General features: G+C 68.9%; 50 protein-coding genes, 7 pseudogenes and 1 riboswitch (1 of these 58 only partly in view). Of the genes and pseudogenes, 23 read left to right on the top strand and 34 right to left on the bottom strand.

The annotated features are described in order from the left end of the window. Window positions 1–100: 100 nt before the first annotated feature. Window positions 101–1774 carry a hypothetical protein gene (locus AB0E02_RS04900; protein WP_362136017.1) on the bottom strand — a complete coding sequence of 558 codons (1674 nt, stop codon included), beginning with the start codon at window positions 1772–1774 and terminating at the stop codon, window positions 101–103. 731 nt (window positions 1775–2505) lie between these two features. Further along, window positions 2506–3105, bottom strand: a complete 600-nt coding sequence (locus AB0E02_RS04895) for a 2'-5' RNA ligase family protein (protein WP_362136015.1) — start codon at window positions 3103–3105, stop codon at window positions 2506–2508. Between the two features lie 275 nt (window positions 3106–3380). On the opposite strand from AB0E02_RS04895, the gene AB0E02_RS04890 reads away from it, so the two are divergent. Both AB0E02_RS04890 and AB0E02_RS04885 read left to right on the top strand, forming a co-directional pair. Next, window positions 3381–3917 carry a GNAT family N-acetyltransferase gene (locus AB0E02_RS04890; RefSeq protein ID WP_362136013.1) on the top strand — a complete coding sequence of 179 codons (537 nt, stop codon included), beginning with the start codon at window positions 3381–3383 and terminating at the stop codon, window positions 3915–3917. Window positions 3918–4024: 107 nt separating this feature from the next. Then, entirely contained in the window at window positions 4025–4513 is a 489-nt protein-coding gene (locus tag AB0E02_RS04885) for a GNAT family N-acetyltransferase (protein ID WP_362136132.1), read from the top strand. 348 nt (window positions 4514–4861) lie between these two features. Here the strand turns inward: AB0E02_RS04885 and AB0E02_RS04880 are convergent. Next, window positions 4862–5554 (bottom strand): annotated as a pseudogene (locus AB0E02_RS04880) (FAD-dependent monooxygenase); the annotation flags it as partial. Window positions 5555–5940: 386 nt separating this feature from the next. Between AB0E02_RS04880 and AB0E02_RS04875 the strand changes: the two are divergent. Continuing rightward, a complete protein-coding gene (locus tag AB0E02_RS04875; RefSeq protein ID WP_362136011.1) occupies window positions 5941–6498 on the top strand; it encodes a DUF3291 domain-containing protein in 558 nt (185 codons plus the stop codon). A gap of 509 nt (window positions 6499–7007) precedes the next feature. Then, a complete protein-coding gene (locus AB0E02_RS04870) occupies window positions 7008–8105 on the top strand; it encodes a hypothetical protein (protein WP_362136130.1) in 1098 nt (365 codons plus the stop codon). A gap of 251 nt (window positions 8106–8356) precedes the next feature. Here the strand turns inward: AB0E02_RS04870 and AB0E02_RS04865 are convergent. From AB0E02_RS04865 to AB0E02_RS04835, 7 genes and pseudogenes are all read right to left on the bottom strand, one after another. Next, a pseudogene (locus AB0E02_RS04865) lies at window positions 8357–8470 on the bottom strand (arsenite S-adenosylmethyltransferase); the annotation flags it as partial. A 37-nt stretch (window positions 8471–8507) separates the two neighbouring features. After that, window positions 8508–9365, bottom strand: coding sequence for a class I SAM-dependent methyltransferase (locus tag AB0E02_RS04860; RefSeq protein ID WP_362136009.1), 858 nt, complete (start codon window positions 9363–9365; stop codon window positions 8508–8510). 21 nt (window positions 9366–9386) lie between these two features. After that, complete coding sequence (locus AB0E02_RS04855; protein WP_362136007.1) at window positions 9387–9731, bottom strand: VOC family protein; 345 nt, start codon at window positions 9729–9731, stop codon at window positions 9387–9389. Window position 9732: 1 nt separating this feature from the next. Beyond that, window positions 9733–9912: a CopG family transcriptional regulator gene (locus AB0E02_RS04850; RefSeq protein WP_362136005.1), complete on the bottom strand. Its 180-nt coding sequence runs from the start codon at window positions 9910–9912 to the stop codon at window positions 9733–9735. A gap of 315 nt (window positions 9913–10227) precedes the next feature. Then, window positions 10228–11070 (bottom strand): EamA family transporter, encoded by an 843-nt coding sequence (locus AB0E02_RS04845; RefSeq protein ID WP_362136128.1) that lies wholly within the window; start codon window positions 11068–11070, stop codon window positions 10228–10230. 421 nt (window positions 11071–11491) lie between these two features. Next, window positions 11492–12352: a LysR family transcriptional regulator gene (locus AB0E02_RS04840; RefSeq protein ID WP_362136003.1), complete on the bottom strand. Its 861-nt coding sequence runs from the start codon at window positions 12350–12352 to the stop codon at window positions 11492–11494. A gap of 184 nt (window positions 12353–12536) precedes the next feature. Continuing rightward, a complete protein-coding gene (locus tag AB0E02_RS04835; RefSeq protein WP_362136146.1) occupies window positions 12537–12755 on the bottom strand; it encodes a hypothetical protein in 219 nt (72 codons plus the stop codon). Between AB0E02_RS04835 and AB0E02_RS04830 the strand changes: the two genes are divergently transcribed. Beyond that, window positions 12652–12864 (top strand): 2OG-Fe dioxygenase family protein, encoded by a 213-nt coding sequence (locus AB0E02_RS04830; RefSeq protein ID WP_362136126.1) that lies wholly within the window; start codon window positions 12652–12654, stop codon window positions 12862–12864. The two genes, AB0E02_RS04835 and AB0E02_RS04830, sit on opposite strands and share 104 nt — an antisense overlap. Before the next feature lie 124 nt (window positions 12865–12988). Here AB0E02_RS04830 and AB0E02_RS04825 read toward each other — a convergent pair whose 3' ends face one another. The 6 genes from AB0E02_RS04825 to AB0E02_RS04800 all read right to left on the bottom strand — a co-directional run bounded on the left by AB0E02_RS04825 (window position 12989) and on the right by AB0E02_RS04800 (window position 18739). Beyond that, window positions 12989–13423, bottom strand: a complete 435-nt coding sequence (locus AB0E02_RS04825; RefSeq protein ID WP_362136001.1) for a VOC family protein — start codon at window positions 13421–13423, stop codon at window positions 12989–12991. Between the two features lie 259 nt (window positions 13424–13682). Further along, window positions 13683–14285, bottom strand: coding sequence for a hypothetical protein (locus AB0E02_RS04820; RefSeq protein ID WP_362135999.1), 603 nt, complete (start codon window positions 14283–14285; stop codon window positions 13683–13685). A gap of 139 nt (window positions 14286–14424) precedes the next feature. Further along, window positions 14425–15309 carry an LPXTG cell wall anchor domain-containing protein gene (locus AB0E02_RS04815; protein ID WP_362135997.1) on the bottom strand — a complete coding sequence of 295 codons (885 nt, stop codon included), beginning with the start codon at window positions 15307–15309 and terminating at the stop codon, window positions 14425–14427. 599 nt (window positions 15310–15908) lie between these two features. Continuing rightward, entirely contained in the window at window positions 15909–17117 is a 1209-nt protein-coding gene (locus AB0E02_RS04810; protein ID WP_362136124.1) for a cytochrome P450, read from the bottom strand. A 49-nt stretch (window positions 17118–17166) separates the two neighbouring features. Then, window positions 17167–18540, bottom strand: a complete 1374-nt coding sequence (locus AB0E02_RS04805) for an FAD/NAD(P)-binding oxidoreductase (RefSeq protein ID WP_362135995.1) — start codon at window positions 18538–18540, stop codon at window positions 17167–17169. After that, window positions 18530–18739 (bottom strand): ferredoxin, encoded by a 210-nt coding sequence (locus tag AB0E02_RS04800; protein WP_362136122.1) that lies wholly within the window; start codon window positions 18737–18739, stop codon window positions 18530–18532. Before AB0E02_RS04800 ends, AB0E02_RS04805 begins: the two co-directional genes overlap by 11 nt. A 321-nt stretch (window positions 18740–19060) precedes the next feature. Between AB0E02_RS04800 and AB0E02_RS04795 the strand changes: the two genes are divergently transcribed. The 3 genes and pseudogenes from AB0E02_RS04795 to AB0E02_RS04785 all read left to right on the top strand — a co-directional run bounded on the left by AB0E02_RS04795 (window position 19061) and on the right by AB0E02_RS04785 (window position 20487). Then, a complete protein-coding gene (locus AB0E02_RS04795) occupies window positions 19061–19696 on the top strand; it encodes a DinB family protein (RefSeq protein ID WP_362136120.1) in 636 nt (211 codons plus the stop codon). After that, window positions 19641–19838: pseudogene (locus AB0E02_RS04790) on the top strand (VOC family protein); the annotation flags it as partial. The gene AB0E02_RS04795 and the pseudogene AB0E02_RS04790, both read left to right, overlap by 56 nt. A gap of 232 nt (window positions 19839–20070) precedes the next feature. Next, window positions 20071–20487, top strand: a complete 417-nt coding sequence (locus tag AB0E02_RS04785) for a hypothetical protein (RefSeq protein WP_362135993.1) — start codon at window positions 20071–20073, stop codon at window positions 20485–20487. 140 nt (window positions 20488–20627) lie between these two features. Here the strand turns inward: AB0E02_RS04785 and AB0E02_RS04780 are convergent, their stop codons facing one another. From AB0E02_RS04780 to AB0E02_RS04770, 3 genes are all read right to left on the bottom strand, one after another. Continuing rightward, entirely contained in the window at window positions 20628–21362 is a 735-nt protein-coding gene (locus AB0E02_RS04780) for an SDR family NAD(P)-dependent oxidoreductase (protein WP_362135991.1), read from the bottom strand. A gap of 397 nt (window positions 21363–21759) precedes the next feature. Beyond that, entirely contained in the window at window positions 21760–23439 is a 1680-nt protein-coding gene (locus AB0E02_RS04775; RefSeq protein WP_362135989.1) for a M48 family metalloprotease, read from the bottom strand. Beyond that, the gene (locus AB0E02_RS04770) at window positions 23436–24092 is read right to left on the bottom strand and encodes a hypothetical protein (RefSeq protein WP_362135987.1); all 657 of its coding nucleotides are present in this window, start codon (window positions 24090–24092) and stop codon (window positions 23436–23438) included. Before AB0E02_RS04770 ends, AB0E02_RS04775 begins: the two co-directional genes overlap by 4 nt. Window positions 24093–24452: 360 nt before the next feature. Here AB0E02_RS04770 and AB0E02_RS04765 point away from each other — a divergent pair, with 360 nt between their 5' ends. From AB0E02_RS04765 to AB0E02_RS04755, 3 genes are all read left to right on the top strand, one after another. Then, window positions 24453–24899, top strand: a complete 447-nt coding sequence (locus tag AB0E02_RS04765) for a hypothetical protein (protein WP_362135985.1) — start codon at window positions 24453–24455, stop codon at window positions 24897–24899. Between the two features lie 29 nt (window positions 24900–24928). Next, the gene (locus AB0E02_RS04760; RefSeq protein WP_362135983.1) at window positions 24929–26233 is read left to right on the top strand and encodes a caspase family protein; all 1305 of its coding nucleotides are present in this window, start codon (window positions 24929–24931) and stop codon (window positions 26231–26233) included. A 157-nt stretch (window positions 26234–26390) separates the two neighbouring features. Continuing rightward, the gene (locus AB0E02_RS04755; protein WP_362135981.1) at window positions 26391–26741 is read left to right on the top strand and encodes a hypothetical protein; all 351 of its coding nucleotides are present in this window, start codon (window positions 26391–26393) and stop codon (window positions 26739–26741) included. A gap of 40 nt (window positions 26742–26781) precedes the next feature. On the opposite strand, the gene AB0E02_RS04750 is transcribed toward AB0E02_RS04755, so the two are convergent. Together AB0E02_RS04750 and AB0E02_RS04745 are read right to left on the bottom strand one after the other, a co-directional pair. Then, the gene (locus tag AB0E02_RS04750; protein ID WP_362135979.1) at window positions 26782–29052 is read right to left on the bottom strand and encodes a M56 family metallopeptidase; all 2271 of its coding nucleotides are present in this window, start codon (window positions 29050–29052) and stop codon (window positions 26782–26784) included. Then, a complete protein-coding gene (locus AB0E02_RS04745) occupies window positions 29049–29585 on the bottom strand; it encodes a hypothetical protein (RefSeq protein ID WP_362135977.1) in 537 nt (178 codons plus the stop codon). The genes AB0E02_RS04750 and AB0E02_RS04745 overlap by 4 nt, the downstream gene beginning before the upstream one ends. Window positions 29586–29852: 267 nt before the next feature. Here AB0E02_RS04745 and AB0E02_RS04740 point away from each other — a divergent pair. Then, a pseudogene (locus AB0E02_RS04740) lies at window positions 29853–30330 on the top strand (zinc-binding dehydrogenase); the annotation flags it as partial. A 141-nt stretch (window positions 30331–30471) separates the two neighbouring features. On the opposite strand, the gene AB0E02_RS04735 reads toward AB0E02_RS04740, so the two are convergent. Continuing rightward, window positions 30472–31707, bottom strand: coding sequence for an epoxide hydrolase (locus AB0E02_RS04735; protein WP_362135975.1), 1236 nt, complete (start codon window positions 31705–31707; stop codon window positions 30472–30474). An 11-nt stretch (window positions 31708–31718) separates the two neighbouring features. Then, entirely contained in the window at window positions 31719–31907 is a 189-nt protein-coding gene (locus AB0E02_RS04730) for a hypothetical protein (protein ID WP_362135973.1), read from the bottom strand. Window positions 31908–32556: 649 nt separating this feature from the next. On the opposite strand from AB0E02_RS04730, the gene AB0E02_RS04725 reads away from it, so the two are divergent. The 3 genes from AB0E02_RS04725 to AB0E02_RS04715 all read left to right on the top strand — a co-directional run bounded on the left by AB0E02_RS04725 (window position 32557) and on the right by AB0E02_RS04715 (window position 35383). After that, entirely contained in the window at window positions 32557–32988 is a 432-nt protein-coding gene (locus tag AB0E02_RS04725; protein ID WP_362135971.1) for an Hsp20/alpha crystallin family protein, read from the top strand. Between the two features lie 100 nt (window positions 32989–33088). Then, a complete protein-coding gene (locus AB0E02_RS04720; RefSeq protein ID WP_362135969.1) occupies window positions 33089–33484 on the top strand; it encodes a DUF2267 domain-containing protein in 396 nt (131 codons plus the stop codon). Between the two features lie 663 nt (window positions 33485–34147). After that, window positions 34148–35383: a SpoIIE family protein phosphatase gene (locus tag AB0E02_RS04715; protein WP_362135967.1), complete on the top strand. Its 1236-nt coding sequence runs from the start codon at window positions 34148–34150 to the stop codon at window positions 35381–35383. A gap of 229 nt (window positions 35384–35612) precedes the next feature. Here the strand turns inward: AB0E02_RS04715 and AB0E02_RS04710 are convergent, their stop codons facing one another. The 4 genes from AB0E02_RS04710 to tsaD all read right to left on the bottom strand — a co-directional run bounded on the left by AB0E02_RS04710 (window position 35613) and on the right by tsaD (window position 38369). Next, window positions 35613–35828 (bottom strand): hypothetical protein, encoded by a 216-nt coding sequence (locus AB0E02_RS04710; RefSeq protein WP_362135965.1) that lies wholly within the window; start codon window positions 35826–35828, stop codon window positions 35613–35615. Between the two features lie 201 nt (window positions 35829–36029). Continuing rightward, on the bottom strand, window positions 36030–36887 hold the full coding sequence (locus AB0E02_RS04705) for a helix-turn-helix transcriptional regulator (protein WP_362135963.1): 858 nt from the start codon (window positions 36885–36887) through the stop codon (window positions 36030–36032). Window positions 36888–37020: 133 nt separating this feature from the next. Then, on the bottom strand, window positions 37021–37299 hold the full coding sequence (locus AB0E02_RS04700; protein ID WP_362135961.1) for a hypothetical protein: 279 nt from the start codon (window positions 37297–37299) through the stop codon (window positions 37021–37023). Continuing rightward, on the bottom strand, window positions 37299–38369 hold the full coding sequence (gene tsaD, locus AB0E02_RS04695; protein WP_362135959.1) for a tRNA (adenosine(37)-N6)-threonylcarbamoyltransferase complex transferase subunit TsaD: 1071 nt from the start codon (window positions 38367–38369) through the stop codon (window positions 37299–37301). Before tsaD ends, AB0E02_RS04700 begins: the two co-directional genes overlap by 1 nt. Before the next feature lie 88 nt (window positions 38370–38457). Next, window positions 38458–38687: riboswitch (cobalamin riboswitch) on the top strand. A gap of 284 nt (window positions 38688–38971) precedes the next feature. On the opposite strand from tsaD, the pseudogene AB0E02_RS04690 reads away from it, so the two are divergent. Further along, a pseudogene (locus AB0E02_RS04690) lies at window positions 38972–39427 on the top strand (short-chain fatty acyl-CoA regulator family protein); the annotation flags it as partial. A 293-nt stretch (window positions 39428–39720) separates the two neighbouring features. On the opposite strand, the gene AB0E02_RS04685 reads toward AB0E02_RS04690, so the two are convergent. Further along, entirely contained in the window at window positions 39721–40383 is a 663-nt protein-coding gene (locus AB0E02_RS04685) for a response regulator transcription factor (protein WP_362135957.1), read from the bottom strand. Continuing rightward, on the bottom strand, window positions 40380–41579 hold the full coding sequence (locus tag AB0E02_RS04680) for a sensor histidine kinase (RefSeq protein WP_362135954.1): 1200 nt from the start codon (window positions 41577–41579) through the stop codon (window positions 40380–40382). The genes AB0E02_RS04685 and AB0E02_RS04680 overlap by 4 nt, the downstream gene beginning before the upstream one ends. Before the next feature lie 130 nt (window positions 41580–41709). On the opposite strand from AB0E02_RS04680, the gene AB0E02_RS04675 reads away from it, so the two are divergent. The 5 genes and pseudogenes from AB0E02_RS04675 (at window position 41710) to AB0E02_RS04655 (ending at window position 44727) form a co-directional block, all read left to right on the top strand. Next, window positions 41710–42624, top strand: coding sequence for an ATP-binding cassette domain-containing protein (locus tag AB0E02_RS04675; RefSeq protein ID WP_362135952.1), 915 nt, complete (start codon window positions 41710–41712; stop codon window positions 42622–42624). Then, on the top strand, window positions 42621–43475 hold the full coding sequence (locus AB0E02_RS04670; protein WP_362135950.1) for an ABC transporter permease: 855 nt from the start codon (window positions 42621–42623) through the stop codon (window positions 43473–43475). The genes AB0E02_RS04675 and AB0E02_RS04670 overlap by 4 nt, the downstream gene beginning before the upstream one ends. Before the next feature lie 243 nt (window positions 43476–43718). Continuing rightward, window positions 43719–43935: pseudogene (locus AB0E02_RS04665) on the top strand (transcriptional regulator); the annotation flags it as partial. A gap of 136 nt (window positions 43936–44071) precedes the next feature. Continuing rightward, entirely contained in the window at window positions 44072–44317 is a 246-nt protein-coding gene (locus AB0E02_RS04660; RefSeq protein ID WP_362135948.1) for a hypothetical protein, read from the top strand. A 260-nt stretch (window positions 44318–44577) separates the two neighbouring features. Further along, complete coding sequence (locus AB0E02_RS04655; protein ID WP_362135946.1) at window positions 44578–44727, top strand: hypothetical protein; 150 nt, start codon at window positions 44578–44580, stop codon at window positions 44725–44727. A 251-nt stretch (window positions 44728–44978) separates the two neighbouring features. Here AB0E02_RS04655 and AB0E02_RS04650 read toward each other — a convergent pair whose 3' ends face one another. The 3 genes and pseudogenes from AB0E02_RS04650 to AB0E02_RS04640 all read right to left on the bottom strand — a co-directional run bounded on the left by AB0E02_RS04650 (window position 44979) and on the right by AB0E02_RS04640 (window position 49518). Then, window positions 44979–45668, bottom strand: a complete 690-nt coding sequence (locus tag AB0E02_RS04650) for a hypothetical protein (protein ID WP_362135944.1) — start codon at window positions 45666–45668, stop codon at window positions 44979–44981. A gap of 1467 nt (window positions 45669–47135) precedes the next feature. Then, window positions 47136–48230 (bottom strand): annotated as a pseudogene (locus AB0E02_RS04645) (MFS transporter); the annotation flags it as partial. Between the two features lie 373 nt (window positions 48231–48603). After that, window positions 48604–49518 (bottom strand): dihydrodipicolinate synthase family protein, encoded by a 915-nt coding sequence (locus tag AB0E02_RS04640; protein WP_362135942.1) that lies wholly within the window; start codon window positions 49516–49518, stop codon window positions 48604–48606. Window positions 49519–49589: 71 nt separating this feature from the next. Between AB0E02_RS04640 and AB0E02_RS04635 the strand changes: the two genes are divergently transcribed. Continuing rightward, window positions 49590–50498 carry a LysR substrate-binding domain-containing protein gene (locus AB0E02_RS04635; RefSeq protein ID WP_362135940.1) on the top strand — a complete coding sequence of 303 codons (909 nt, stop codon included), beginning with the start codon at window positions 49590–49592 and terminating at the stop codon, window positions 50496–50498. 83 nt (window positions 50499–50581) lie between these two features. On the opposite strand, the gene AB0E02_RS04630 is transcribed toward AB0E02_RS04635, so the two are convergent. After that, entirely contained in the window at window positions 50582–52018 is a 1437-nt protein-coding gene (locus AB0E02_RS04630; protein WP_362135938.1) for an ATP-binding protein, read from the bottom strand. 78 nt (window positions 52019–52096) lie between these two features. Further along, entirely contained in the window at window positions 52097–52624 is a 528-nt protein-coding gene (locus AB0E02_RS04625; protein ID WP_362135936.1) for a DUF1877 family protein, read from the bottom strand. Between the two features lie 535 nt (window positions 52625–53159). On the opposite strand from AB0E02_RS04625, the gene AB0E02_RS04620 reads away from it, so the two are divergent. After that, window positions 53160–55477 carry the 5' portion of an amino acid adenylation domain-containing protein gene (locus tag AB0E02_RS04620; protein ID WP_362135934.1) on the top strand. 11371 nt of this gene lie beyond the right edge of the window, so 2318 of the gene's 13689 nt are visible here — the first part of the coding sequence; its start codon is at window positions 53160–53162; its stop codon lies off the right edge, out of view.

Here is a 55477-nt window from a genome sequence, read left to right as displayed (position 1 = left end):
GCGGTCCCGGATGGCAGGCACAGGCGCGGTGCCGGGTGGCAAGCGTAGGAGCGGTGCCAAGGGACGGGCGCAGGCGCGTCAGCCCATGACGAACTCGGATTCAGTCGGAACAGCAGCCACTCTTCGCACCCGTGGTGTCCAGGCGGCAGAAGCACGACGCCTCGACGGGGACATCCGCGAGTGCGGTGGCCACGGTGAGTTGCTGGGCGACGATGGCGGCCTCTCCGGTCCTGCCGAGCCGCACCAGGCATTCGTGGAAGCCGTGGAGTGCCCAGACGTTTCCCGGATGCTGCGAGGACCTGGGCAGGGTGTTGTCGAGTCCGAGGTCGGCCCGGTAGACGGCCTCGGCCTCTTCGACCCGGCCCTGTTCGAGCAGGAGCGCCCCGTAGGCGTGGCGGGTCGGCTGCATCCAGCCCCACGGTTCGTCATAGGGCAGGTTGTCGTCGAGTTCGATGGAGCGCTCCAGGGCGGAAAACGCCACGTCGTACGCGCCGTTGCGGTATGCGAGCTCGCCGTCGAGCATGGCGGAGGCGATCGCCAGAATGTCCCGGCACGTGTTGTTGAACAGCATCCGCGTCTGGGGCACCCGCCCGGCCGCGTGGCGGAACAGTGCTCGTTCGGCCTCGGCCTCGGCGGTCGCCCCCCTGGCGGAGTACGCCACCCCGCGTGCGTAGTGCAGCATCGCCGAGGTGACGCAGTACAGCTCCGGGTCGGAGGGCATCGGCAACGCGAGGATCTCCGCCCACCGGCCGAAACGGATCAGCACATGGACCCGCATCGCGAGGAAGCCCTCCAGCCAGTCGGCCATGGGCGGGCTCTCCACGCGCAGCAGTTCCTCGGGGATGGACTGCTCAAGCTGCGCGGCCGTCTCCAGCGCCGTCCTGGACTGGCCGAGGAACATCGCACCGTAGATCTTGAAGTGATAGTTGTGCGAGCGGTACAGCGTGTAGAAGTTCATCGCACCGGCTCGGCTCAGGTACCTCTCGTCGGCCCTGATCGCATCGCTGTTGCCCGACACGACCTGGCGGTAGTCCCCGCACAGCACGTCCAGATGTGAGGGCATGTGGTGCAGGTGGCCCGCATCCGGGACCAGTCCCCGCAGGCGGTCGGCGATGGAAAGAGCCTGCTCCGGCGTCGGCGACATCTCCATCAGGTGGATGTACATGTGCAGTACGCCCGGGTGGTCGATGCCGCTCCCGGTCAGCAACGCACGGTCGAGGACGGCCTTCGCCTCCAGCGTGCGCGCGCCCACGGCGGGCTCGCCCGTGCGCAGGTCCCACAGCTGCCACGGGGTGAGGTTCATCAACGCGTCCGCGTACAGGGTGGCGACGTCCAGGTCGTCGGGAGCGAGTTCGTATGCGGCGCGCATGGCCTCGGCATAGGGCGCGTTCCAGTCGGAACAGTCCGTCGCGGGGCGCGAGTCCGGGTAGCGCTTGCGCAGTGCCTCAATGAGCGCGTGCTCGGTCGGGGTGGCCCCGTCGCACAGTGCATGGGCTTGCTCGACGGCGGTGTGCGCCCGTTCCACCGAGCGTTGCAGATCGGCGTCGTCGAAGAACTCCCAGGGCTTGTTGTAGTTGGGGCCCAGGGCGTACGCCATGCCCCAGTACGCCATTGCGCAGCCCGGATCAGCTGCCGCCGCCGACTCGAAGCAGGTGACCGCCTCCTCGTGGTTGAAGGCGTAGCTCCACGCCAGGCCACGGTCGAACCAGAGCTGGGCTTCCGGCGAAGGTGTCGATACGCGCCGGGTGACGGTCCCGAGGTCGAAGTAGTCCATGAGATCTCCTGCCGAGGATGGCGACTCGTCGCCAGTCCGCCTCCCCCGCGCACAGGTGCCGATCAAGGCTTAGCGGTCGGCCTCCACTTTCGATGAACAGCACAGGCCCGCAGCCGCATCTTCCTGCTCACAGCCGGCGCAGACAGTCACCCCCGGTCCCTTTTCCGTGATCTACGGCGGCCCCGCACCACACGCGAGACAGGGCTATCTCCACCCCTTCGTCGACTTCGTCGACACACCTCGTCAGCGAGGCCCACGCTTGCGCTGGGCCACGTCAGCGTCGTGACCATGTCCACCGGACGGACCCGGGTGCCCGGACGAGCCCACACCGCCGCTGCACTGTCTCGACGAGGTGCGCCGGCTCCTGGCCAGTCGCTCCCGGGGAGCTCATTTCGACTGTAACCCGGGTTGACCAGCTCCTCGATACGGTTCGATCCTCGATACGGTTCGAAGGCCCTGCCGAGGACCGGCCCCCGGGCGCATTCGGCCACCGGCTCAGGCGATCCAACTCCGGTGATCCAGCTCCGGCGATCCGGCTCCGGCGATGCCGTAGGTCGACTGCGCCCGGCCTCGGAGGTCACCCCCTTGCCAGTACCCCTCCCAAGGCGCCCAAGAGGCACAGTCGAGCCGTCCGGGGCGGGTAGCGAAAGGTGACCGCCGCGGGAGCTACCCACCCATGGAGCTACTCCCCCTCCGACGCGACCGTCCCAGCGATCGTTGTGCCTGAGCGCCTAGCAACCCTGCGGTCGGCGGATCTCGCCCGTGCCCAGTGTGATCACGGTCCGAGGCTGCATGGGCCCCTCGCCGCGTCGGGAGAGCAGGACCACCTCCTCGACCACCGCCGCCAGCGCGCCGAGCCGAGCAGCACATTCGGCAGCCAGGCGCTTCGGGTCCTGGGTACGTCCGAGGGACAAATGCGGGGTGAAGCGACCCTCGCGCCCCCGGCACAGTGGGAACCGCAGCGCCAGCTCCCGGTGCAGATGAGTCCACGGCGCCGGATCCGCCGCAGCCGGATCGAGCCACAACGTCGCGTAGTGCCGGTGCCGGAAGTACCGCACTCCGGCCAGGCGCGCCGTGAACGCCGTGCTCTGCGCTGCCCCGGCGGAGAGCAACGGCACGGCCGGCGCGAACGCCTCCTCCGGCACGAACCCGAACAGCAGATTCACATGCGGCGGCCACCGCCGTACCTGCGGATCGTGCTCCCAGCGGATCTCCTGAATCACCGGCCAGAGCTTCGGCGGCGGCAGCCATGCCACCGCTGTCCGGGCCGTCGGCGCCACTTCAAGCACATCCACCGGCTCGGCCCCGCCGTAAACCGGATTCCCATCCACACGGCCATGGTCCCAAATCGGGCGCGGACCACCATCCGGAGCTTCTACGACGTGCCGCGCGCCAGGCATGATTGGTCAATCGGCACCGCCCATCGCCGAGCCCGCCCCGCCCCGCCCCTGAGGATCACGGCACACTCTGCCGACCGGGTCGGGAGGTGGCCCGCCGCTGCCGAAGTCGACGTGCACGAGAACGGGAGGCAGGCGGGGGCCCGGGCCGGTGAGTTGGCCGGTCCGCGACTCTTGATCGCTGCCCAGCGTGCTGATTGGCTGGCCGCATGACTGAGCTCGGACCCGTCGCCTGGCCACCTGCCCCGATCAGGACCGAGAGGCTCGTGCTCCGTGAGCCCGAGGCCCGGGACCGTGCGACGGTCATCGAGCTCTTGACCTCGCCAGAGGTGGGCACCTACCTCGGTGGCCCTCAACCGCGTGACGAGCTCGAGCGCACGATGCCCCAGACACCCAGCCGGCGCCCTGGCCTCTTCATCGTCGATTTCGGCGGAGCGATGATCGGCCAGATCACGCTCACCAGAGAAACGGGGCACCTTCGTCAGGCCGCCGGAAAAGCCGAGCTCGGCTACCTGTTCCTGCCACAGGCGTGGGGCTTCGGGTACGCCACCGAGGCGTGCGCAGCGGCACTTGACTGGTTCGCGGGCGCGCTTCCCGGCGAACCAGTGGTGCTGGCCACCCAGACCGCCAACGTCCGCTCGCTGCGCCTCGCGACCAAGCTGGGTTTCACTGAGGTGGAGCGGTTCGAGGCCTACGGCGCCGAGCAGTGGTTCGGCGAGTGGTCCCCGGTCACAACATCCGTCTGATTGCTTGAAGAGCGCGATGGCCGGTGAGCCAGGAGCGCGCGGGCCGAGGAAACGGCTTTGCGCCCCGTGTCATCGACGTGGATGCTGGCGCGCCGGAGGTACTGAAGATGAGCAACGTTGTGTTGAAGCTGTCGGCCCGTGACTTGGTGCATGCGGACTTGGCGTCCTGCGGGTGGGCAGGCTCGGACCATCACCTGGCTGGCGTCGCCCAGCAGTTGGAACGTGCCCGGATCGGTGAGGTCGACTACCTTGCGGTCTGCCCTGCAACCAACATCCCTGTGGCGAAGGGCGGCATCGACTACCAAGTCAAAGCAGGCGTCGGCACTTTGTGGCAGCTGGCAGTCCACCCCGCATTGCAATCATGTGGGATCGGCACGTTCCTTGTCGAAGCCGCAGAACTGAGGATCAGGAACCGCGGTCTGCGGCAGGCCGAGCTGGCTGTGGAGGAAAACAACCCCCGCGCACGCGCCCTGTACGAACGACTGGGATATGTCGCGTACGACCGTCAGCCGGACGCGTGGGACGAGCAAGCCCCTGATGGATCGTTGCGCCGCTACGAAACCATGTGCACCTTGATGCGGAAGGAACTCTCGTAGGCCCCGTCCTCAGACCCGGCTGGAAGTCGTGGGTGCGGAGCGGCTCCTCCGCACCCAGTTCGCAGGCAGATAGCTGACCAGGACGCCGTAGGACCGGTCCGCGCCCCCTCGCCCAGCGGCGGACGGGTCAACGCGAGGCGGGGGCACAGATCATCGAGGACCTCGTCGGGCCCGCGAGGACCATCGGACCGGATTTTGGCGGTAGCAGGCTGAGGGCTGCATTCGGCGCAGGCGTCCATGCAGTCGTCCAACGGTGACGAGCTGTTAGGGATGCCGTTCCTGGGCTGGTGCTCTTGGGCTGGTGCCGTTGGGCTGGCGCTCTTGGACTGGTGTTCTCTCGCTTGGCAGTCAGGAAGGCTGGACTTGGTCGAAGAGGGCGAGGGCTCCGGCGGGGTCCGGGCTCACCAGGCGGTCCAGGCCGGCCATCGTGATCTCCGCCCACCTGCCGGCCCGTTCCCACATCTGTTCCTCGAAGGCGCGGACTGCCTCGTCCAGATCTCCAGGGCCGGCGGCGATGGACTCGGCGAGTTCGGCACCTTCCAGCATCGCGAGGTTCGCGCCCACCCCCAATGGGGGCATCAGGTGGGCGGCGTCGCCCAGTAGCGTCACCCCGGGCACGTGGGTCCACGTGTGGGACACGGGCAGGACGTAGAAGGGGCGGTGGACGAAAGCGGTGCCGTGGCGGAGGAGGTCGAGGACCGGAGCGGCCCAGCCGTCGAACAGAGCCAGCAGGCTCGATCGCACGGCCTCGACCTCGGCCAGGTCCAGGTTCGTGTGCCAGTCCAGCGGCGCGCGGAACTTGGCGTACACCTTGACGTGGCCGCCGCTGTTGCGCTGGGCGACGAGGGAGCGGTTCACACCGTACGCAGCCACGGAACCATCACCGATCAACCGGGCGAGTTCGGGGTGGCGGATGTCGACGTCGTCGAGGGAGGTCTCGACCGAGGTGACGCCGGTGTAGTGCGGCGTCACCGACGAGACCGCAGGGCGGACCCGTGACCAGGCGCCGTCCGCGCCGACTACGAGGGCGAATGTCTCCTGTGTCGCTGCGTCATCCAACCCAGTCGACGCCGACAACGCCACTGGCATCGCCCCGGCACACCAGCGTGAGCGGAGGATCTGTCTATGCCGCTCCTCCGCAGTCGCTGGGCCGGTGCGGACTTCCACGACGACAGGCAGCGCCACCGCCCCAGCTCCCACAAGGCCTATGCCAGAAGCCACTTGGACAGAGAAAACGCAACTTCGACATGGCCCGCAGAGGAAGCTACCTTCACCTGGTCTTCGGCGGTCGCCCACGGTCGCGCGGGGGTTCCTTCAGGCTGAGCCACCCGCGACGGGATGAGTTGGTCACGCCCCACGAACCCTCGCCCCGTGCGTAAGCCACCGAACCGGGTCCACACCAGGCACCCCCAACCAGGGAGAGACGCATGCCCCATCTTGCTCTGTACACATTCGGCGTCCTGAAGTCACCTCTCGCCGATCCCGCACCTCTCACCCGCGAGTTCTACGACATTGGTGAGGCCGTCTACCGGAAGATCAGTCAGCAGCCCGGATACCTCGCTCATGCTGAAGCGGCAGACGTTGACCGGGGCGCGCTCTTCGAGGCGGACTGGGGTGCATGGGGAGAGTTCGCCGTACCCACCTGGTACGGCAAGGGCCGTACGGCGGAAACCACCGCCCTGGCCACGACCCTCTCACTCTGGACCGACCTGCGCCCCGCCTTCGACGCCGTCTACACCGGCCTGCACCGTGCGGCGCTGAACAGGCGTTACGACTGGTTCGAGAAGACAGAACACCCGAGTTACGTGTTCTGGTGGGTCTCCGACGGCGTGATACCCACCTGGCAGGACGGGGTTTCCAGGCTGGAGCACCTCCACGACCAGGGCTCCACGCCGCACGCCTTCACCTTCCACCACTCGTTCGCCCCGGACGGAGCTCCGGCCAGGACCAAAGGCATCGGACCGAAGAGCGACCAGGTTCGCTGAGAAGGAGTTGAACGACTGGATTCGCTGTCAACGCCTCCGTTGAATGACGGCGAACAGCGGCGAGCCTCACTGGCTCGTGTCCGTCGGCCTGTTTCGTCTCGACTGGCAACGAAGAGCCTGCGACTGGGCATCAACTGCGCTCTCCGCAGCTGCGGACCCGGTTCAACAGGCTGCTGTCGGGAAACGCGGCGAGGGCCGCGCCGCGGTCCGGCCCGGAACGGTCCGGACCGGAACGACGGACATCCCCTTGGCTTCCATCGTCAAAAGTCACGCCCACGCCCGTGCCGGCGGGCAGCCCGGCGCCCTGACGCTTCACCCACCTCGCCGGTAGGCCGGTGGCTTGGTCATGCGATTATGCGATCGACTCTCGATCGACCGTTGCACAATCAACTGATCAGGCACCCGAGCGATCGAGCCGTCGGGCATCGGGTATGGGGCATCGGGCATCGGGCATCGAGCGAGAACGGGAGTGCGGTGTGAACGGGGCTGGGGAGCAGGACGGGTCGTCCGTGTCCGACGAGGAGTGGGAGCGGTTCCTCCGTGAATCGGTGAAGGGTGTGGCTGGGGCACCCGTGGAGCCGTCGGCGCGCGCCCGTGAGGTGGAGCGGCGGCTGCGGGAGCGCTCCGGGCAGCCGGAGGGCTGGCGTTCGTACTCACCGGCCCGGCCGCGGCGCAGGACAGGCTGGTACGTGACCGGGCTGGTGGCGGCCGTGGTCCTCCTGGTGGTGGGGCTCTTCCCGCAGGAGGTCGTCGGCTGGTTCGGTGGCGACGACGGCGGGCAGGAAGGGGCTCCGTTGGCCGCCGAGTCAAAACGCCCGCGGGAAGCGCCCGGCGCCGAGCCACATCTGCGTCCCACCCTCGCCGAACCCTTCCGGGGTTCGCCTGCCGCCCGCTGGGCCGACGGAGCGGCAGGAATCACGGTGCCACCGGCCAAGGCGACCGGCTGGATGGACGCCGGCGAGGTCGAGCGGGCACTGCGGCAGAGTCGGGACTTCCTGGTGGCCGCGGGGCTCGACTCCCGCGTGCTGCGCGGCGAGCGGCCCACGAAGGCGATCGCGCTGTTGAACCCGCACCAGAAGGACGTCCAGGAGTATCTCCGTACCTCCCTGTCGTCGACGGCGCCCACTGCCAAGACCAACCCGCTGCTGTTGTTCAGCCGCTTCCGGCCGGAGCAGGCCCGGCTGGTCGGTGACGTGGTCAAGACGCGCGGTCGGCTCACGTATCGGGAAGGGAAGCGGGGAGCGGTCCAGGTGACGGCGGACGTCACCTTTGTGTACCCGGTCACCCCGGCGGGCGACGGCGGGCGGAACGCCGAGGTCGTCCGTACGATCGTGCGGCGCGAGGTGGTGATGAACTGGGACGACCCGGCCAAGGTCATCACCGAGCCGGGCACGATGTCCCTCGTCTCGTACGCGCTCGACATGACCAACGGCGGCTGCTCCGACCCGACCGGCTACTTCGTGCCGCCCTTCGGCACGTCCGACGAGCAATCCGCCGACGAGGCCCACCAGGTCGATCCGTACGACCGCAGCAAGCCGATCGATACGAGCAACGGCGCGACGTCCGACGGCAAGGGCAAGGGCTGCTCGACCGCAACTCGTTCCTAGTGCCTGCCGTCGATATCAGGCTCACCTCAGGCGTGATGTAAGGGTGACGGCTGCTTCGTAGGGCTCGGCGGTCTCGTCGTAGCGGGTGGCCACGCCCTGCCACTGCCTGAGGCGGTGGGCAGGGTCCTCTGGACGTGAGGGCCCTGCCCACGCAAGCTCAGTCCTGGCAGCCGCAGCCTGATGTCGTCTTGACCTCGGGGGTGGTCAGGACCAGGCAACAGAGGTTCGCCGGAGGTGCAGCAGGCGTTGACGCCGCGGTCGGCAGGCTGTTCGGGGGTGAGGGTGTCTTCGGCGATGGCGTCGAAGACACCGGCCCGGCCGCCGGGCTTGAGGACGCGGAAGGTCTCGGCGAAGACTGCGGGCTTTACACAGAGCTCGGAGGCCAACCGGCGTTGACGAGGATCAGGTGGTGGCCAACAGCAGACTCTCTCCGCTTGACGGGCGAAGGCCGTCGGACCGGTCGGCGAAGTAGCGCTCGGCGAGCGCAGCCCCCGGTACGTGCCTGGCGTCTTTGAAGCCAGCTTCGCGCGCCAGTGCCAGCATCTCCTGCGGGGTGTAGAAGCTGATGAACGGCGTTCCGGACGCTCGCGCGCCTTCCTCGCTCGCCCGGAGGCCGCGGCGGTCGGCTTCGTCGACAAGTTCGGTCGGCAGCAGGAAGGTCATGGCGAGTGTGGAGCTGGGCGCAAGCCCGGCAATCTGGCGCAGGGTGGCAGCGGTGGCGTCCTTGGTGAGGTACATGGTGACGCCGGTGGAGACGATGACCGCTGGTCGGCCGGGGTCGAAGCCGGCATCGAAGAGCTGCTCGGACCAGGACGCGCCGGCTTCGAAGTCGACCGGTACCAGGTGCAGCCAGTCAGGGATGTCGTAGCCGAGTTCGACCAGGCGGTGGCGCTTCCAGGCCTGTGTGCCGGGCTGGTCGACCTCGAAGATCCGCAGGCGGGAGGCGAGCTCCGGCTTGCGTTGGGCGAAGGTGTCCAGGCCGGCCCCCAGAACGACGTACTGGGTCACGCCCCGGTCGGCCTGCTCAGCGATCAGGTCCTCGATGAAACGAGCGCGGGCGACGATGGCTGCCCGGAACCCGCTGGTGGCCTGCGGGTCCATGTCCGGGCGGTCGCGCCAGTCATCGCTGGGGGCCACCAGCTGCAGGCCGATCTCGTCCTCGACCACATGCGGGGGCGGGTCGACATGGAGGTGCAACGCCCGCCAGAGGGCGGTTCGCACTGCGGTGTTGTCCGGTGCCTCTATCTGCTCGTGCGCCATGGTGTTCCCCCTTCGTCGCAGTCAGTTCTTGGCGGGAGCCTGAAGGCTCCACAGACGCCCGTCGGGGTCGCGGACGGTCATCTCCTGGGTCCCGTAATGGGTGTCCTCGAACGGCGTGACCACCTCGACGACAGGGTCGGGACGGAACGCGTCTGCGGTCGGCGCTTTCAGCACGATCCGCGTCTGAGGCTCTTGGTCCTCGGGAACCTCGGCGATGAACACGTAGGGACCATCGCCGTTGCGTAGCTGGCCGGAGCTGTGGTCCGTCGCGAACTCCAGCGTGTACCCCAGCTCCTGGAAGAATTTTGCCGCCTTGCCCCAGTTGTGCGTCGTCAGGAACACGGCTTCGATTCCTTCGGTCGTCATGTCAGGTCTCCTCCTTGGGTGAATGCGGTTGGTTCCCGTGGTCATCGTCGAGGTAGGCGCGCAGCGCTTCGGCGACGAGCGCCGACAACGACATGCCCGACTCGATCGCGCGGTACTTGACCTGCTTGATCAGCCCCATCGGCAGGTACACGTTGAACTGCTTGACTCCCTCATCACTCACAAGCAGATGCTAGCATCCTAGCAAGCTAGATGACCATGTGTACCGATACACCGATACGGCAAAGCAACCCCCGGGCCGGTTCAGCACAACCAGCAGTTCTCCTCGTCGGCCACTGTCCAGTTGCCGAATCCTTCGCCGGTACCGGAGTTGAGCTCGACGGTCGGTCGTTCAGTGGTTGCAGACATGGCGTCAGCGTAGGAAGCAGGCACTGCGCGGGTCTTTCATCAGCTGCCGCAAAATGCGAGTGCCCTTTGGACGGCTGCCAAGCCCGTGGGACAGCCCCCGATCTTCCTCGGCGCGAGCGCGCCTGGACGGTCAGGGCGCGGCCACGGAGTTCCCGTTGGCCGCAACGCCGCCACGGGTCGCCGTGAAAACGACGACGGTGTTGGCGGTGACGATGACTGCGATGGCCAACCAGGAGGCAGCGTCCAGGTGCTGGCCCAGAACGATGAGGCCGATCAGCGCGGCAAAGACGGGATTGACGCTCATGAAGACGCCGAAGAAGTGCGGCGGCACCCGGCGCAGCGCCAGCAGGTCTGACACGAACGGTACGGCCGAGGAGAGAACTCCGGCTGCCAGCGCGCAGACCAACGCTTCCGTTGTCGGCGAATGATGCCAGAGCACCCACGCGCCCACGGGCAGGTACAGGGCACCGGAGACGAGCGCTGCGGCGGCCGAGCCTTCCAGGCCGGGCAGGCGGGTGCCAACGATGCGGTTGCACAGGATGTAGCAGCCCCAGCAGATCGCGGCCAACAAGGCGAAGCCGATGCCCAGGTAGTCGGTCGACGGTGTGGGGCGTGCGAGTACGACCACCGCTCCCCCGGCGGCGAGGGCGGCGACGAGGTCGAGTCGGCGTCGTGAGCCGGTGAGGACCACGGTCAGGGGGCCCAGGAATTCGAGCGTGACGGCCAGTCCGAGGCCGATCCGTTCGATGGCCGTGTACAGCGACAGGTTCATGCCTGCGAACACCAGCGCCAGGCCCAGTACCGGACGCCACTGCGCCGCGGTGAAGCTGCGGAGCCGCGGTCGGCCGGCCGCCCCGAGCACGGCGGCGGCCACCCACTGGCGCACGGCCACCACACCTGCCGGCCCGATCACGGGGAAGGCGAGCGCGGCGAGAGCCGCTCCGGACTGGTTGGACAGCCCGCTGCCCAGCATCAGCGCGATTCCGCCCCATCGGTTCACTCGTTGGCCGGAACCATGCACATCGGCAGGGTGCGAGGAGACGAGAGTGGCGTCGAGGGAGGCAGGGGAGGGCGCAGATTTCATGCCTCAACAATGAGTCCGCGGCCTACATACATGAAGTGCAATCTCTACGCGATCCATACGGCGTGCGTATGGATGGCGCAGGTGTGGCGATCGGCCTGCTCCCCTGCCTACGGGGACGCTCTGGGAGGCAGCAGCCCAGGAGCGCCGCGACACTCAGCCCGAGAGCCAGCTCGAACCTGCCTCGCGTTCCGCAGTGCCATGGCGGGGGGCGACGGGGTGTCTGGGATCTTCTGGGCACCCGTCGGCAATGGAAGGGCAATGCCAGACGGCTCGAAACGCGGGGTGCCCCAACACCCTGGGCTCGTGCGCCTCAGGCGGTCGCGTAGAGGCGGGTCACGGCGTCGATCAGGTCGCCGAGCCCATGGGGACGGTGGTCACGCCACCAGGCGAGCGCGACAGGAATGCGCGGGCCGTCCTTGATGCGGCGATAGGTCACGCCAGGACGCGCGTGATGGTGGGCCGTGGCCTCGGCGGTGGTCCCCACCCCGCGTCCGGCGGCGATGATGTCGAGCCAGCCGTCGACGTCGGTGGACTGGATGAACCGCGGCTGATGGTCGGTGCCTGTCCACAGCTCACCGCTGGTGGTTCCGACCCGGGGATCGATGACCACGGTGCGGTCCGCGATCTCGGCCATGCTCACCTGGCGGCGGCGCGACCACTGCGGATCGTCCGAAGCGAAGGCGACCAACCGGCGTTCCAATCCCACCACGAGGGAGTCGAACCGCTTCTCGTCGACTGCGCGTCGCACGATCGCCACATCGCACAGGCCCTCGGCCAGGCCCGCGGTCGGCGAGTTGTGCCGGACGAGCTCCAACGCCGTTTCGGTGTGCCCTTGTGCCCATTCTCGTTGCAGGCGCGTGGTGTGCTGCCCCAGGGCCGCCCACGCGTACCCCAGCCGCAGGACACCGTGGCGCGAGGCGAGGAATTCGGTGAACCTCGCGGCCTCGGCCAGCACCCGGCGGGCTTGTGGCAGCACCTGCTGTCCGGTGCTGGTCAGCTCGCATCCCCGCGGTAGGCGACGCAACAGCCTCTCGCCAACGCTTTTCTCCAGGCCGGCGATGGTGCGCGAGACCGCCGCCTGTGAGACGAACAACTGCGCGGCGGCCTCGGTGAACGACCCCGCATCGGCGGCGGTGACGAAGAACCGCAGCTCTCGAAGGTCCCAATCCATAAGCAGAGCGTATAGGAGAGGTGAAACTTGCACACGTTGTATGCGAGGGTGCGCCCAGATGATGAGTGCCCGGCTATCCGCGGCGGCCAGGGCGTTGAGTTCGGCGTCGGGACCGGAGGGGCGGGATGCACCTCACTCGGTGGACCGACGGTGCGCAACCCGCCCGCGGCAACACGCGGCCCCGTCAGTCGACCGCGCGAGCGCGGCCGCGGCCTGCGCCGCCCTCCGGGGGCCGGTAGCCGGGGACCGGGTCGCCATAGATGAGGCCGAAGCCCTCCGGGTTCGCCAGCTCCCAGCTCCTGAAGGCACCGGCCCATGCCTCGATCCGGGCGGCCGGATCCTGGGCGGGGGCGGCGCCCCAGGCAGCGTCCGGGGTGTCGACCCGCATCACGGCGGAAGGCACCGCGAGCGCGTCACCGACCCCAGAGGGCCGGCACCGTGACGGGGTCAGATTCGTGATGATGGTCCTGGTGCGGTGGGAGAACGTCGGCGGTGGGACGACGATCCTCTGAGACCTGGGAACTGTCCGGTGCGAAGGCCTCCGTGAGCGGGACCACGGTCGTCGTGGACGGCAGCTACCGGGCCGGGCACCGGCCGATCTCACCGTCGCGGAGGATGCTCAGTCGAGACGGAAGCTCAGTCGAGACAGAACTCGTTGCCCTCGATGTCCTGCATCAGGATGCACGACTCGTTGTCGTCATCAGCAAGCAGCGTTCGCACGTGTACCGCACCGAGCGTGACCAGTCGTGCGCATTCGGCCTCCAGCGTGGCGAGGCGCTCCTCGCCCACGAGTCCGGTGCCGACCCGCACGTCGAGATGCACCCGATTCTTGACGATCTTCCCTTCGGGTACGCGTTGGAAGAGCAGGCGCGGGCCCACACCCGAGGGATCACTGCAGGCGAAGTAGACGACCTGCTCCTCAGGCGGCAGCGACCGATGGTAATCCTCCCAAGTGGCAAACCCCTCCGGGACCGGCGGTACGACGTACCCCAACACCTCGCACCAAAAACCGGCGAGGCGCGCAGGTTCTGCGCAGTCGAAGGTGACTTGGAACTGCTTGATCGATGACATCGGCGCACCATAGCAAAGGGACTCGGTTGCTCATCTCCCGGCGTGGTTCCGGAAGTTGTCGGGAGGACAGCCGCTGCCGGCCGCTGCCGTGTCGTGCGGTCACAGGGGAGGAATGCCCTCTTGGGTTTCCGGTGGTCAGACCGGGCAGGCCGAGAGAAGGACGCATTCTGGCGGCGTAGCCCACCGACCGGTGGCGCCAGGGTTCCCATAGGGTGCCGCCGCCGTCGTGCCGCGGCGGCGGCAGCCCTCGCCGCGGGTTTCAGCCCTTGCGGGGGTAGAAACTGCCGACGGCGTCGCCGTGGGCCGTGCAGTCCATGTTGCGGTAGCGGTCGACGAAGGTGCCGGTGAGGCCGGTGAACGCGTCGTATGCCTGGTCCAGGGGCAGGTCTTTGCCCACCCTGAACCGCAGCTGCACATGGACGGACTCGCGGGGCTTCAGCGTCTTCGGGGCGGGGATGGTGCCGCCGGCGTTTCCACCGGTCTTGCGCAGCGGCTTCCAGGCGTGCTGCGAGGTGTCCCAGTACTGCAGATCGCCGTACGGGCTCAGGTCGCGCTCGCCCTCGTTGTAGACATGACTGCCCAGCTTGGCGCTGAGTTCGAACGACTTCAGCTCCTTCGCCGAGGCGTTGGTGAGCGTGGCGGTGTAGGTCGTCCAGTGAGTGCCTAGAGTGATCGACTTGGGTATGCCGAACGAGCGGCCCACGAAGGTGTTGTTGTGGTACTGCCCGTAGGCGGTGTCGAGGTCGTAGCACGTCGGGATGTCTGCGGCAGGGGCTGCCTGGGAGGCGGGCGCGGCGGCCATCGCCACGGGGAGCAGGGCGGCCGTCGCGGCCGGGACCGACAGGGCGCGGCGCAGTTTCATGAAGATCTCTTCCCGGTTCTACGGACCCTTGGAACCTTTGTTTCCAGTGCTACCAGCGTCATTGAGTTCCAAGGCCGTGGGTTCGTGGGTTCGTGGGTTCGTGGGTTCGTGGGTTGTCAGGATCTTGGAGAAAGGGGGCTTACGCGCTGGCGTCCGTGGCGCCCGGACCGGCCACGCCCTTCCTGCGGCGCACGCCGATGACCGCACCCGCGCCGACCACCATCGCGGCTCCGCCGGCGAGAGCGATCGCCGGGAGCGCGGACGAGGAGCCGGTCGCGGCGAGGTGGGCGCCGCCCTGCGGGCTGAGGCCACCGGTGGAATCGGAACCACTGGTACCGCCGCTGGACGTGGCGCTGTGGCTGGGCTCGGCCGTGCCACCGGGCTTGCCCGGCTCGCTCGGCTTGGTGGTCGGCGGCTGCGTCGGCTTCGTGCCCGCGGGGAGGATGGAGAAGTCGTACCAGGCTTCCTTGGCCGAACCACAGGAACCGTCGCGGTTGCGGTAGTCGCCGGCGGCGAGCGCGTACCCGGCGCCGGGCTTGGCGTCCTTGACCACACGGGTGCGCAGTTGGAGCGTGAGGGTGCTGCGCGGACCGACGGGGAAGAAGCCGAACAGGTCGTCGGGCTCCGCGTCGTGGAAGGTCTTCCACCGCCCCGTCTTGGCGTCGCGGTACTCGGTCGCCAGCTCCCAGTACGGCCGGTCGACATCTTCGGCGGAGGACACCAGCAGGAAGGGCTGGACCTCCGCCAGGGGCTTGGCGGTGGTGTTGGTGAGCGTCATGGAGAAGGGCGTCCAGGCGCCGCCCGCAGTCAGTTGGCGCGGCAGCCCGTGGACGGCCACATGCAACTCGTCGGACTCGAACGCGCAGGACTTACCCGCACCATCGGAATCGCCGGCGTCCTTGCCTCCACCGGTGGCACCACCCGCGCCGGTGGTCTTCGCAGTGGTCCCTTCGGCGGTCCCGGCGGCTTTCGGCGGCTTCCCTGAGGCGGGACGGGCGGCCCCGTCGCGGTCCTGGGACGCCAAGCCACCGGCGGCGGCTTCGCCCGGGCGTCGCGGTTCGTCCGGGTTACCCGTTCCGCCACCGCCCGTTGTGGCCGGCCGGTCCGCCGGTGTTGCGGCATCGGGTAAGTCGGGAGCGGCGGGCGTGCGGGGACCGGCCTCGGACACCGGCTCCCTTGCGAACGCGGCGGCCGGCGCGGCCAGTACGGCGGCGGGCGCTAACACGGCAGCCGCTGCGGCGGCCGTCAGGGCGTGGCGAATCTTCATCCAGCAGACCTCTCGGATCATCCCAAGTGCCGCATGAGCGGCACAGGTTGACTTCGTCATGCTCAGGCCGTGCATGACCCATGGCGTGCATGAGTGCGCATGCAGACGTGCGTACATGCGGACACCTGCGCCCCATATAGGACCACTCGCACAGCGAAAAGGTTCCACACTCAAGTCACTGAAGTGGCGCATAAGGTGGGAGGTATCCCGGGATTTCCGTCAGGTCCCGCGTTCAGAGGTCATCGAGCGGCGGATCACGGCGGGGTGGCCGGGGTGGCCGGGGTGGTACGTCGCGTCCCGGCATCCGGCATCTCGTGGTAGACAGGCAGGTTCAGACTCAGACACCGACGGCTTGTTCAATGCGGGACGGCTACCTTCAGGTCGACCGGCAGGTGGCGGGGGCCGCGGAGCATGGCGTTCTGCCGGTATGGGGGTGGGTCCTGGCTCAGGCGGGCGGTGCCGAGGTACGGGAGCAGCGCGCGCAGTGCGGACTGGGCCTCGATACGGGCCAGGGGGCCGCCGTAGCAGAGATGGATGCCGCTGCCGAAGCCGAAGTGCTCGTTGTCCGGGCGGGTGGGGTCGAACCGGTCGGGCTCGTGGAACCGCATCGGGTCACGGTTGCCGGAAGCCAACACCAGTATCACGGGTGTGCCCTGGGCGATCGTGGTGCCGGTAACCTCGATGTCGTCGAGGGGAATGCGCTCCCGCATGTGGACCGGCGGTTCATAGCGCAGCAGTTCCTCCACCACCCGCGGTATCAGATCGGGCTCGCGTCGCAGCTGGTCCAGGTGCTCGGGGTGGCGCAGCAGGGTGAGCACCCCGTTGGCGATGAGGTTGACCGTGGTCTCATGGCCCGCGATGAGCAACAGCACTGCGGTTGCCGCGAGTTCTTCCTGGGTGAGCCGCAGCGCGGGGTCCGGCTCGTTCACGAAGTCGGACAGCAGGTCGCCGGTCGGGCGGCCACGACGCTGTTCGGCGAGGTCGACCAGGTACCCGCCCATCTCCATCCGCGCCTGATCGCCCGCCCGGGCCAGCTCGGTGGAGTCGTCTTCCGGCCGCACGTCGGCGGATGCGACCAGGGCGTCGGACCATGCCCGGAACCGCGGCTCGTCCTCGCGCGGCACGCCGAGCAGCCGGCAGATGACGGTGACCGGCAGCGGATAGGCGAAGTCGTCGACGATGTCGACCCGGCGCCCCGCCTGGAAGTTTCCCATCAACTCCTGGGTGATCTCGTCGACCTCGCCACGCATGGCATCGACCCGGCCCGGGTTGTGCGGCGGGCCGAACGGCCGCATGGCCAGGGTGCGCAGCCGGTGGTGCTCGGGATCGTCGAGGCGTAGGAAGGGCGGCTTGTGGGTCATCTCGCTCTCGCCGCGGGAGCGGGGATCGGCACTCATGCGCGGGTCGTGGAGCAGGCCCGCGATCTCGTAATACGTGCCGATCAGGTAGTTGCCGTCGGTCTGCCGCACCGCAGGACCGGCGCTGCGGAGTTCCGCGTACAGCGGGTAGGGATCGGGACGACTGGCGTAGTCGGTGATCCGTGCCAGCAGGGTCTGGGAGTCCAGGGTGCCGGAGTCCATGGTGGCGCTCCTTGGTGGTGGGGCGGGGCGTGGCTCAGCGCGTCGGCTGCACCACGGTCAGTCGGCGATCGGGCAGGTATCCGGTGAGCGCCACGGTGGGTCCGTGGGAGAGCACCTTCGGGTCCGGCACGTCGGAAGGGATCGGAATGTCGGCCGCGAGCGCACGGTCCGCCGCACCGGACGGGGGCGGGAACGGAGCGGCCGTCTCGATCAGGTGCCGGTAGTAGTCGAGCGCCTTGGCCATGTCGACGGTGACCGCGGCGGTGGCCCGCCCCTGGTAGCCGTAGGCCATCACCAGCCGGCGCGCCTCCAGGGAGCCCTGGGCGATGACCACGTGGTCGGAGTAGGTGGGTACGCCCACCGACTTGATGTTGAATCCGAACTGGGTCGACCAGAACATCGGGATGGCCAGGTGCGGGCGCTGCAGCGGACCCGGGTTGACCATGTTGTGGGCCGCCACCTCGGCCTGGGCGACCGCATTGCCCCAGTGCTCCAGGGACAGCATCTGGTAGCCGAACAGCGGGTGGGGGAAGCGGGACACATCGCCGGCCACGAAGACGTCGTCGGTGACGATCCCGTACATGGTGAAGGCCCGGCAGCCGGCGTCGCAGGCGATCCCGCGCGGGCCCGCGGCCAGCCCGCACTCCGCGAGCCACTCCACGTTGCGCACGGCGCCCAACGCCACGACGCACACGTCCGCGTCGACGCGGCTGCCGTCGGACAGTTCCGCACCGGTGAACCGGCCGTTCCCGTCCCCGCGCAGGGTGGTCACCGTGACGCCGCACCGCAGGTCCACGCCGTGATTGCGCTGCATGACGGCGGCGAGCTTCGACAGGGTGCCGCCGAGCGCGCCCACCAGGGGCGCGGGGCCGCGTTCGGCGACCGTGACCTCCAGCCCGCGCTCGCGGCAGGCCGAGGCGATCTCCGAGCCGGTGAAGCCGGCACCGATCACCAGCACCCGCTGCGGCCCGGCTGCCAGTCGCTCGGCCAGGCTCCCCGCTTCGTCCCTGGTACGCAGCGTGAACACCCCGTCCAGGGCGGCCTCCTCCGGGTTCGGCCAGGGCCGGGCACGGGTCCCGGTGGCGATCAGCACCCGGTCGTACGGCAGCGAATCGCCGCCCTCCAGCTCCACCCGCTTCGCGAGGGCGTCCAGCCCGGTGGCACGCACTCCCAGCCGCCAGTCGGCGTCCGGGTCGCACCGCATCGGCAGCCCGGTGGTGTCCGCCGCTGCCTTGCCGAGGAGTACCTGTTTCGACAGTGGCGGCCGGTCGTAGGGCGGATAGGGCTCGTCCCCGACCACGGTCAGTGAGCCGGTGAAACCCTCCGCACGCAGCGCCTCCGCGGCCCGCAATCCGGCCAGCGACGCGCCGACGATGACGATGCGGCCGTCCTTGAGGTCACCGGGCACCGGCACTCACCTCCTCGCCCAGGAGGATCGCCTGGACCGGGCAGGCCGCCGCGGCCTGGCGCACCCGTTCCGCCTGGTCATCAGGGACGGCCGTGGCGTACAGCAACCCCTCTTCCCCATGCAGCTGGAACACGTCCGGCGCGAGGAACACGCACTGCGCATAGCCCTGGCAGCGCGTGAGGTCCACAACGGTCTGCATGCTCACCACTTCCTCCGTCGCCTGAACCCCCTCGTGTCCAGCATGGGACGAGTCCGGGGCACCCGCACGAGCTCACTGACCGGCCCGCAGGGCGGCGGCTGACGGCTGACGGCTGACGGCTGACGGCTGCGATGATGTTGCCCGCCACGGCGCCTGTCGCCGCGGCGTCTACCAGCTCACTGCCTCATGGACCGCGAGTTTCGCGAGCTTCTTGCAGCAGGTCAGGGCGGCGGCCATGGCCAGGCCTCGGCTCTGCCAGTCATTGCGGACCATGTACGGGATCTTGAGACCATGAGGCAGCCCATGGCAGGCTCATGCCGCATGATCGATGAATTCGCGAAAGACAACCTGCACAGGAGACTGCGGCGGGACCGCAAGGCGCTGCTCTGGAAACTCGACGGCTTGTCCGAATACGACGCCCGCCGACCTTTGACAGCGACCGGGACCAACCTCCTCGGCCTGGTCAAACACGTGGCCACCGTCGAGGCCAGGTACTTCGGCGAGGTCTTCGCCCGCCCTTCCCCGGAACCGCTGCCCCGGTGGCAGGACTCCGACGGCAGCGATCTGTGGGCGACCGAGGACGAGACCCTCGATCAGATCATCGGGTTCTACCGGCGCACGTGGGAACATTCGGACGCGACGATCAACGAGCTTCCCCTCGACACCCCCGGCCACGTGCCGTGGTGGCCGGAGCCTCATGCCAACCCCAACCTGTTCGCCATCATGGTCCATGTCCTCGGCGAGACCATCCGGCACGCCGGGCACGCCGATGTCCTGCGCGAGGGCCTCGACGGCCGGACCGGGTTGCGCGCCGAACACGAGCAGCAGATCGACAAGGAAGCCCGTGCGGCCCACTGCGCGAAGATCGAGCAGGCCGCCAGGTCGGCCGCACCAATCAAGGCCGAAGGTCGCCAAGAACCGGTGGCATTTCGACCTGAAGGTCGGTGGGGGTCGTGACGTCCCGCTGGACGTCCGCATACAGCGGGTCAAGGCCACGGTGGAACGGCTGGTCAAAGCTGGTGCCACCGTGCTGCGGATCAAGGATGAGCCGGACATGGGGCTCTACGCCGCCGCCGTGCAGGACCCCGAGGGCAACGATCCCCCTTCGCGTCAGCCTGGTACTGAACGTGCGTCAGGACCCGGTGCCAGGTGCCGTCTCGTTGCCATCGGCGGAACAGATCGTAGATCCGGCCCCACGGGCCGGCCGTCCCACCTTTCCCTCTTCGGCAACGACGGTGCCAGCACCGCGCGCTGGGCACCGTGAGATCTCCCCGCGCCATGAGCCACGGCCTCTGTAGCCTGGCGTCGCTGTACGGCGGGGGGAGCCAACCGTGGAGAACATCCTGTCCGTGGCCATCGGGGCCGCTATCGGCCTCATAGGGGTGGTGTTCGGTTCGTGGTTCACCGCGCGCCGGCAGGACCGCATGTGGCTACGCGAACAAAAGCTCAGAGCCGGAATCGGCTTCAACACGGCCGTAGTTCAGCTACTGGACTACCTCAAGGAAACACAGCTGAGTGACGACGGTCCCGGAGCCAACGAGTTGGCGAACCGGATGCAGGAGGCTCGATCAGCCCTCTATCTGCTCTGCGCCAGCGACACCGTCGATCTCGCTGATGCTGTTGCGCGTCGGGTCTGGAGCACCCGGCCCACCGACGGCAGGGACGACCGCCGGGCCGAGTTCCGAGAGACGTTGGACCTCCTGCGTCGCTTCACCCATCAGCTACGGCTAGAGATCGCCAGATCCTAGTCGCCATTCGCCATTGGATCACCGGGCGGGCCAAAGGAAGATGCCTGCGATGTGGAGTCCGGCCAGGTGGATGTGGTGGTCTTCTCGTATCGAGTGCGATACCCCGCCACTGCTGTGGCGTCCTGAGTTCGTACCAGGGACTACGACAGCTGCTCGAAGTGAAAGGAGCAGATGAAGCAGTCTCGCGGTTGGCCGATCGCGAAGAGGACGCAGTCGAGGACGGACTGGGCGGTCAGCGCGTCATCTGCGGTTCGGGAGGCAGTGTCCCAGGTGGCGTGGAGCGGGTCGCCGTCCGTGAAATCCGGCGGGTAGAGCGAGATGACCCGGATGCCCTCGGGGCGGAGACGATGAGAGAGGACGTCAGCGAAGCCGGCCTGGGCGGCCTTGGCTGCGTAGAAGGCAGGGTGTGCCTGAGACCGGTGGTTGCGGGCTTCCGCAGCTGAGGAGACCAGGTTGACCACATCTGCACCCTCAGAAGTACGCAGCAGGGGAAGGAAGTGCTTGACCGTCAGCAGTGTGCCTGTGGCTCCGGAAGCGAGGGTGTCGGTGATCGCTGCGTCGTCGGCGTCCCACAGGTCTGGGCCTTCCAGGTATCGGGCACCATTGTTGACCAGTACGTCCACCTTGGCGGTGTAAGTGGCGACCCCATCCGCGAAGCCTCGTATCGTGGCCGGGTCAGCCAGATCACAGGCGAACGCATCCACTAGCGCACCGCCGTTGTCGGCCGCCACCTCCTGGGCCACCTTGTGAGCGGCAGCCAGCGTGCGAGCGGATACGAACACGTGCGCCCCCATCCGGCCGGCGTGCAACGCAAACGCCCTCCCGAACCCACGCCCGGCCCCGGTAACCACCACTGTCTTCCCGGTGAGATCCATACGCGCGTCTCCTTCGACCTCTTATGTTGATCACGGTGAGCGTAATTGCGCCTACGCACGCACCGTCTCCCCCCCTCGGCTGACCTGCAGGCAAGGAGACCCTCTGAGCTCTGAGCTCTGAGCTCTCCGGACGGCGCGCTGATTTCACCCACCCGCTACCGTGACTGGCTCACTGTCTGACCGCCGTCCGACGCGGCACGTGGAACAAGACCGCGACCCATGCACCGCGAGGCGCATACGACACGGGCAGCGATACGACACGGCAGCGCACACGTCGGCGGCGACGACCCGTCGATGTCCGCATCGGGCTGGCGATGCGGGCGAAGAGCGTCCAGACCCACAACCGAGGCTGCCCTTCAGCTCAGCGGGGTGGGGTCGTGCGCCAGTCCCCCGCCAATCACCCCGTGCGCCCCGGCGGCCGGCTTCCCCGCGAGATCCTGGAGGTGACCGGTGCGGCGAAACGGGCGGCCAGCGGGACGCCCAGAGCGATGAGAATCACCGCCATCAGTACCGGTCCAGGCCCGAAGAAGCCGGTCACCGCCTTGGCGACGTCCCGCTCCGGCGCATTGGTCACACACCGATAGACCCTGGTCGAGCAAGCGGTCAGGACGTCCTGAAGGACCACTCCCCACATCCAGAGACCGGCCATCAGCCACCCGCCGAGCAGGCACACCGGCACAACGACCAACTTCAGGAACCTGGACATGCGTTGCGCCTCGGGGTCGCCCCGGTACCACTGCCCCCCGATGACCGAGAGCCAGCCGCACAGCAGCACGGCCGCGACGATCAACACGGCGAGGAACGACGGCGCCAGCGGCATGCCGGTGAGACCGAAGCCGGACACCCGCGTGTAGAGGGCGAGCCAACCGCCCGCCACCACCCCCACGGCCACGATCAGGCCGGTGAGCGCCGACCGGCCGAGCCGTGCCGGACCTGCCGCGTACCACTGGTGACTCCACAGCGTGAACCCCACGAACAGCGTCAATCCCAACCCGACGACCGCCCCGCACACAATCATCGTGAAGGCCCCGCTCTCGGGCCCGTAGAACCGCAGCAGCATGTCCTGGAGCGTCGGCAGCAGCACACCGGCGACGGTCGCACCGAGGAACACCCGCCCCGGCGAGGAGGCCAGCACCCGGCCCGGTGCCTTGGCCACGCCCAGCCGTTCGTCGCCCAGGGGGTGGTGGCGGAGCCAGGACCGCAGCCGTGCCGCGCCCGTCCCGTCCGCCCGGCCGCTGTGCGCGCTGAGGGCGGCGAGCAGTCCGTCGCGGTCGGTCATGCCGGCGTGCAGGTCGGCATGGTGTTCGCGGACCCGCAGGTAGGCGCGAGCGATCAGCTCACCGAGGAGAGTGAGCAGGAAGGCCCGGAGCAGGGTGACCACCAGCGCGCCCGGCGTGGAGTTGCGGTTGAGCACGTCCAGGACCATGGCAAAGGCGATGAAGGCCCCGGCGAACAGGTTGGAGGGGCGGAACACCGTCAGCAGGTGGTATGTCTGCAGGTCCCTGCCGCGCAGATGCGCCAGCTCGTGCCGGACCACCGTTTCGAAGATCCGCCGGCCGTGGTCGCCCTTCTCGCGCAGCACCAGCAGTTCCGGGCCGAGCATCAGCAGGGGCCGACGTTGCTGACCGGTGACGTACGCTCCCGACGCCAGCCGCCGGTCCACCATCACCACCGGATTCCGACTCAGCCGGGCCTCCCGAATGAGGCTGCCCACCGCCTCCGCGGCACCGTGGAACGGGGTCTCGGCCAGTGGCGTGGAACGCCGCTGCCGACGCCAGTTGGTGCTCGCCCCGATCACGAGTCCGGGCGTGAGCAGCATCAGAAGGTAGTTCACCGAGCCGGTGACCATCGCGCCGGCATCCCGGGGACAGTCCAGGGTCGGGCCCGTGCACAGCCCTGTCAGGGGTGCCTGCAACGTGGCCATCCACAGGGCGAAGAACAGGTCCTGCGCCAGGACCGTGACGACCAGCAGGAGCAGCATCAACGACAGATCGGAGGGGAACGCTTCGATGTCGAGGGAGCCGGAAGGGCCCGACGGGCGCGGCGGGTACGAAGGGCGCGAGGCAAAGGGCTTCATTGCGTCGGCTCCGCATCCCCGCCGGGTCTCAGCAGCACCAGTTCGCCGACCACGGCATCGGCGAGCACTCCGGCCTGGTCCGCAGGCATCCCGAGCGCCACCGCCTTTGCCTGCACCGACGCCCGTACGCTGGTCAGTTGCTCCGTGCTCAGCGCCGCGACGGCCACCGCCACCTCCTCGGTCTCCGCCCGGCGCCGCAGGCGCTGGGGCAGCCGGTCGAGCAGCGTCCGGGTCAGGCGCATACTGCGGTTCTTGATCTCGTCGGCGGCGCCTCCCGCCACCGCGGTCAGCGCCCAACCGCTGACCAGCACCCCCACCGGGGTGACGGCCCCCACCATCTCGTCCAGGCCACTGCCCAACGGCGTGTCCCGCAGCTTCGGCGTACGGGCGCGCGGCCGGGAGAGCAGCGCGAAGGCCGGCAGCTCCTCGGGCGCGACCCGGGCCACCACCCGCCGGGCGAACTCGTCGCGCGAGACACGGACGAGGTAGGTGTCGTCGTCGATGCTGGCTGTGGTTTCGAGGCTGGTCGTGGCTTCGAGGCTGGTCTTGGTTTCGATGTCGGTCGTGGTACTGGTCTCGGTGTCGGTCGTGGTCCCGGTCTCGGTGTCGGTCCGTAAGTCCGGTCTGTGTTCGGAGTGTTGCGGTTGCGGCACCACGTTGCCCCCTCATCGTTCATCCCTGCGTGGCGGCCAAATGCCCTCAGTATGGCGGCAGTTGGCGGAAAGTTGACGGGGTAGAGCGGGCGCAGAACCGGTCACGGTCCGGAGGCCAGTCGGAACTCCGGCAATGACCGTAGGGCTGTTGCGACTGGAGGGGCTGGTGGCCACCGTCGATGTCGTATGTGCCACCGGTGAGCGTGTCGCTGACGAGCCTGCCGGCAGCTTCCACATCGAACTGAATTGCGCACATTGGCAGTGCCGTAATCCCCCTGTTCGAGCAGCAGTGCAAGGTCTACGCTCCCGCTGGTACGCGTGGGGGTGCGGGATACCGGCCGCTGCCATCGGGGGGGAAGCATGGACATACGACTGACGGTCCAGGGCGAAGTCCACAACATCGCGCAGGAATCTCTTTCTCTCCGAAGGTGGCTCGTCCACAATCCCCCAGTGATCTCATCGGCCGAGGTGTCGTTTCCCCGCAGCACCCGGGTCGGTGCCCAGCCGGGTCTCTCCCTGGAAGAGATCAACGTCATCACTCAAAACGCATTCAGCTTCGCGGCGCTCGTCGTGGCGATCGACACCTGGCGACGACAGCGCAAAGGCCACCCGCCGGTGACCATCGAGTGCCAGGAAGTCAGGGTCAGGCTCTCCGAGGGCACGCCGGAGGAAACCGAGGAAGCGATCCGGTCGCTGAACGCTCTACCGTCCGAGCCCCCCGTGCCTCACGTGCCTTCGGACGATGGCTCCGCAGGCGATGGCTCCACAGGCGATGACGCCACTGAAGAGCCGGACGACGCGTGTTGAACATGGCCCTTTCGGATCCGATGAAGTCCATGGCCGTGTTCCTCGGTGACTACGACTATGACCACGACCTCACCCACGGCTCGGCCAATCTCCCCGGCCTCGCACGCAGCGTGCGGCGGATCTGGGAACTCTTTGCGGACCCGAAGGTGTGGGGCCTGCCCTCGGACCGGTGTGTTCTGCCCAAGACCCGTGAAGCGGTGTTCGACGCGATTCACGAGGCGGTCGCCCGTGCGACGGACACGGTGCTGTTCTACTACGCCGGGCACGGGCACCTGAGCCCTGACGTGGAGGAGTTGCACTTGGGCCTTTCCTCATCGAAGCCCGAGCGCCTGGATACCTGGTTGCGGTTCCAAGAGGTCGCGACCGCATTGCTGAGCAGAGACGGAACGTACAGTGCGAGTAGCGCCCTCCGGCGGGTGGTGATCCTGGACTGTTGTTGCAGCGGTCTTGGCCTGCGCAGGATCCCGGATACGACACACGTCAAGGATTTTCTCGGCGTTGAAGGGGCCTACCTCCTGACATCCACGTCAGGCAACGAGCAAAGCTGGTGCCCGCCCGACGGCACGTTCAGCGCCTTCTCCGGTGAACTGATCGGGCTGCTGGAGAACGGAATTCCCGGAGCTCCGGAGCTGCTGACGATGGACAGCATCTTCGTGGCGTTGCAGCAGGAACTTCTCGTCCGTGGCGATCCGCGGCCTCAGCAATTGAACATCGCCACTGCTGGGCACATCTGCATCGCCCGCAACCGCGCCCCCGACGAGGGCCAGGACGCACCACAGGAACAGGAACAGGAACAGGACACACAGACATGGAGCGACCGTTATGACCCCATACTGACGTCCTGGTGGGACGGCGTCATCGACAGCGTCCCGTCCCAGCCCGGTCGCATGGGGCGCTGGATGGCCAGGCACCGCGACCAGGGAGGACTGCTGGCGAACAATCTGGGCCCTCGGATGTACGCGCCCGCGAATGTGTGGACCACGTTCAGCAGGAGGGGAGCGGCAGCAACGTCGATGGTCTCTCGGTACCTCACGCTGCCCATGCCGGATGTGGACAAGCTCGCCACACGCTTCGCCGAGTACGCGGAGCTGACCCCCGACGTTGCCGCCATCTACTTGTGGCGGCGCCCGCCCAGTCCATGGGAGATGCGCAACCGCGTCCTCCTGGTCCACCGGTGCGCCCTGCGGTACCCGGCCGAGCTGGCCGGCGCCCTGAAAAAGGCATACGCCGCAGCGCCGCTGCGCACCCATGACCTGTGCGACGCGGCGGAGGTGCCTACCCCGCCTCTGGCCCTCACGCATGCGCTGCACCGGCGCGTGCAGGGCCTTTCCTGAAGCTCGTTCATTGAGCTATGGAAGGCGTCGGGGAACAGATCACGGGCGGCCGGCTCGGGCTGCGTCTCGCGTGGTGATCAAACTCAGTCCGTGACGAGGCGTCATTGCCAGAAACCCTCTCCCCAACATCCGAGAGCGACGTCAGGACCGTGCACTCATGACGCAGGACATCCCGCCACTCGCTGCCGCCCTGCCACCAGCGCACGGGCAGGCGAACGCTTCAGCGCTGATCCACAACGGGGCCGGCGCCTACCTGCTGCACCTGCGCGACGACATTCCCGGCATCTGGGAGCCGGGTGCCTGGTCTCTTCTCGTCGGCGGCCAAGAGCCGGGCGACCGGTCCCCTCGCCGCCCGCTGGCGAGCCGCCGGTTCCCCATCTGCGCCTCACCGACTTTGGTACTCAACTCGCTTTCAGAGGAGCAGAGTTGGGACCGGTCATCGGTGCCCATCCGACCCGCCCGCGACACCATCCGGACCCGTCGGTCGACCGGCGCGAGCTGTGACTGAGAGGCGGCCTGTGCCGCGGTGCGCGAGCCGTCGCCGCTGATCACGTCGTCGCCGCTGGGCGCCGGCGGCGGTCACGCAGCGCCGTCCAGGCCGGGATGAGCAGCAGGGCCAGGCCCCCGGCCCAGGTCGTGATCAATGGGATCACCCACACTCCGAACTCCAGGTCGGGCATCACTCGGCAGGCCGCGTGGCCGGTGCCCCACCGTACGCAGGCGAAGTGGTTGCGTGCGGTGATGGCGGCGAGCGGCAGCAGCAGCCCCGCGCCGAGGGTGCCGAAGATTCCGTGCAGCGCGCGCAGTTCGCCGCGTGCGTGCCGCCACGCGACGACGAAGCCGACAGCGATTTCCAGCAATGCTGCCAGGGCCAGCTGATAGTAGGGGAAGGCCGCTCCGACCCATTGGATCGGCCAGGGGAAGACCACGGCACAGAACAGGTGCCACAGCCACAGTCCGAGCCCGGCGGCGGCCCCGAAGAGGGTGCCCTGGGCCGCCGCCCTGACGGGGCGCAGGCGCGGGACAGTCAGGAGCGCCGCCGAGTCCTCGACCGACACGGCCTGGAGCAGGAACCGTTCGGGTCCCGCGGTGGGTGCCTGGGCACGGCGCGGGCCGAAGAGCCGTACGCCGGACCGTGCAGCAAGCGGGACCCCGGCTGTGACCACGACCAGGACGATGACCAACAGCGGCGGCGTGAGCATGAAGGCTGTGGAGAACACGAAGCCCAGGTAGTCCAGCGGCGTGGGAAGCAGATTCAGCGGGTGCGGCATCGAGAGCAATGCGAAGCCCGGGGCGCCGGCATCGTAGACGTACCCCAAGAAGATGCTCAACAGGGCGACGCCGACCACGCTCCCTGCGACGACCAGGAGCAACGGACGCCGGCCGGCCAGCACGACGGGTGCCCACACCCGGGCCGTCGCCGCGTTCCAGCGGACGAAGCCGTAGCCGATGCCTCCGAGGGTCAGCCACCAGGACAGCTGAACGGGCAGCGGGTTGGCGATGCCGAGGGACATCGCCGTGCTGTGCATGTGGTCCCCGAAGGTACCCACGATGAGCCCGGCCGCCATGGCGAGGCCTGTGCGATGGGCGTCCGGCCACCGACCACGGTTCATCCATGCGGCCAGCACCGCGCGCCAGATCCCCATCGCCACGCCGCCGCCGAGCGCGACGGAGGGGATGACGGCGGACAGCGGCCCGCCGCGGTCCGTCAGGCGCGCGGCTTCCTCGGTCCATTGCACGACCTGCTGGTAGACGAGTGAGCAGGTCAGGGCCAGTCCGAAGGCTTCCCAGGGACCGAAGCCGAACAGCAGCCGCGGGTCGCTGAGGGCCGCCAGCCGGTGTTCGACAGGAGGATGCGGGCGCAGGAAGGGGGGCAGGCTTCGGCCGGTGCGTTGGCGACCGTGCTCCGCGGTGAGGACGCGTCGTAGCGAGGGGGCTCCGCGGGTCCATACCGCGACCCGGGCGTCCGCGTACATCTCGCGGCTGCGCAGCACCGCGGCGCTGGTGAGGGCGACGGTGACCGCGAGGGCGCATTGGGCGAGGACAGACAGCAGCTGGTACAGGAGACCTGAGGGCACCAATACCCACTCGACCAGCAGCCCGAGCGGCGCGGTGACGGCGATCGGAATCGCTACCGCGACGACGAACAGTCGGTAGCAGATCAGCGTGAGGAAGGCGATGTCCACGTCCCGGTTGCGCAGGTGCGCCAGTTCGTGCAGGACGATCGCTCTGAATGCCTCGGGATCCCGGCGGTGCAGTTGCAACAGGCCGGTACTGAGCATCACATGGCGCCGCCCGATCCGGCCGAAGGCAAGTCCGTTGGGGGCCGGGTCGCGCCAGTCGACGACATAGCGCACCCGGCAGCGCAGCTTGGCCATCACGGCCAGCTCACCCAGGGTGCGCCGGATGTCGGCGAGCCCGTCGGTCGGCAGGGGGCGCAGTCGGCGCCGGCGGATCCGATAGGCCGGCAGCAGCCAGTAGACAACTCCGATGGCCAGCCATAATGCCCCCAGGGTGGCCAGTGCCAGGGCAGTCTGGTTCCCGAAGAACGACTGCGGGCAGGCGCGGGTGAACTTGTCGGGGTCGATCGCCTGGTGGCTGTTTCGGGCTGCGCAGTCGATGGCCCCGGCGAGGCCGCCGATATCGCCGCCCCGTGTGAAGTACGCCGCCGTGCCGATTGCCCCGCTCAGGGCCGCAGCCATGGCCGTCGACGTGCTCAGGATGAGCAGGGCGAACCGCAGCGACGTCCCCGACGGCATCCGGAACGGATGCGGCATACCCCCGGCAGCGCCGACCGAGGGGGCCGGCGCTGTACTCATGAGGTGATCTCCTCCCCGCCCGGAGCCGGCGGTGCCTGCATCCCACCGACGATGGCGTCCGCCAGCAGACTCGCCTGGGCCGGCGGCAGCCCCAGTGCGATGGCCCGGTCATGGGCGACCCGCCGCAGACGCTCCAGCTCCTGGGACCGGGAGGGCTCGCTGCCGTTGCGCTCCACGGCGCGTACGGAGCCCGGCGCGGCGAACGGGTTGTCCGCACCGCCCTCAGCGTCACCGTCACCACCTCGCCGCCCCAACCGCCACCAGCCGCGCCGGCGTTCCCTGCGCAGGACGTCGGTGGCGATGTTCCCCGCTACGGCCGAGGCGACCGGCAGCGCGAACTGCGTCAGCGTCCCGATGACCACGGCGTCGATGCCGATCCCCAACGGCTCTTGGCGAGCCTTCCGGTCTCCCCGCCGCGGATCGTCGAAGTACGCCCCGGCCGTCTCCTCGAAGAGCTCCAACTCCTCCGGCGCCAACCGCCGCACGGCCTCCCGCGCCAAATCCCAGGCCTGTTGTGTCTCAACGTCCCTCAACCCACCCACCGAAAGCCCCCCGCTCGCCCGCCCGCCCCTGCAGTCCCCAGCCAAGTATCGAACCCCAACTCACCCCACCGTCAAGTCCTTTGGGAGTCACCGGCACCACCCAGCCGGAGTAGGCAGCACCGTCATGAGCCAAGGCACGGAGGGACAGCACTGTGACCACATACGCTCGGCGGTCGGCGGTCGGCGGTCGCTCCGTTCGGTCGGGCGCCGCGTGGTCGTCGATCCGGCGATCTACGACGGCGAAGGGCCGGACGCGCACAGATCGCCCGTGCGCGCGGCGCGCGGGCGCTCGCCCTCAGCAGCGGAACCAAGATCGATTCGGTGCGCGAAGCCGGCGCGCACGAAGTCGTCGACCGCGCACGGGACGTCGCCGAGCAGCTCCGCGCCGCCGCCCCGGAGGACATCGACATCGCACTCGACGTCGTGGCCGGAGAACTGGTGGCCGAGGGGCTGCCGCTGGTGCGCGGAGGCGGCCGGTGGGTCGTCGCCGGCGCACTCGGCGGCTATGACGTGGCCTTCGACGTGCGCCGTCTCTACCTGCACAACGCGCAGTTGATCGGCTCGTCGCTGCACACACCCGCGCACTTCGCCCGCCTTATGGCCCCTTATGGACCTGGCTCGCCGGGCCGAGGTCCAGCCCGTTGTCGCCGCGACCTTCCCCCTGGACCAGGCCGCCCGGGCGCAGGAAGAACTCGCCCGCAGGAGGCACGTGGGAAAGATCATCATGCATCCCTAGCAGTTCGCGAGAGCCAGGACTTCCCCGACCCTAGGTGGAACGAGGCCCCGTGGCGGGCGGTGCGGGCCGGTCGGCCGACGCACACGGCCCCGCCGGGCAACGTTCGCCTGGCCCGTCGCCGGACGAGCCTCGCAGGGTCGTTCAGGGCCTGCGGCCGTGGAAGGTGCGGCGCAGGTCGCTCACCCAGGCGTCGGGGTTCTCCCAGGGGATGAAGTGGCCGCCGTGGTCGTGGGCGTTGACATTGACGTGGTGGAACCAATCGGCCTGCGGGCCGGTCTTGAATGCCCGGACGCGCTCGTCCGCGGAGTGGATGCCGGGCGGGTTCTCGTACGTGACGAAGGTGAGGCCGACCGGGGCCTGCACGACCGGGGTACGGTCGTGCGCGGGGGCCCAGGGGTAGCGGTTGGCGTTGGCGTAGTAACGCATCGACGTGGCGATGGAGTTGTTCACCCAGTAGATCGTGGCGTGGGTGAGCAGGTCGTCCCTGGTGAAGACGGATTCGAGGTCGCCGCTGTTGTCGCTCCAGGCGTTCCAGCGCTCCAGCAGCCAGGCGAGCAGTCCGGCGGGTGAGTCGCTCAGCCCGTGGGCCAGGGTGGCGCCGTCGAGCATGTGCACGGCGAGGTGGGACGCAAAGCTGCGGTCCAGCTCGATGATGCGGGCGCGGACATCGGCGGGCTGGTCGTCCGTAAGGGGCCGATTCCGGGCGAAGTCCCAGGCGCGGGGACCGTTGAAGAAGTCGAGCGGCAGCCCGGAGCCGATGTGAATGCCGTACAGCTCGTCGGCGTACTTGTGGCCGAGCTGACTGGAGACGATCCCACCGATGTCACAGCCCCCGGCCGCGTACTTCTCGTACCCCAGAGTCTCGGTCATCAGGGTGTGCCAAAGGTCCGAAACTTTCCAGAAGTTGACGTCCGGAAAGCCGGTGAGCGGGCCGGGGAAGCCGAAGCCGGGCAGGGACGGCACGATGACGTCGAAGGCGTCGGCGGGTTCGCCCCCGAACGCGGCCGGGTCGGCGAGCGGGTCGATCACCTTCGACCAGTGCCAGAACGTCCACGGCCAGCCGTGGGTGAGGATCAACGGGATGGGGCGGGGGCCGCGGCCGGGCTTGCGCATGAAGTGCACCGGGACACCGGCAACGTTCACCTGGTAGTGCTCGTGGACGTTGATGGCGGCCTCGGCCTTGCGCCAGTCGTAGCCGTCCCGCCAATAGGCGACCAGCTCACGCAGATAGCTGTCCGGGACGCCGTATGACCAGTCGCCATTCCCCTCGTCCAACGGCGCACGGGTCAACGCGAGACGGGCGCGCAGGTCATCGAGCACCTCGTCGGACACATGGATCGGGGTGGGCTCCAGGGGGAAGGCGTGCGGAGTGGTCATGGCGTGGTTCCTTACCAGGTAGGGGAAGCGGTGCCGTCGGCCTGTTGGGTTGGCTGGGCGGCGAGCCGGGCCATTCCAAGGAGTGCGGGCAGCAACGCGGCGAGCGCCTGCCGATGGTGCGGGTTGAGCTGGCCAACCAGGGCGGCCAAGGCGGCCAGGCAACCAACGCCGACGTCCTCCTTTCGCGGCGACTCGACCATCTTGGCACCTGCGCGGACACTCAACGGCTCTGACGATGGGACCTTCCATATCCGCCCCGGGGCGGCGTTGCAGCCATGCTGCGATGTTGCGCACGCGAACGCCAACTAGACCAGACGGCAGAGTCCTTGGCCGCCACTCTCCTGAGACCTCCGCGGTCACCACGGTGATCGGGGGCGTGGCGCGCGGCGGCCCAGTGCAAGATCGCACCGTGGGCTGATGGGATGGGGACGGGGACGTAGACGGGGATGGGTCTCGGGCTTGCGATGGGGTACAAGCCGCGGAGCCGCTCGGGGAGCGTCCGCGTTGCCCCGCCGCACCGGCTGCTCTTACCTGCCGCAGCAGCAACAGCGAGGCAGGGCCTGTTCCGGGCCGACGTCATGAGTCTCGGCAGCGCCGGCCGCATTGGGCCGGGCGGCACGCAGGGCGTCGTCCATGGCTTGAAGGGCTGCCGCGACCGAGGGGAACGACGCCGGGCTCTGTGCGTCGGCACTGGACGATGCCGACTGGTCAGCTGAGGTTATGGGCGGTCCGTCCAGTGGTCATCCTTTGGATGACGAATTACTTGTCATCCAAAGGATGACGTGGTACAACGGTGTCAGTGAGGCGCATTGGCAGCAGCTGCCCGACCGTCCCTGGAGGTGTTTTCCGATGTTGATGCGCACTGACCCCTTCCGTGAGCTCGACCGGCTGGCGCAGCAGCTTGCAGGCCCGGGTACCTGGTCGCGACCCTCCCCGATGCCGATGGACGCCTACCGCGAGGGCGACCAGTACGTGGTGGCCTTCGACCTCCCCGGCGTCAGCGCGGACGCGATCGACGTTGACGTCGAACGGAACATGCTGACCGTCAAGGCCGAGCGCCGGCCCGTGGCGAAGTCCGACGACGCGCAGATGGAGCTGTCGGAACGGCCACAGGGCGTCTTCTCCCGCCAGATCGTGCTGGCCGACACGCTGGACACCGAGCGCATCCAGGCCGACTACGACGCAGGCGTGCTCACCCTGCGCATCCCGATCGCCGAGCGCGCCAAGCCCCGCAAGATCAGCATCGGCGTCGGATCCGGCCGCACGGAGATCTCCGGCTGAGCAGGACAGACGAGGGCTGAACAGCGGCGGAGGACGGGTTTCTGATCTCCCCCTCGCCCGTCCTCCGCGCCCATGGACCGAGGAAGGGGTGGCGGCCGCCGTGACTGTGCGACGTGAAGCGTTTCTCGACCATGTGAAGGAACGCGGCGAGTACGAGACCTTGCAGGAAGCCGAACGCGCGGCCCGCGTGGTGCTCGCCCTGCTGGGCGCACACCTGGTTGGCGAGGTACGCGCCCAGCTGGCGGCGCGTCTGCCGGAAGGCTTCGCCCTGATCCTCCTCAACCCGCTGCAGAGCGCCGAGCCGCTGCCACCTGAGCGGTTCGTCCGGGCGACGGCGGCCTGGATCGAGGGCGCGACCGAACAGACCGCTGCCTGGGACGTCAGCGCCGTCCTCAGCACCGTCGCCGACGCCGCCGGCGACGACCTCCTCAAGGAGATCCTGCTCCAGCTTCCCGCGGGCTACGACCTCCTCTTCGGCCACCCTCAGCCCATCTGACCACTCCCCTGGTGACCGCACACCGGCCACCACGACCGGTGGCAGAAAGGCCACCACGACCGGTGGCAGAAAGGCCACCACCGCAGTGGGCCTGACCAGAGCGCACCGCTCCAGTCCCGGTGACAGGGCGCCCGAGCAGTTGCTGAAGGAGGTCCACCACGACGACCGCCTGCCCAATCCGCGGGGCTCGCCTCCTCGGGGGTGTCACGGGCGCTGAAAGCTTGACGCCGCGGAGCAGTCATCACGACGGGCCGTTGCCCTCCTTGCCATCCGGCCATCCCACCGGTCATTCAGCCGGCAACTGTTCGCTCACCCCAGGTCAGGTTGCCAGCACAGCTCGTGCCCGAGCCCGCGCGAGCTGGGACAGCGCCCCGGGAGGACCCAGGCCAGGCTGCCTACGGCGCTCCCATGCGCCCGCCGCAGGGCTGAGCCTCAGGGCTGAGCCGCAGGGTTGAGCCACAGGGCTGATCCGCAGGGTCGAGCCACAGGGCTGATCCGCAGGCCGGCGAGCTTGGGCCGAATGGGCTGCCCCGCAAGCCGTTGGGGCGCAAGAGGACGGCCGACGTTGTCCTAGCAGGCGAGTGAGCGGGACGGACCGTAGCGTGAAAGGACCGGTCTGGGTGCGGGCGGGCCGGGCAGAAGGGCGCAGAAGGGACGGTGGCCATGGCGGGTATGGATTACGCAGCGCTGTTCGCCGCCACCCCGAGCCCGTATCTGGTGCTGGGGACGGATCTGGTGATCGTGGAGGTCAACCAGGCATACCTCGACGCGACCGGCCGGACGCGGGAAGACCTGATCGGGGAGTACGTCTTCGATGCCTTCCCGGACAACCCGGACGACCCCGAGGCCGACGGGGTACGGAACCTGAGCGCCTCGCTGCACCGGGTCCTGGCCACCGGCGAGCCCGACCCGATGGCACTGCAGAAGTACGACATCCCCATCATGGGCCGGCCCGGGGTGTTCGAGGAGCGGTGGTGGTCCCCGGTCAACACGCCGATCCTTGCCCCGGACGGCACGGTGGTGTGGATCATCCACCGGGTGGAGGACGTGACCGCGTTCGTCCAAGCCCGCACCGGTGCCCGGCCGCCGACCGAGCAGCTGACCGAGCGCGAAGCGCTGGAGGCCGAGCTGTACGCGCGGGCCCGAGAGCTGCAGCGGCTGAACGAGGAGCTGCGGCAGGCCCACTCCCGCGAGCGCCAGGTGGCCGTCACCTTGCAGGAGGGCATGCTCCAGTCACCGGATTTGGCCCGGCACCAAAACGTCGCCGTGCGCTATCTGCCCGCAGCCGGATCGCTGAACGTGTGCGGTGACTGGTATGACGTGGCAGACCTGACCGACGGCCGCTTCTCGGTGGCGGTGGGCGACGTCGTCGGCCACGGCCTGGAGGCCGCCGCCGTCATGGGAATGCTCCGCAGCGCGCTGAGCGCAGCCATCCGCGCCCTGGAGCGGCCCGCCCAGGCGCTGGAGGTACTGGGGCTGTACGCCCGCTCGGTCGACGGCGCGCTGAACACCACCGCTGTCAAAGCACTGGTCGATCCCACAAGCTGCCTGATCATTTACAGCAACGCCGGCCACCCGCCCCCGATCCTGGTGCACGCCGACGGCAACTGCGAGCTGCTGGACCAGGCCACTGACCCGCCCCTGGGCGTTCGTCCCCTACACGTCCCACGCCCCCAGGCCACGGCCATCTACAGCACCGGCGACACCCTCGTTCTCTACACCGACGGCCTGATCGAACGCCGCGACGAAGACATCGACACCGGCCTGGCCCGGCTGGTAGACACCCTCAGCCAGTCCAGCCGGCTCGCCCCGGAGCACATGGCCGACACCGTCCTGGCCCGCCTCGGCCTGGCCGGCGGCGGCCGCGACGACATCGCGCTGGTCATCGCCCGGCTGTAACCAGCGCCCTTCCTCACCCGAGATCACCGTCCCGGGCGAACGTTGAAGACCTTCGGTGGTCCCCTCGCTCCCCCGCCGTTGAGCAGATCGAGCAGGTCCGGCAGCTACCACAGCTGGCTGCGTAGGTCCCAACCGGAGGCGTTTGTCGACGAGTTCGGATGCATCCGAGGGCTTGCGAGCTCTGAATGTCGACGAGCCTTGAGGCCACTCGGGTGCGCGGACAGCTCAGTCAGAAGCTGCGAAGAAGCCCCTCGAACTGATCGCGCTGCAACCCACCGGTCCAGCCCATACTCTGAGACTCGGCATCGAGTTGGTCAAGCGACTCGGCCAAGGAGGCATGGGCGAGGCATGGGCCGCCCGGGACCGTACCCTCCACCGCGACATCGCGCTCAAGCTGCTCGACCTCGATCGCCTCCGCGGTGGGCGAGGGAACCATGGCCGTCATGCTCGTCCACCGATACCTGGAGCAGTCATGAACGGCCGGCCGCTGCCGTGCAGCCGGGAGCAACTCGGCTCGCTGTTCCTGTTCGAGAGACCGTCCCCCGGACCAGCTCGCCCTGCTCTGCCGCGAAGGCCGGGTCCCCACGCGGCCGTCTCCCTGCGACTGAGACAGAGCCGCTGCCACCCAGCCCCGTCGTCAACCAGGCTAACGGTCGAGGACATCCCGGAGTTGGGCTCGGCCCGTGATGCCGAGCTTGGGAAAGATCTTGTGCAGGTGGAAGCCGACGGTGCGGGGAGAGAGGAGGAGCCGGGCACCGATCTCACGGTTCGTCAGGCCCTGTGTGGCCAGGCGGGCGATCCGGAGTTCTTGCGGGGTCAGGTCGGCCACGGCCACCGGGGCACCCGAGGAGGCCACGGCGACGCCGGCCGCGCGGAGTTCGGCGGTGGCCCGCTCGGTCCAGGGACGGGCGTCGAGGCGTTCGAAGGTTTCCAGGGCTCCGGTGAGCAGCGGGCGCGCCTGTGCGGACCGTCTGCGGCGCCGTAGGAACTGGCCGAAGTCGAGCTGGGTGAGGGCGTGTTCGAAGGGCCATCGGGCGCTCGCCGGGTCGGCGAGGGCTGCCCGGAAGTGCGGTTCGGCGGCGTCGGGATCGCTCAGCAGGGCCGAGGCCCGGTGCATGATCGCGGCGAGGCGTGCGGAACGGGGCGCTGTGCCCAGGGCGTCCTCGGCCGCCCGGAGCACGGCCCGGGCGTCGTCGGTCCGGCCGATGCGCACGGCGGCCGCGGCGACGTCGGCCACGTGGTGGAGCGAGGCGTGGTGGTGCACGGGGGCGGGGTGGGGGTCCTGGGTGAAGACGCGGCGCAGGTGCTCGTATGCCGTCGCGTGGTCCCCCTCCGCGAGTGCGGCGAGGCCCAGCGCGTGGCAGTGGCGGACGTACAGGCTGCGGGAGGCCCGCAGGTCGATGCCGCTGTTCTTGCTGTTCTCGCCGTTCTTGCTGTCGTCGGCGAGCCGTGCGCAGGTACGGAGGCGTTCCGCATTGTTCAGCCCGGCCGTCGCGGGACACACAGCTGCTAGCTGCTCATTGGGGAGCGGCGCGGGCGGGGCCACCGACGGACAGCACCGCCCGCGCCGGGTGACCGGATCCGCTGGCACGGGGGGAACCCTCGAATCCGCGTGTGCCGACGACCAATCGGCTACTTCAGGGCGGCGGCCGCCTGGGGGTAGCAGCGGCCGGCCGGGAACGGCGTGGGGTTGTCCAGCCGGTGGCGAACCCCAGCACGGCGCCTCGGTCGAGGGCGAGTGCGGCCAAGAACCCGGGGCGACGGGCATCTTGGGCCAGCCGTATCAGGCAGGTGTGGGCCAGCGCTGGTTCCTCGTGCCACGGTGGTGCGCCGAAGGCGTCGGCGTACACGGCGCGGATGCCGTCGACATACGGCGAAAGCTGCTCGCCGGAGACGAGGCGGACGCTCCCGCTCATCAGGAGACCGCTGTGGCGAGGGCACGGGCGACCGGGTGCAGCGCGGCGTACTCCAGGGGCGCCGACGGGTCGATCGAGACGTCGAGTGGTGCGGGCTCGGCGCCCGCCCGGACCAGCAGGTCCCCGATGGCGGCGATCATCGCGCCGTTGTCCGTGCACAGCTTCAGCGGCGGGACGCGCAGGGTGAGGCCGGCAGCGGCGCACCGCTCCTCCGCCAGCGCCCGCACCCGGGAGTTGGCAGCGACACCGCCGACCACGACGAGGGTGCCGACGCCATGGGTGGTGCAGGCGGCGACCGCCTTGCGGGTCAGCACGTCGGCGATCGCCTCCTGCAACGAAGCCGCGCCGTCCGCCACCGGCAGGACCTGCCCGCGATGCCGCTCCGCCCACCGTGCGGCCGAGGTCTTGAGGCCGGAGAAGGAGAAGCCGTACGGGGCGTCGCGGGGCCCGGTGAGCGGCCGGGGAAAGGCGACAGCACGGGCGTCTCCCCCACGCGCTGCCCGGTCGATGGCCGGGCCGCCGGGATACGGCAGTCCGAAGACCCGGGCCACCTTGTCGAAGCACTCGCCGGCGGCGTCGTCCAGGGTGTCGCCGAGGTGCACGATCGGGTCGCGTGCCAGGTCGCGGACGAGGAGGAGGGAGGTGTGGCCGCCGGAGACGATCAGTACGACGCAAGGGTCGGGCAGCGGCCCGTGCGCGAGGGCGTCGGCGGCGACATGACCGGCCAGGTGGTGCACGCCGTACAGCGGCACCCCGAGCGCGTACGCCAGTCCCTTCGCGCCGGCGAGTCCGACCTGAAGGGCGCCCGACAGGCCCGGCCCGGTCGTCACGGCGACCGCCCCGATGTCGGACATGCGCAGCCCGGCCTCCCTCAGCGCCTGGTGAACGACCGGGGTGAGCGAGTGGACATGGGCCCGGGCGGCGATCTCGGGCACCACCCCGCCGTACCGCGCGTGCTCGTCCATGCTCGACGCCACCGCATGCCCCAGCAGCCGTCCGCTCTGCACCAGCCCCGCGCCCGTCTCGTCACATGAGGACTCGATGCCCAGCACCACGGGTTCTCCACGCATGCCGTTCCCCTCTCGCACACTGCGGCCAGGCTAATTGCTAGATAGTTGTTATTGCGCAGCATATGCAACAAGTTCTGATCGCTGCCGCCAACCTGGCGCTGCAGCTGGTTCGCCCTGCCGCCAGGCAGGCGCGTCGTAAGAGGGAACCCGGTGAAAATCTGGGACTGCCCCGCAGCGGTGAGCGGGACGACAGCCGTCAGGAAGCACTGGGGTCGCGAAGAGGCCCTGGGAAGCGACGGCCAGTAGATGCCTCGATGCCTCGTACCCAACAAGGCGCGCCCGCGAGTCCGAAGACCTGCCACTGCCCGTACGCCGCCAGGCGTGCGGTGACCTCCGCGGCTCGACGGCGGCCGGCGAATCCGGCGGGCCACCGCTCGCTCCGTCCGTCGTTCCCCTCGCGCCCCGAGCCGTTTCCGCGACTCGCGAAGGAGAGTTGACGTGACCGACCAGCGCACCCTCTTCCTCGACCAGTACTCCGGCAAGGTGCTCGCCTCCTACGGCTGGCCCCAGTACGGCTTGCTGTCCAAGCTGGTCGAGGAGGGCATCGCCCTCCACCAGGGCGAGCGCTTCGGGCTGCCCAACCTCCTGGTCGCCCTCGGCACCGCGTCGACCGCGCCGGCAACATGTCCAAGCGGCAGTCGGCGACCGGTTTCCACTTCTCCCGCGCGGGCGGCACCTGCCCGCTCTGGAACGTCTACGAGGCGTTCGCCGCACCCGGCCGCATCCACGTGCAGATCGCCGCCATGCCCGACGGGCAGCGGTACCTGTGGACCGCCCGCACCGTCACCCGCTCCCGCGGCGGCTGGGGCGAACCCGGCAAGACCTTCGCCATCGGACTGGGCTGCGAGATCCGCCACGCCTCCCGACTCGTCTACTCCGACGGCCTCGACCTGGACAACGCCTCCGCCGCCACGCCCATCGGCATGGGCTGCCGCGTCTGCGAACGCCTCACCTGCCCGCAACGCGCCGTGCCCCCGCTCGGACAGACACTCGCCATCGACGAGAACAGCAGCGCCTACGTGCCGTACCCGGTCGCGGGCCGGAGCGCCGCCTGCTGACCCCTCAGCCGAGTTGACCACGCTCCAGGTCAATACACCTCGGCAGTCGCGGACTGGGCATCGCCCTGGGCTTCAGGCATTCGTGGCCGCGTGACGCGGATGAGTTGCGCAAGGCTCCACGGGTGATCGGCACACTGAACCCGCTTCTGGGCTTGTTGTAGCGGGTTCGTGCGAGCGCCCGAGCGCCGGCACCGAGCAGGCCGCGGCCCTGACCATCGCAGTTGTCGTCCGAGCCACCCGCCCATTCATCTTGAGGTGGAAGCCGATCCGGTGGTCGTTCGGGAATCGGCCGCTCAGTGCGGAAGTTCCACCAGCCCGCTCTCGTAGGCGATGATGACCAGCTGAACCCGGTCGCGGGCGTCGAGCTTCGACAGCAGACGGGTCACGTACGTCTTGGCGGTCGCGATGCTGATGCCCAGGTGGGTGGCGATCTCGCTGTTGGACAGGCCCGTGCCGACGAGGCCCAGTACTTCGCGTTCACGGTCGGTGAGCGAGGCCAGGGTGCGTCCGTTCCTCGTCGCCCGGGCGGGGCGGTGGCCTGCGAAGTCCTTGATCAGGCGGCGGGTCACGCTGGGAGCGATCAGCGCGTCGCCCGCGGCGACCACCCGGATCGCCGCGAGGATGTCGTCCACCGCCATGTCCTTGACGAGGAACCCGGCCGCGCCGGCTCGTAGCGCCCCGTAGACGGATTCGTCGTCGTCGAAGGTGGTCAGCACGAGGACATGCGCGGTGCTCGGGCCCGCGACGATCTGACGGGTCGCCTCGATGCCGTCCATACCAGGCATGCGGAGGTCCATCACGACGACGTCGGGCCGGACGCCCACGGCCAGTTCGACCGCCTCGCTACCGGTCCCGGCCTCCGCGATGACCTCGATGTCCAGGGAGTCGGTGATGACCATCTGGATCGCGGTCCGGATGAGCGGCTGGTCGTCGGCGAGCAGGACGCGGATGGTCATGAGATTCCTGACGGAACGGGGAGGCGGGCGGTGACCCGGAAGCCGCCTTCGGGGCGTGGTTCGGCACGGAAGTCACCGTGCAGCAGGCCGACGCGTTCGCGCATGCCGATGAGTCCGTATCCGGAACCCGAGCTGTTGGCTCGGCCGGGTCCGCTGTCCAGGACCTCGATGGAGAGTTCATCGTCCTGGCAATCGATGAACACCTGGCAGGAGTTGGCCCCGGCATGACGCACCACATTGGTGACCGCCTCCTGAACGATCCGGTAGGCGGACATGTCGATCTCGGGCGGCAGTCGCCGCCGCTCGCTTCGCCAGCGCACGTCGACCCGTACTCCGGCCTCCGTCGTCCGCTCGGCCAGCCGGTCGATGTCCGCGAGGCCGGGTGCCGGGTCGAACGGCGCCGTCTCCGCCTGCTGCCCGGGCTCCGCCTGGCGTAGCGCGCCGAGCATCCGGCGCAGGCCCGAGAGCGTCTCCCGGCCGGCGGACTCGATCGCTCGCAGCGCGCCACGGGCCGCCGCCGGTTGGGTTTCGACGACCCGGCCGGCCGCACCGGCCTGCAGGGCGATGACGCCGATGCTGTGCGCGACCATATCGTGCAGCTCGCGGGCGATGCGCAGCCGTTCGGCGGTGACCGCCTGGGTGGTCAACTGGGTGCGCAGTGCCTGGGCGTGCCGCCGGTCCTCACGTACCGAACGCCCCGTCAGCCAGGCGACAATGGTGACCAGGACCATGACCAGCACAGCGGACGCTCCGGGACTGGTCCCGAGCAGCAGTCGGACGAGCACGTAGCCGGCCAGTACCCCCAGGGACATGCCTGCGGCGGCGCGACCCGTGCGGCGCCGCCGTGTGGCGGTGATGAAGCCGAGCGCAACATCGAAGGCCAGGAACTGCGCCAGTGGGATGTCCGCCACGCTCACCGTGGTCGAGGCGGCGACCGAACCGCCCAGCAGCAGCGCCAGGGCGGGCAGCGGCCGACTGCGCAGCAGCGCGCAGGCGAGCAGCGCCATGGCGCTGGCGGCGGCGTTGATGAGCGCGTACCGCAGCGGGTCGACACCGGAGGCCGGCGGCTCCTGCGGCGCATGGGGCAGCCTGAGGTACAGAAGGGCGGCGTAGGCCGTGGCCGCGGACCAGGTAAGCGCCGTCCAGGCGCCCGGCGTCAGGCGCTTGAGCAGCGGAATGGGTGGCGTGGCGGACATGCAGCGATCGTAACCGTGGGCCTGTGAAGGGGCGTCGGGCCATGGTTGTACAACCGTGGTCGACACCGGCGGGGAGAAAGTCGGCCGCCTGTTTGATGTGCGCGACGGCGAACTGCCGAACCATCGGAATGTGATTGAAGTCAACGAACTAACGAAGCGCTACGGCAGCACGACCGCTGTCAACGGGCTCACCTTCACCGTGCGGCCCGGCCTTGTCACCGGCTTCCTCGGCCCCAACGGCGCGGGCAAAAGCACCACGCTGCGGATGCTCCTGGGCCTGAACGAGCCGACCAGCGGCAGCGTCACCCTCAATGGCCGCTCATTTCGCGACCTGCCGCGCGGGATGCGCCACGTCGGCGCCCTCCTCGACGCGGGCGACGTCCACGGCGGGCGCAGCGCCCGCGCCCATCTGACCGCGCTCGCCGTCAGCAACCGCATCCCGCGCACCCGGGTGGACGAGGTGCTCTGCGAGGTGGGACTGACCGCCGCCGCGGGCCGCCGGATCGGTGGGTACTCGCTCGGCATGCGCCAGCGCCTCGGCATCGCCACTGCCCTGCTCGGCGATCCGCCGGTACTGCTCTTCGACGAGCCGCTCAACGGCCTGGACCCGGAGGGTGTGAGGTGGGTCCGCGGCCTGTTCCGCCGGCTCGCCGCCGACGGCCGCACCGTGTTCGTCTCCAGCCACCTGATGAGCGAGATGGCGGCCACTGCCGACCACCTCATCGTCATAGGCCGAGGCCGGATGATCGCAGACGAGACCGTGGCCGAGTTCGCCTCCCGGGGCACCCGGCTGAGCGTAACGGTGGACACCCCGGACCCGTCCGCGCTCACCGCCGTACTGAGCGCCGAGGGCGCCACCGTGCAGGCGGACGGCACGCGGCTCACGGTGACCGGCCTCACGGCCGCCCAGGTGGGGGAGCTCGCCTTCCACCACCGCGTCCCGCTGCACGAACTGGCCGCCCGGAACGCCACGCTGGAAGACGCGTTCATGCAACTGACCGCCGACAGCGTCGAATACCTCGCCGGGGCAGGAGAATCCCGATGACCACCGCAACGCATGACGTACCGGTCAACGTGTCGATCGACGAACCCCCCGCCAGATTCCGCGACCTGCTCTCCGCCGAGTGGATCAAGCTGTGGTCGTTGCGTTCGACGGGGTGGGCCTTCGCGGCCGCCGCGTTGGCGATCATCCTCTTCAATGTGAATGCCGCGTACGCCGACTACAGCAACTGGCCGCACTACGACGCGGACACAAGGGCCGGATTCATTCCCAGCTGGGCATTGCGTGACGCGTTCACCAACTTCGCGGGGAACGGTGTGATCCTGGCGATCAGCGCCATCGGCGCGCTCACCGTCACCAGCGAGTACAGCACCGGCATGATCCGTACGACCTTCGCCGCCGTACCCGTCCGCCGCTCCGTCATGGCGGCCAAGGTGGTGGTCGTCACGGTCGTCACCACCGGGTTCGGTGTCCTGGCCGCCGGCGCGTCGTTCTTCCTGACCCAGGCAGTCCTGTCGGGACGCCATACCGGGATGTCGATCACTGACCCCGGCGCGATGCGCGCCATGGCCGGGGCCGCGCTCCTCGCACCGGTCTCGGCGCTGGTCGGGATGGGCCTGGGGGCGATCATCCGGCACAGCGCGACCACCATCGTCACCAGCGTCGCGGTCCTGCTGATGCTGCCGATCAGCCTCAGCGGCGACCACTACTGGACGGCCGTCATCAGCCACGCCATGCCCCACTACGCGTGGACGCACCTGATGGAGGGTGACGACGTCCCGTGGGCCCACTACGCGTTCCCGACGACCGTGGCCGGGGCCTGGACCGTCTACGCCGCCTGGGCCTCGACGGCGATCCTGCTCGTCGTGATGATCCCCTCCCGCCGCGACGTGTGAGACGGCCACGACCAGGGCGGCTCCTACCGGTAGCCCCTCTCGGCCGGCGCCGAGCGTCGGCCGAGAGGGGCTACCGCAGCACGCCTTTGAGCATCGCAGGTGTCCATCCGGCCCAACTTCGAAGCTCAGCCACTCCAGCAACCCTTGCAAGACTCCTGATCTGACCTGATCTGACCTGATCTGACGGGGCCGGAGGCCCTCGGCCACGACGACATCGCCACGATCGTCACCAAACGCGGGCGCGGTGCGCAGCCATCAGCGCAGGTCCTGGCGCCCCTCGGACGGCCGCTGCGCCTGAGCGGCGACGAGCGCGACCACCTGTTCCACCTCGCGGAGCGCCCCACGCCCCCGGCCGAGGCGGCCTGACAGCGCACATCCAGCCGGGTCTGCTCAAACTCCTGGACCGGCTCACGACGACTCCCCGCGGATCATCACCGATCTGCAGGAGCCCCTCACGCAGACCTGAAGGCACGGTGGTCGCCGAGGTCGGCCGGGCACATGAGCTGGTTGCTTGGGGGCGCCAGCAGCTGGTCCTGGGCGCGGGGGTAGCTGTACTTCGCTGTACAGAAACCAGGGGCACGAGGTAAAACATCGCCATGACGACTCAACCGACGCGGGCGATGTGGTGGGCCGGGATGGCAGTCTGCCTTACCGTGGCCGCCGCTACCCTCACCGCGATCACTGCACTGGTGTCGCTGGCAGCGGGGGACCGTCACGTCACCGTCGACGGCGTGCCGTCGATTGTGTTGATCGCGCTGTCCATCGGCGTCGGCACCTTCGTGAGCGGCCGGTTCAGGGCGTGGGGATTGCGTCGCAGAGCCGCGTGCCGCACACAGTCTTGAAACCCGCCGTGACGTCAATGTCACCGTGAGTTTCCACCCCACAGCCCCCTGAGTGATTTTGCTGGTGAGGGGCCCTTTCGCTGGCCTTCGCCTCACCCGCGCACCGCGATCAACCGGCCATTCCCGCGATTCCCGGCACCGAACACCGTCTCCGCACCGGTGGCCTCGCAAGAAGGTCCCGTCCCGACAGACGAGCACTGCCGCCATCGCCGGCCCACCACAGGCACCCGACAGCTCCGGCTCCTCCGCGGGATCAGTTCGTGATCTACGACCGGCCGACGAGAGAGGCGCCGTTCGACCCCGACGACGGCTCCGCCGCTGCGCCCGGCCTCCATGTCGGTGGCGTGGACGAACACGTTCCGGTGCGCTGCTGCATCCGGGGCAGGACGGTGATCGGGATGATCGGTTAGCCGTAGAAGTCGTCCCAGTCGCTGCCGTACTGACCACAGCCCTTTCGATCCGCGCGTACTCCGGGTCGGCCTGCCAGGTGTCGAGGAGCCCGTGCGGCGGCGGTTTCCGGGTCGGGCAGTGTCACAGTGCTCATCGCTGGTCTGCCTCTCCTGGCGCTGACATCTCAGCGCAGCCGGCCCGCCCGGAGCATGCTGCTGTGTAAGGGTCGCGACCGTGTCCAGGACCAGGACCAGGACCATGGTCCTGGACATCATGGCGCGTGGATCGCCTCGCGCATCGAGTCGGCGTACTCCGGCGCGAACGCGTCGAGGAGGTGCGGGTCGATGTCCGGAGAGTAGATGACCACAAGCTTGTGCGAGTCGATCCCTCCGACCGCCATCACATGGTCCTCCACGACCCAGACATCGGTGGAGTCCATGCCACTGTCCACCAGGTATGCGAGGTCCCGGGTCCCGGGCCGTGCTCCCTTGCTCGACATCGCCTCCTGGACGGCTTTCTTGCATGTCTCGGTTCTGAACAGCCCGCTCAGCCGTGCATCCGACTGCGGCCCGACGGCGACGCACAGCACGGGAGGCTCCAAGGAGACCAGCATGTGGATGGCCTTGTTCTCCCGCATCACACCGTGGGTTCCGGTCGACACACTGTTCCAGGCACCCTTCGCCGGCCACCGAACGCGGCCGTCCTCATCCACACGGCCTGCGCTGTAGTCGAGGGTCGCCTCATGCACCTCGGCCTCGGCGTTCTCCTCCCCCGTCTGGCAGTCCGGGCACAGATAACCAATCGCGTAGCCCTTGTCCAAGACGACGTTCCATCCGTCTCCCTCACCCTGCATGGGCCGCTTGCAGCGGTCACACACGATGTCCGTTACTTCCTCTACTTCTTCCACTTCTTCCGGTTCTGGCTGGTGCGAGCGCCGTTTGCGCTTGATCGCATCCCACATGGTGTCCCACCGCCTGTGGACGTGTGCCGTTGTCGCTTCGGGCCGCGGGCAGCACGGCTGCGCGCATGCACGCACAGCGGCCGGGCGTCACGCACAGCCATGCGCAGCGGCGATGGCGGTGCAGGCCGCGCGAAGTCGTGCATATCCAATATGAAGCCCATGCAGCCGCCCGCGACTTCATGCGGTCGCACCCACCGGCCTCGCACTGTCGACGTATGGCGTGCACTCCGCCGCTGCACTCGCGGCCGCCGTTCGGCTTCGAGTGCAGCCCCCCGGACACAGTCCAGGGTAATTCCGCGCCCCGCTTCCCAGTGTCCCGGCGCTCCGCCGGTCGTACTGCGTCCATGCAGGTCAGAGAGTCACTGCCGAAGACCCAACGACGGCACACGACGGCAACACGACAGCCCACCTGCGGAAATCCGGACCGGGCTCAGTCCAACCCCTCCCCCTTCACTCCCTGCACGAGCAGTGCGACCGCCACAGGATGCGGGACGGCTATCCCCTATGACGTAGTCGCCATCCTCATCGCCGCCGTCACCCTCACGCGGGCGAAGGCGTGCTCGGCGCGGCTGCGGACGGGGGCTGCGCCCTCGCATCGCAACGCGGTGATGTGCCGAACCGAACTGCCGCGGGCTCAGGCCGCGTTGCGCACCCTACCTGTACGGGGAAGCGGCGGAAGCAGCGTGACATCGTCCTCGGTCTCATTGTCAGGAGGCTCGGCGAACGCTTCGGCGTGGAAAGGGTCACCCTCAACGGCGCCGCGCGTACGCGGAGTTGGCGAAGGCGCAATCGCACGGTGCGCCAGTCGACCGTCCGGCTGTGCGGGTTGTCCATGGCCGACCGGGTGTCCGCGCCCGAGATGTCCAGGGCCGAGGGTTTCCGGTCCCGTCAGGTGATCTCCCATTTGACGGTGCCGAGGAACTGCGGGTTGTCGGGGTCCGTCACGGCACCGCCTCCGGTCGTACCCCGGGGCGGCAGACCTCCGCCGGGGGCGGCGAAATCGCTGAGGCCCAGGACCAGGCGGCTGCCGGCGGAGGGGCCGTCGAAGACGAAGGCGACCTTCTGTCCGGGGCGTCCGTCCCAGTCGAATTCGCCGGAACTGGAGGGCAGAAAGACGGCTGCACCCCGCCAGTCACCCAGGAGTCGGTCAGCGCCGGCCGGAACCGAACCGATGGTCATGTTGATGAATTGCACACTGTCCGGGTCGTTGTCGTCCGTCAGTCGGACATCGACATTGAAGTCGAAGGGCATGGTGACCCCCTTCCGTTCGGCTTCCGCGTTTCCAGCGTGACATGGCTGCGGCAAGCCGCAAACGCAGCCGGACTGCGCGGCCTCACCGGGCCAGAGTGCTGGTAAGGCGGTCCATCGGCATCCGGGCCGAGTGCCAGGGCCCAGACGCCCAGGTAGTGCCCCTGGAGCGGCGGCCCGAGAGGTCGTCCGGAGGCCCGGTTCCAGCGGCGTACGGTGCAGCCGCCCGCCGAGTAGCACCGCACAGGCACAGGTGGTCAGCAGCCCGCCGGCGAGGAAGGTGCCGCGCACGTCGGTGAGCGGCAGGATCAGTCCCCCGAGCGCGGCGCCCGCCGCGATACCGGCGTTGTAGGCACCGGAGTTCGCCGCGAGGGCGATGTCTGTGCGGCCCGGTGCGCAATGCAGCATCGCGTTCTGAGTGGTCATGAACACCGGCCCGAGTGCACCGCCCATCAGAACCAGGCACAGCACCGCCGCCACCGCATCGGTGCCGGCCACATACAGACCGAGCATGCCCACCGCCTGCGTGGCCATGGCAGTGGTCAGCGCGGCGCGCGGAAAGCGGTCCAGCAACGCCCCGGTGATGCTCACCCCGGCCAGACATGCAAGACCGAAAGTCACGAACAGGACGTTGACCGTGCTCGGGGAGAACCCGCTCACCTCGCCCAAGAATTTCTCGATGTAGGTGTATCCCGCGAACGCCCCAGTGGCAGACAGGGTCCCGGCCGCCAGTACGGTTCCGAACCGGCGGGCGTCGGGACTTGTTCCGTAGGCGGCGTGCTCTTCTTCCGGAGGCGCGGTCGGCAGCAGAACGGCGATCGTCACGAGCGAGACGAGCCCCAGAGCCGCCAGCATGGCGACTGGTACCGCCCAGTCGCTCCGCCGGCCCAGCCAGTTGCCTGCGGGAACCCCGACCACGAGGGCGAGCGAACCGGCGACGGACAGCGCCCCGACCACACGTCCCCGGACCTCGGGTGCGAACAGGCCCACCGCGACCGGCCCCAGCACGGCCCAGAACAGTGCCTGGGCGAGCGCGGTCAGCAGCCGCGCCGCGAGGAGCAGCCAGTACGAGGTGGCCAACGCCGCAACGAGACTGGACACCACCAACGCGGCCAGAAGCCCCGTGAGCACATGACGTCGGGGCACGGCCCGCATGACGTGGGCGAGCGGCAAAGAGGCAACGGCCACCGTCAGGCCATAACCGGTGACCAGGAGACCGACCGCCGACACGGACACCCGCAGGCTTGTGGAGATGAGCTCCAGGAGGCCGACCGGCAGGTTCTCCGCAGTGTTGAAGGTGAAGGCAGCCAGCATCAGCGCTGCGAGCACCGCCGACCTGTGCCATGGAGCCGGTCGCGGCGTGACTCTGCGGTCCCGTCCTGACCTCGCCCGTTGGGCCTGCTCCGTGGCACCGTCCATGGAGGCACCTCACTGGGCTCACACCGCCCGCCGCAACCGAATTCAAGTTCGTACCCCCTCCCCCGACCTTGCAACGAGACCTGCTCTCGAACTCACGCAGAGGTCACCGTCACCGCGCAGGGGCAGGGGCAGGGGCAGGGCAGCAGAGCCCTCGAAGACCGCCGGACCTCGTCGGGCAGGTCGTCGCTTCCCGCAGACGCCAGGACGTCCGGAGTCAGGGGTCAGAAGGTGAGGAGTCAGGAGGTCAGGACGTCCGCGCAGTTCTTGTTCAGTGAGCTGCCGCTGCGGGAGTGCGGCTGCCGGCCAGGAGGGTCGCTCGGCGGACCGAGTTGGTGGAGGCGGCCAGTAGTGGCATCCGGACGGCCGGGCTGGGAATGCGTCCCTGGGCGTGCAGCACTCCCTTGATGACTGTCGGGTTCGGCTCGGCGAAGAGCGCAGCGGACAACCGGGCCAGCTCGGCTCCGAGCCTTCGGGCGGGTGCGCCGGAGCCGCGGCGCCACAGCGAGATCAGTTCGGCGTAGTCGGCGGTTCGGAGATTGGCCGAGGCGAGAATTCCCCCGTGTGCACCCGCCGCGAGGAGGGGTGAAATGACGACGTCGTCGCCGCCGAGCACGGCGAAGCCGTGCGGTGCGCAGCCGAGCAACTCGACCGTGGTCGCATCGATCGCGCCGGTCGCGTGCTTGACCCCGGCGACCTCTGGCAGGCGGCCGAGTGCCGCAAGCGCGTCGGCGCTGAGAGTCTGCCCGGTGCGGTACGGGATGTCGTACACGATCAGTGGTATGCCGCCGTGGTCGGCCAGCGCGGTGAAGTGTGCCAGGGTCCCCGCTTCACCGGGGCGGATGTAGGGCGGCGTGGGAACCAGCGCCGCAGCCACGTCACCTCTGGCCGCCAGTTCGCGCAGCGACTCGATGGCGGTGGCGGTGTCGTTGGTGCCGACGCCGACGATCAGCGGGGCGCCGTGCCTCCGGCAGGCGGCTGAGCAGACTTCCACCACGGTCCGCTTCTCCTCCGCGGTCAATGTGGCCGCTTCCGCGGTGGTGCCGAGGGCGACGAGCCCTGAGGCGCCCGCCGACAGCGCCTCGTCGGCGAGCCGGGCCAGCGCATCGGGTGCCAAGCGCAGGTCGTCGGTGAACGGAGTCACCAGGGGGACGTACAGGCCGGTGAAGTTCGGATCGGGCTTCATGGTCCCACCCTGGCTCATGCTGATCCTGTAGGTCCATTGCTGATTTCTGCCCTGATACCTAAGCTGAACTTATGCTCGATGTTCGTCGTCTGTACCTGCTGCGCGAGTTGGACCGGCGGGGCACCATCGCCGCCGTGGCCGAGGCGCTGACCTTCACCGCATCGGCCGTCTCCCAGCAGCTGAGCGTGTTGGAACGCGAGGCAGGCGTGGCCTTGCTGGAACGCAGCGGCAGGCGTGTGGTCCTCACGCCCGCCGGCCGGTCCCTCGTCGCACACGCCGATGCCGTGCTGGAACGCCTGGAACTGGCGGTCGCGGAACTCGCCAATGCGCGGGAGGGCATCGGCGGGTCGCTGCGCATCGGGACCTTCCCCTCCGGTGGCCACACCATCGTTCCCGCCGCGCTGGCCGAGCTGGCCGACCGGCATCCCGCACTGGAACCGATGGTGCAAGAGATCGACTCGGCACGCGTCTCCGACGGCCTGCGAGCCGGGGAACTCGACGTGGCCCTTGTCCACGACTACGACTTCGTCCCCGCGTCACCGGACACCACCGTGGACGAGGTGCCCCTGCTGGAGGAACCCATGTACCTCGCCACCAGCACCGCGACCAAGACCACCAGCCGCGGCAACACGCTGGCGGAGCTGCTCGGCCCTTATGCCGAGGTCCCATGGATCACCGCACGCGACGGCACGACCGGTCACGCGATGGCCGTACGCGCCTGCCAGGCGGCCGGGTTCCAGCCGAGAATCCACCACCAGGTCAACGATTTCCGCACCGCACTGGCCCTGGCCGCCATCGGGCAAGGTGCCGGACTCGTACCGGAAATGGCCACTGCGCATCCCCCCGCGGGCGTGGTGTTGACCAAATTGCCGTTGTTCCGTCGATCGAGGGTCGCCTTCCGCGCGGGCGGCGGTACGCATCCGGCGATCGCCGCATTCGTGGCCGCGGCAAGAGCAGCGGTGGGCCATCAGAGGCAGTGACGTTCGCCTCCGACGTCGGCGTGGGCGAGGGTGGAGGCGAGGACCCTGTGTTCTCTTGAATCATCGAGCGCAGCGCCCGGATGTCACGGACAAGAGTGGTTTCCCTTGGCGCGGCGCGGCAGGCGCACGGTGAACTCAGCTCCCCCCTCTGGGCGGTTGGCGGCCCGGATGTCACCGCCCATCACACGTGCGGTGGCTCGGGCGATGGACAGCCCCAGTCCGTTTCCCTCAGACCGTGGGCGGCGACTCCCCGCCTTGAAGAAGCGGTCGAAGACATAGGGAAGTGCCTCCTCCGGGATGCCACTACCCCTGTCCGCCACTTCGAGGAAGAGCTCCCGGGGTCTTGACGTGCCACTCACCCTCACGGGTGCGGCGCCGTGCCGTAACGCGTTGTCGATCAGGCTGGCGAGGATGATGCCCAGACACCTTGGGTCGAGCTCGGCAGGCAGGGGGCGCGGCAGGTCCAGCGTGACCAAGGCAGTCCAGTTGCGGGCTGCCAGGCAGGCCTCCACCTCCTGGGCAACATCCACCTGCCTGGTGGCCAGCTGTACGGTGCCGGCGTCGAGTCTCGCCAGGTCCATCATCTTGTCCACCACGTCGTTCAACCGCCGGGTCTCGCCGACGACCAGTTGCACCGCCGGCTGGAGCATGGGATCGAGCCGGCCGGCCTTTTCCTCCAACACCTCGGACACGGCCGAGAGGGCGGTCAGCGGCGTGCGCAGCTCATGAGCCATATCGGACACGAACCGTCTCATGGTCGCTTCGGAGGGCTCCGTGGCAGCAGTTGTTGGCGGCTGGTAGGCGGAATTCCGTACGAAGGGCACGGTGCCCAGGGCATTGCGGTCCCGGCACTGCGGCTCCGGTCGTTCGGCCGCGCACAGCGACGAGCGCACTCTCTCGTAGATCTCATTGAGGGTCAGCGACTCACCGGCGCCTGGCACACCGTGGTGCAGCAGCGTCACGAGCTCTCCGGTAAAAGCCGTGTAGAACTCGCCTGGTGGGGCCAGGGCGAGCGCGTTCTCCGCTGCCGCGGCCAGCAGATACGTCCCGTCGATCTCGGCGAGGCCAAGCCCTTCCGACATGGCACCGAGCATGCGTCCGCTGTAGCAGCAGTCGAGAACCACGACACGTCGCGCTGCCCGGCTCGCCTCGAAGGGGCGTCTGACCCATTGGTAGGGCACGGCCGAGTCGTAGACCTCGTCCGCATGGCTGTCGTGCAGGGCCAGATGCAGCTCACCGGTTCCGGGGTCGATCAGCCCATGGCCGGCGTAGTAGAAGATCAGCGCGTCGGTCGCCTCGCGGGCAGCCTGCTTGATCGCCTGAGACACCTCACGGGGCCCGTGCGGGTCATGCAGAACGGTGCAGTGGGCGGCGGGGAGCCCCCATACGGCCTCAGAAGCGAACACCTCCTGCATCGCGGCGACGTTGGCGGTGACGGCCGGCAGTGCCGGCAGACGCGCGAAGCTGCTCGCGCCCACCAGCACCGCTCTGGACCGGTCAGGATCCGGAAGCCCAGTCATAACCCGTCTCGCTCCTCCGGCCGGTCGCCAAGGGCGATGCGCAGCAGTCGGTCGGCTGTAGCCGGCACGTGACGGCTCTCAAGCCCACACCACTTTGACCACGCCGTGGCCTGCCGCAGCCGCCCGCCCGTAGAAGTTTTGGAGGCTCCTGTGACGGTCGAGGAACTCCTGCCTGGCCTCCGCCTCGTCCCAGCCCCGGCCGACGAGCTTGGGACCGGCGACGTTCCAGAGCTCGTCGAAAGAGACCCTCGCGAGGAAGTCTGCGGCCTGTGACACCCCAGGCGGCTCCAGAAACATCAGGGGTGGGTTGGAGGGATCGGCGTCCATGCTGTGTGCCACGGGGCGGCCGCCGTAAATCGGCAGCGTCCAGGGCTTGTCACCATCTGTGTCTGTGTCTGTATCTGTGTCTGCATCCGCAGCGAGGACTTCGCCTGCGGCGTAGAGGGCATCGACGGAGCTCCAGACCTTGTCGATCGAGTCGGCGATACCCGCGGCGTACTCGTCGGGGTGGTTCTCCCAGGCCTTCCACATGAACTCAGCAAGCCAGGTGTGGTCGTCCCGGATCTCGGATTCCGCGACGGCGCGCAGGTGTAGGTGGATGCTCACGGCGAGGAGTTATCCCGTTCGGTGGCCTGCCTGTCAGGCCGAACGGACAGAACCTACTCGACGGCACTGACAGCGAGACGTCCCGGACAGGGGGCGCGAATTCACGCCACAACCGGTGACAGCTCAGCGGGCGCCGCTGGCTGAAATTATCCCTACGCGACTTCTGGTGCGGCGTCAGGCGCCCGCGCGGCCCGCCCGCTGTCCAAGCGGTGCGGTGGGAGGAATCGGGCTCCTTGGAGCTCCGGCCGGGCTTGAGGCGGGGACTGCGGCGGAGATTGCGGTGGGGCCTCGTCCGCACCCGTGAGTGATCCGTTTCGGCCACCTGGCGATTGTCCGCATGGGGAGTACGTCGAGAAATTGATCCACTTTACATTTGGGGAAGTTGACAGGAGAGTATGACTAGAAGTGACAGAATCTGACAGCAGTAGGACTGAAAGTAACAGGGCGGAGCGGCTTCCGGCCTGGCACTCGTGGCATTTCCGTCAGGTGACTGGCTCTCTTCAGCTTTCGTCGGCGCCGCTGACGTCGAACTCCGATGGCGTCCGCATCCTTCCGCACTTTCCCCTGTCGAGTCGGGGCACTTGAACCGCCGGCCGACGACCTGACGGCTCGCCACAGACTTCTGAAGACAGGATGTGAAGTGTCCGGTACTCAGCCCCGCAGCTGGCCGTTGTCGACTGCGCAGCGCGGTATGTGGTTTGCGCAACAGCTCGACCTGGAAAGCCCGAGCTACAACATCGCGCAGTACCTGGAGATCGACGGCCCGATCGATGTGGTGCTGCTCGATGCCGCGGTGCGGCGGGTGGTGGCGGAGACCGACACGCTGAACGTCCGCTTCACTCAGGACGGCCAAGAGCCCCGGCAGATATTCGAGCCGGCAGACGAGGGGTTGTCCGTCCTGGACGTCAGCTCGGAGCCGGATCCGCGGGCAGCCGCCGAAGCATGGATGCGGGCCGAGATGGTCCGGCCGGTGAGCCTTGGGTCCGGTCGGACGTTCACCCTGACGCTGCTGCGGGCCGGTACGGACCGGCACTTCTTCTCTCTGCGCGGCCATCACCTGGTCACCGACGGGTACATGTGTGCGCTGTTCTTGCGACGGCTGGCCGAGGTCTACACGGCTGCGTTGCACGGGGCAGCGGTGCGAGCGGACGACGGCGGCTCACTGGACCTGCTCCTGGAAGACGAAGCCGAGTACCGCGCCTCGGAGCGGTTTATGCGGGACCGGGATTTCTGGCTGGGCCGGCTGGCGGGCCGCTCCGAGCCGCGCAGCCTCGCGGACCGGACGGTCGGGGTCTCACGGAGTTTTCTGCGGGAGACCGCACAGCTGCCGTCTGCGACCGTGGACGCCCTGCGGGCGTTGGCGCGCCGGTCCCGGGTCGGCCTCCCCGTTCCCCTGATGGCCGCCACGGCGGTCTACCTCAGCCGGATGACCGGCGCCGAGGAGGTGGCCCTCGGTATCCCGGTGACCGGGAGGACCGGCAGCGGACGAGGTGTTCGCGGGCCGATGTCCAACGAACTGCCGCTCCTGCTGGAAGTCCGGCCCGGCATGAGCGGCGAGGAGCTTCTGCGCCATGTGTCCACCGAGGCACGGCAGTTGCTCAAGCATCAGCGCTACCGGTACGAGGACCTGAGCCGCGATCTGAAGACGGTGGGCAGCGGCCGCCGCCTCATGGGCCCGTCGGTCAACTTCTTGTCCTTCGCCCACGAGCTGGCATTCGGCGATGCCCGGGCGACGCCCGTCAACCTGGCGAACGGACCGGTTCACGACCTCTCCCTCTGCGTCGAGGACCGGTCGGGTGACGGCACGATGCGCGTGCATTTCGACGCCAATCCCGGCAGGTACGACGCCGAGGAGAACGCCGCCCATCAGCGCCGCTTCCTGCAAGTGCTGGAGGGTCTCGTCGCGGCCGATCCGGGGCGGCCGGTCGGCAGGCTCGATGTCCTGCTCCCGGAGGAGCGCGCACAGGTGCTGCCGCCTGCGGGCGAGTTCCGTGCCGAGGTCCCGGACCGGACGCTTCCGGAGTTGTTCGAGGCGCAGGTGCGGCGGACGCCGGATGCGGTGGCGGTGGTGGCGGGCGAGGTGGAGTTGTCGTATGCGGAGTTGAACGCCCGGGCGAACCGGCTGGCGCGTGTGCTGGTGGGGCGGGGTGCGGGGCCGGAGCGGTGGGTGGCGGTGGCGTTGCCGCGTTCGGCGGACCTGGTGGTGACATTGCTGGCGGTGGTGAAGGCCGGTGCGGCCTATCTGCCGATCGACCCTGGCTATCCGGCGGCCCGGATCGAGCTGATGCTGCGTGATGCGGATCCGGTGTGTGTGGTGACCGCGGATGGGCTCACGGGGCAACTTCCCTGCGGCGAGGGGACGGTGGTGGTGCTCGATGACCAGACCACGGTTACGGGTCTTGCCGCTCAGTCCGGTGAGAACTTGACCGGGGCGGAGCGTTCGGCGCCGTTGGTGTCGTCGCATCCGGCGTATGTGATCCATACGTCGGGCTCGACCGGTGCGCCGAAGGGTGTGGTGGTCCCGCACCGGAACGTGGTGCGGCTGTTTGCCGCGACCGAGCGGTGGTTCGGTTTTGGTCCGGATGATGTGTGGACGCTGTTCCATTCCTTTGCGTTCGACTTCTCCGTGTGGGAGTTGTGGGGGGCATTGCTGCACGGCGGTCGGCTGGTGGTGGTCTCGCACGAGGTCTCGCGTTCGCCGGCCGAGTTCCTTGACGTATTGGTGCGTCATGGGGTGACGGTGCTCAACCAGACGCCGTCGGCGTTCTACCCCTTGATGCGGGCCGAGGCCGAGGACGCGGAGGCTTCGGCGAAGCTGGCGCTGCGGACGGTCATATTCGGCGGTGAGGCGCT

The sequence above is a fragment of the Streptomyces sp. NPDC048196 genome, assembly GCF_040652715.1.
GTDB lineage: Bacteria > Actinomycetota > Actinomycetes > Streptomycetales > Streptomycetaceae > Streptomyces > Streptomyces siderophoricus.
This window is presented reverse-complemented; position numbering and strand designations above follow the sequence as displayed.

Bases quoted from the DNA above. Each gene is read 5' to 3' on its own strand.
- AB0E02_RS04900 (WP_362136017.1), bottom strand. From the start codon at position 1,774: ATGGACTACTTCGACCTCGGGACCGTCACCCGGCGCGTATCGACACCT.
- AB0E02_RS04890 (WP_362136013.1), top strand. From the start codon at position 3,381: ATGACTGAGCTCGGACCCGTCGCCTGGCCACCTGCCCCGATCAGGACC.
- AB0E02_RS04885 (WP_362136132.1), top strand. From the start codon at position 4,025: ATGAGCAACGTTGTGTTGAAGCTGTCGGCCCGTGACTTGGTGCATGCG.
- AB0E02_RS04875 (WP_362136011.1), top strand. From the start codon at position 5,941: ATGCCCCATCTTGCTCTGTACACATTCGGCGTCCTGAAGTCACCTCTC.
- AB0E02_RS04860 (WP_362136009.1), bottom strand. From the start codon at position 9,365: ATGGCGCACGAGCAGATAGAGGCACCGGACAACACCGCAGTGCGAACC.
- AB0E02_RS04855 (WP_362136007.1), bottom strand. From the start codon at position 9,731: ATGACGACCGAAGGAATCGAAGCCGTGTTCCTGACGACGCACAACTGG.
- AB0E02_RS04845 (WP_362136128.1), bottom strand. From the start codon at position 11,070: ATGCTGGGCAGCGGGCTGTCCAACCAGTCCGGAGCGGCTCTCGCCGCG.
- AB0E02_RS04840 (WP_362136003.1), bottom strand. From the start codon at position 12,352: ATGGATTGGGACCTTCGAGAGCTGCGGTTCTTCGTCACCGCCGCCGAT.
- AB0E02_RS04825 (WP_362136001.1), bottom strand. From the start codon at position 13,423: ATGTCATCGATCAAGCAGTTCCAAGTCACCTTCGACTGCGCAGAACCT.
- AB0E02_RS04820 (WP_362135999.1), bottom strand. From the start codon at position 14,285: ATGAAACTGCGCCGCGCCCTGTCGGTCCCGGCCGCGACGGCCGCCCTG.
- AB0E02_RS04800 (WP_362136122.1), bottom strand. From the start codon at position 18,739: ATGCAGACCGTTGTGGACCTCACGCGCTGCCAGGGCTATGCGCAGTGC.
- AB0E02_RS04795 (WP_362136120.1), top strand. From the start codon at position 19,061: ATGATCGATGAATTCGCGAAAGACAACCTGCACAGGAGACTGCGGCGG.
- AB0E02_RS04780 (WP_362135991.1), bottom strand. From the start codon at position 21,362: ATGGATCTCACCGGGAAGACAGTGGTGGTTACCGGGGCCGGGCGTGGG.
- AB0E02_RS04775 (WP_362135989.1), bottom strand. From the start codon at position 23,439: ATGAAGCCCTTTGCCTCGCGCCCTTCGTACCCGCCGCGCCCGTCGGGC.
- AB0E02_RS04765 (WP_362135985.1), top strand. From the start codon at position 24,453: ATGGACATACGACTGACGGTCCAGGGCGAAGTCCACAACATCGCGCAG.
- AB0E02_RS04760 (WP_362135983.1), top strand. From the start codon at position 24,929: ATGGCCGTGTTCCTCGGTGACTACGACTATGACCACGACCTCACCCAC.
- AB0E02_RS04755 (WP_362135981.1), top strand. From the start codon at position 26,391: ATGACGCAGGACATCCCGCCACTCGCTGCCGCCCTGCCACCAGCGCAC.
- AB0E02_RS04750 (WP_362135979.1), bottom strand. From the start codon at position 29,052: ATGAGTACAGCGCCGGCCCCCTCGGTCGGCGCTGCCGGGGGTATGCCG.
- AB0E02_RS04735 (WP_362135975.1), bottom strand. From the start codon at position 31,707: ATGACCACTCCGCACGCCTTCCCCCTGGAGCCCACCCCGATCCATGTG.
- AB0E02_RS04730 (WP_362135973.1), bottom strand. From the start codon at position 31,907: ATGGTCGAGTCGCCGCGAAAGGAGGACGTCGGCGTTGGTTGCCTGGCC.
- AB0E02_RS04725 (WP_362135971.1), top strand. From the start codon at position 32,557: ATGTTGATGCGCACTGACCCCTTCCGTGAGCTCGACCGGCTGGCGCAG.
- AB0E02_RS04715 (WP_362135967.1), top strand. From the start codon at position 34,148: ATGGCGGGTATGGATTACGCAGCGCTGTTCGCCGCCACCCCGAGCCCG.
- AB0E02_RS04710 (WP_362135965.1), bottom strand. From the start codon at position 35,828: ATGACGGCCATGGTTCCCTCGCCCACCGCGGAGGCGATCGAGGTCGAG.
- AB0E02_RS04700 (WP_362135961.1), bottom strand. From the start codon at position 37,299: ATGAGCGGGAGCGTCCGCCTCGTCTCCGGCGAGCAGCTTTCGCCGTAT.
- tsaD (WP_362135959.1), bottom strand. From the start codon at position 38,369: ATGCGTGGAGAACCCGTGGTGCTGGGCATCGAGTCCTCATGTGACGAG.
- AB0E02_RS04685 (WP_362135957.1), bottom strand. From the start codon at position 40,383: ATGACCATCCGCGTCCTGCTCGCCGACGACCAGCCGCTCATCCGGACC.
- AB0E02_RS04680 (WP_362135954.1), bottom strand. From the start codon at position 41,579: ATGTCCGCCACGCCACCCATTCCGCTGCTCAAGCGCCTGACGCCGGGC.
- AB0E02_RS04670 (WP_362135950.1), top strand. From the start codon at position 42,621: ATGACCACCGCAACGCATGACGTACCGGTCAACGTGTCGATCGACGAA.
- AB0E02_RS04660 (WP_362135948.1), top strand. From the start codon at position 44,072: ATGACGACTCAACCGACGCGGGCGATGTGGTGGGCCGGGATGGCAGTC.
- AB0E02_RS04650 (WP_362135944.1), bottom strand. From the start codon at position 45,668: ATGTGGGATGCGATCAAGCGCAAACGGCGCTCGCACCAGCCAGAACCG.
- AB0E02_RS04640 (WP_362135942.1), bottom strand. From the start codon at position 49,518: ATGAAGCCCGATCCGAACTTCACCGGCCTGTACGTCCCCCTGGTGACT.
- AB0E02_RS04635 (WP_362135940.1), top strand. From the start codon at position 49,590: ATGCTCGATGTTCGTCGTCTGTACCTGCTGCGCGAGTTGGACCGGCGG.
- AB0E02_RS04630 (WP_362135938.1), bottom strand. From the start codon at position 52,018: ATGACTGGGCTTCCGGATCCTGACCGGTCCAGAGCGGTGCTGGTGGGC.